The sequence below is a fragment of the Spirulina sp. LEGE 11439 genome, assembly GCF_059821285.1.
Window position 1 is genome coordinate 57,672 of the sequence record NZ_JCAMRX010000019.1, and the last position, 46,695, is coordinate 104,366.

Here is a 46,695-nt window from a genome sequence, read left to right on the forward strand (position 1 = left end):
GGAGGCTGTTTGCCGATAATAAGTTCGACTTCGGGAAGAACATCAATAATGATTTGTCCATTATTTCCCAATGCTTTTAATAATTTTTCCCGCCATCGTTGCAATTGAACTTCATTTTCTCCTAATAATTGCTCAATGAGTCCTCGAAAAGCGGCTACAATTGCAGAATAGGGAATATTGCGTTGAAATTGGTCGAATTTTCCAGAAATAAAATAGCCTCGATGTGCTGTAATCGGTTTATAAAGTTCTTGGACGAGAGAAGACTTGCCGATCCCAGAATAACCTACTACTAAAGTCAGTTCAATTTTCCCAGTTTCAGTCACTCGCTCGAAGGCTGCGAGTAATGCGGCAATTTCTTCGTTTCGTCCGTAAAGTTTTTGGGGAATTTGTAAGCGATCGCTAATATCTTCTCGAGCCAGAGAAAAAGGAACAATGATTCCGGTTTTCTCAAACTGTTGCCAACAAATTTCTAAATCTGTTTTTAATCCCCATGCACTTTGATAGCGATCTTCTGCATTTTTGGCCATTAGCTTCATGACAATATCTGCAACGATCGCGGGAATTGATGGCTCGATCTCTAGAGGCGATCGCGGTTGTTTGGCAAGATGGCAATGGACTAATTCCAAAGTATCTTCAGCGATAAAAGGGAGTTTTCCTGTTAGCAGTTCGTAAAATGTTACCCCTAAAGAATAAAAATCCGTGCGATAATCTAGCCCTCGATTCATTCTTCCGGTTTGTTCTGGGGAAATGTAAGCTAATGTTCCTTCCAAAACATTGGGATTTTTCAGGGTGGGATTTTCTCGACTTAGTTGTGTAGAGATACCAAAATCAATGATTTTTAATTCTTTGGTTTCGGGATTAAAAACAATATTGGTCGGATTAATATCTTTGTGAATAATATTATCAGCATGAACGCATCCTAAGCTCTCAGTAATGGCGATCGCGAGTTCCAAAAAAGATTGTAAGTCAAAAGAATTACCCTCCTGCAGCCATTGCTGGATGGACACACCTCCAAAGTCTTCGAGAACAATCGCATAACTTCTTTGCCATTCTTCAAGGGTATAGGCTTTAATAATACCGGGGGCATCTAACTGAGAAGTGAGGTAATACTCTTGTTTATAGCGACGAATTTGCTCTGAGGTGGGATAATCTCGATTGAGAAATTTCAGGATAACGGGTTGGCGATCGCAAAGCGTGGCAATAGCCGTATCCTGAACTCGGCGAGCGCGATAGACTTGAGAATTAGTGCTATTGTGGATTTGTTGAAAATCCTCGTATCCAGCAAGAGAAACCATTAAACATGAGAGAAGAAAGATTATTATTTTGGTTCTAACATAAAATTTTAAACGATATGCTGATGACAGCGCTCTAAATAATTACGAGCAGCGCGATCGCCTTCACACTCTTCCAGACATTCTTGAAATAAACAGACTGCTTCAGTAAATTTTTTTTTGTAAAACAAAATTACGCCTTTTTCGAATTTTCCCTTAGAATTATTTTTCGCTACTCGCAAATCTGGCAGATCCGCAGAAAACACTTCAAATAAACTCACTGTTTTGACTTTTCCTTTCGCTTTTACTTTGTCAATAAAGCGAAAGTCATACTGAAAAGGATCATCTAACTCGATTAAGGTTTGATGGGTAATTAATAATGGAATGCCATAGGTTTTGGTCAATCCTTCTACGCGAGAAGAAAGGTTCACCGAGTCGCCGATCGCAGTGCCATCCATGCGTCCCGATCCGCCAACAGTTCCTAATATTAATTTTCCTGTATGTAAGCCAATGCCAATACGAATAGGTTGTAAATTTCTGGTTTGTCGTGATGAATTATAGATTTTTAATTCTTCTAACATGGCGATCGCAGCTTTAAGGGCATCATCGGGTGTATTGCTAAAAAGTGCCATAATCGCATCGCCAATATATTTATCAATAAAACCTCCATGTTTTTGAATCAGAGGTTCCATACGCTCCAAATAGCCATTAATAAAGGTAAAATTTTCCGATGGGGTCATCTGTTCGGAAATAGTTGTAAAATCGCGAATATCGGAGAATAAAACTGTCATTTCTCGTTCTACTTGATCCCCGATTTTTACATCAACAATACTCTTTTTCTCTAAAAGTTCAAGCAATTGAGAAGGAACAAAACGCTGACAAGCATCATAAAATCGAGCATTTTCTAAAGAAATAGCGGCTTGAGTTGCAAGGGTTCGCAATAGTGTCATGCGTTCTTGAGTAAAAGTGTCTTTTGTGAGATTGTTTTCCAGATAAATAATACCTTGGAGTTTCCCGCGATGAATTAAAGGCGTACAAGCGATCGATTGACATTGATACTTTTGAATATAACTATCGTTCGTAAATTCACCCTCCTGAGTAGCATTGTTTAAAACTACAGTTTCATGAATACGAGCAACATAATAGACAATTTTTGCAGATAGTTTTTTGAATTTAGCAACAGGAATGGGTTCTTTTTGGTTGACATTCCGCGAACTTAAAATCGAAACTTCTTGAGCTTCAGCAGTTGCTGTCACTAATAAATCCTCATTACGCGGTAAAATTAAAATCCCTCTTTGCGCTCCCGCATTCTCGACAACAATGTGCATTAATTTAGCAAGCAAGGCATCAAGTTCAATTTCTTCAGAAAGAGCTTGAGATGCTTTGATAGCAGAGGTAAGATCGAGTTGAAAATCCGTTGCAGTGATAGCATTAATCGTAGGAGAATTATTAGAAGTTAAGTTAAGGTCAATTTTTTGAGAAAGATTGCTCAGAAATTGGGGATATTTAACTTCAAGTTGATGGATTTTTGTTTTCGCACCCCAACGAGTATAACAATAATAGGCTTCTTGGAGATAAACAAATGCAATTCTTTCTTTGCCCCAGTCAAGGTAAAATCTAGCAGCGAGTTCGTTGGCTAAGGCTTCTTCCTGAAGATATTTGTTTTTCTTTGCTGCCGCGATCGCGCGATCGTAGAATTCCATCGCTTCGAGATATTGTTGTAAAACCTGACATTTTTTTGCCTCAACTAAGTAATATTTATGCAAATAATTGGCAACGCAGTGATGTCCCCATAGTTTCAGCCTTTCCTGATTATTATTAACTCGTTCGAGCAACAATTGCCTCTTTTCAACTCGAGCATTGGTATAGAATTCGAGTTGGAGCAAAGAATCGTAGAGAAAGAAACAAGGTTGTACGAGATGGGCTGTAACATTTGCTACATATTTCTTGGCAATATCAGCATACTCACCAGCCTTCTCATAATTCTCAAAAAGATAAGCAAGAATTAATTTATTAGTTTGTGCAATAAAAAGTCCAAAAAATTCACCAATATCATAGTGTTTTGGTATTTCTTGATATTCATTGTAGCTATCTCCTGATAAAATCCAAGGTTGTTCACTATCTTCTAGTAAATTCAATACGGTCTGATAGTAAATTCGACTCCAACAACCTGATACTTGCTGATGAATTTGGTCAATTACCTGATTGTAATAACCAATCTCTTTTAACAGTTCAGTTAATTCTAATCCAGCAAGAAAAGAGGCAGCACAACAGAAGAGAAAACCATAACCCGCATATTCTAAGTCTCCGGACTCAATTGCTTCTTGAGAAGCTATTTTCAATGGTAACAAAAGATTTCTTAGACTTTCTTTCCAGTGGCTAACTGCATAGTAGGTGACTATTTTTCCTCGAGTTTGAATTCCTGAAAATGGAAATTTTTCTGTTATCGCTATTGCTAATTGTCCAAATGTATATCCTGTTTCGATATTATCAAAAGCACCACATAAAAGTAGTCCATAATCCGCATAAGTATGAGCAGATTCTTGAGAATTTCCATATTTTATACACAGAAATGTACGAATACAAATCTCAATAGCACTGAGTTGAGGGGCAACAAAAAAAGTTGCGGAATGAAGATTTGTCAGGATTTTAACAATTGCTAATTTTTGGATATCTTGATTAAGAGGCAGATCTATTAAGCGTTTAATATTCTTCCCTTCTACAGCTTGCTTTGCTTGATTGATTATTCTCTCGGCTTCTGATGGCTGTGGATGCAAGCTGATTTTTTCTCCTAATTCTTCAAGAACTTTGAGAGCCGTAGTCACCGCGTGCAAAGCTTGATTTTGAGCAATTGATGATTGTATGATAACTTCATAAATATTGATTTTATCTAAAGTTGAATGGGCATGCTGTAATATTTTTTGACAATAAGATTCCATGCTAGAAAAATCTCCATTCATACAAGCAACTTCTGCTGCTTTATTGTATAAAAATAAGGCGAGTTTATATTGATTGTCCCAGCAGTTTTCTGAGAGCAAATTAATGCTAATATTGAAGTGGTAGCTAGCAACATCATAGGCAGTTGATGCTTGAGCTTTTTTACCTGCTTTTATATTCAAATTGATTAATTCTGCTTTCTTTTGTTGAGATATCAGAGAAGAATTAATACTATAATTTATCTGGCTCACGATATCAAAAATCTTTTCTTCTTGTTCTTCATCTGTCGTATTTGCTAATATAATTTCGCCAATTCCAACATGAATGCTTGCTTTGAAGTGTTCGGGAATTAGGGAGTAGGCTGCTTGTTGAATGCGATCGTGTCCAAATTTATAAGATTGAATGAGAAGATTTTCATCTGGTTCTGATAGTGGCATAATCAAACCAAGATTAATGGCAATTTTCAACAACTCACAGGTTTCTTGTGGGGATTTTTTTCCCACCCATGTTATCAGATTCAAATCAAACTCTACTCCCCAACAAGCGGCAAAAGATAAAATTTCTTGACTAGAGGTTGGTAATTTTTGAAGTTTTTCGACCATCAATTCCACTACATTATCTGTAAATCCTCTCGCTTTGATTGCGACTATATTCCATTGCCAAGTTTTTAATTTACGATTAAACTGTAGTAATTCTTCACGGTATAATGCTTGTAAAAATTCATTAATAAAGAAAGGATTTCCTTCAGTTTTTTGAAGAATTAGACGCGCGAGATCTCTAACAATATCTGGATTTTTATCAAGCGTATCTCCGAGCAAACAGATAATTTTTTCTTCTGGTAAAGGATTTAGCGATATTTTTATACTCGTGTTTTCATTATTTCGATCTTGCTGTAGTTTGTCTAGAAAAATTGCTAAAGGATGCTTAACAGAGACTTCATTATCTCGATATGCTCCCAGTAGTAATAGATATTTCGCTCGATCCTCAATTAATAGTCGTTCTATTAATTTTAATGTTCCTAAATCTGCCCATTGTAAATCATCGAGAAATAGCGTGCACGGATGCTCTAAATCACAGAAAGCACCAATAAAATTTCCGATAACGAGATTGAAACGATTTTGAGCTTCATTTGCCCCTAATATTGGTATAGAAGGTTGTTTGCCGATAATTAATTCTACTTCGGGAATAACGTCAATGATAATTTGTCCATTATTTCCCAATACGTTTAATAATTTTGTTCGCCAAGTTTGCAATTGTGTCTCGCTTTCTCCTAATAATTGCCGAATTAATCCTCGAAATGCAGATACGATCGCTGAATAGGGAATATTGCGTTGAAATTGGTCGAATTTTCCTGAAATAAAATAACCTCGACGGGCAGTAATTGGCTTGTAAAGTTCTTGCACTAATGCTGATTTACCAATACCGGAATGACCGGCAACTAAGAGTAGTTCAATTTTCCCTGTTTCGACAACGCGATCGAATGCTGCGAGTAATATTTCGATTTCTTTTTCTCGTCCGTAGAGTTTTTGAGGAATTTGCAAGCGATCGCTAATATCTTGCTGACCCAGAGAAAAAGAAGTAATTTCTCTTGTTTCTTTTAATTGTCTCAAACAATTTTCTAAATCAGCTTTTAATCCAGAAGCACTTTGATAGCGGTCTTCGGCATTTTTTGCCATTAACTTTATAATAATATCTACAATAGCTTGAGGAGTATGTAACAAGTGACTGCTATCTATTGTCTCTGGCATTTTAGCAATATGACAATGAATTAATTCCAGTACATCTTCGGTAGCAAAAGGGAGGGTTGCAGTTAACAGTTCGTAGAAGGTAATGCCCAAGGAATAAAAATCTGTACGATAGTCTAAATTACGATTCATCCGCCCAGTTTGTTCTGGGGAAATATACGCGAGAGTCCCTTCTAATACATGAGGGTTTTTCAGTGTGGGATTTTCTCGATTCAGTTGAGTGGCAATGCCAAAATCAATTATTTTTAGTTCTTTGGTTTGGGGATTAAAAACAATATTGGCAGGATTAATATCTTTGTGAATAATATTCTCTGCATGAATTTGCCCTAAACTCTCGGTGATGGCGATCGCGATCTCTAAAAATTCTTGCAGAGAGAATTTCTCACGCTGTTTTAACCATTGTTTGAGAGAAATTCCCCCAAAGTCTTCAAGAATCATGACATAGCTTCTTTGCCATTCTTCCAAGCCATAGGCTTTAATAATACCCAGAGCATTTAACTGGCAGGTCAGTTGATATTCCTGTTTGTAGCGGCGAATTTGCTCGGAAGTAGGATAATCGCGATTGAGAAATTTAAGAATAACGGGTTGTCTGTCCTCAACTCGTCGAGCACGATAGACCTGCGAGTTATTGCTATCGTAGATTTGCTCAAAGTCCTCGTATCTGGCAAGAGAAATCATGAAATGTTAGGTTGAAAGAGTATATAGCTTAGACAGATATTCTATTGTAGTTCTTCATCATAAATGTACTCAGCACCTAAATGCTTACCGAGAGTCTCAACAATTTCCGTCAGTTTTTTATCATTAATTGTACTTCCAAAATTCAGATACGTTCATTCTAACTCACGAATTGGCGATATATTGCTGACACCGCTCTAAATAGTAGCGAGCAGCACGATCGCTAGCACAGCGATCGAGACATTCTTTAAATAACCGGGCGGCTTGAGGAAAAACTTGCTGGTGAAAAAGCATCACACCTCGTTCAAATTTATCTTTGGTTTCTTGTTTGACACCGCGAAGTTCTGGAGGATCGGCAGAAAAGATTTCAAATAAACTCACCGCTTTTGCTTTGCCTTTGGTTTTAACGCGATCGATAAATCGGATATCGTATGCTAAGGGGTCGTGCAAGTTTTCCCAAACGCGATCGCTAATTAATAAAGGAACTCCATAGGTTTTGGTCAAGCCTTCTATGCGCGAAGAAAGGTTGACTGAATCGCCGATCGCCGTGCCATCCATGCGTCCCATTCCACCAACAGTTCCTAACATCAATTTGCCGGTATGCAAGCCGATACCGATGCGAATGGGAATGAGATTGTTGGCTTGGCGATCGGCATTGTAAATCTGCAATTCTTCTAATATAGCGATCGCGGCTTGTCCGGCTAAGATTTGTACGCTCTCGACTTGTTTTTTAGTAAAAGCGCCGACGGTGAGGTTATTCTCTAAATATGCAATACCTTGGAGTTGACCTTGGTTAATGAAAGGAACGCAAGCCAGAGAATGGCATTGATGTTGTTGAATGTAGGGATCGTTGGCAAACATATTTTCGCGGGTTGCGTCGTCCAAAAATACAGTTTCTCGAGTGCGGGCAACGTAGCGAATGATACTGATGGGAATTGCCGGAAAATCTTCGAGAGGCGTTGAGGGCAAAATGCTTGGTTTTTCCCAGTCTATCTCTTTGCTGGCAGCGACAGTTAAACGTTCTTCGCTTGCTAATAGTAAAACACCCTTTTGTGCTCCAGCATTTTCGACGAGAATTTCCATTAAAGCCGAGAGCAAGCGATCGAGGACGATTTCGCTGGAAATGGCTTGGGTAGCTTTGAATACCGAGATAATATCGAGATTTTCGCTTTCCTTTTGGGTTGCTACTGGTTCTCGTTGTCGCGGTCATTTGATGTAGCGTTGAATGAGTTGTTTGAGAGGCTGTACTGGAAAGCAAGCGAGGATAATTTTCTTCGAGATGCTTGACTTTTGCTGTTGCTCCCCAACGTTGGTAGCAATAATGGGCTTCTATCATATAAAGTCGAGCAAATTTTTCTTGTCCCCAGTCGAGATAAAATTTGGCAGCAAGAAGGCAGAAGCGGAGGTATTGCCATAAGTTATTGAAAAAAATAATAATACTCTCATTGTTGGCCGTGATTCCATCAAAATCTTTCACATATTTTGCTAATTTATCTAGCCAAGGGTTAATAAACTTCAAGGCAATACTTGTGCCAATAATTGCCCCAATACTTTTAATCATGCCGATACCCAGAGCAATCCAAAATGCGATCGGAATTTTCTGGATAAGATTTAAGCTATAGTCGCAAACATTTTCACCCTGATAGATCAGATAGCCATTAGACATCTCCGATAATTCGGAAAAACGAGGCTGAAACCCTGATTATGCCGTGCAAAAATCAGGTTTCCCGGAGAGGTCTATTGCAACCAATAATTGCCAACGAGAGAAGAAAACCGATAATAAAGAGAAAACCGCGAATATTGCGACGCGCGATCGCGGCACTCTTTCTCCATTTTTTCAAGATCGGGAGTTTAAAAAGTTGTCGATAGACTTTGCTAAAACTCCAATCAAGGAGAAAGCAAAAGATAATAACAAAGCTCACTTCTGCTACAATTGTAACAATATTAACCGTCATGGTTGTCATAATTGCTGCTTTCTCCTTGGATGCAATGTCACTTGAATTGAATCAATCTTTAAATTATTTACCAATCGGGTAATTTTTGTCAAATTCCAATTTATTAGTTGAGAGAGTAAGGTAATAAACAGCTAACAATGCTTTTTTTTAACTGGCTGCAATCTCCTCAATTGATATATCGTCAGGATCGATATCGGGGTCATTGGATGCAAAGATAAAGGCATAAATTCTGTTTATTTCTGAGTGGGTGGGAAGTGCGATCGCAAGCGAGAAATAAAATGAATCAAGGGAGATTTAGGGGGAGATTTTAGCGTATCGGGAACGCGAAACATTCGCTCTTCAATCTGCGCCCAAGTATCGGGAGTTACTTTAGCGGCAGCTTCTTTACATTCCAGTAAAATCCGCGTGGCGTAGTGATAATTATTAATTTCTTGTACTTCTTTTCGAGTCCAATTAATTAACTCAAACTTGAGGTTAAATGCAGCTAAAACTGTATTGATTAGTTTTTGGGCAAAAGCGCGATGCACTTCTTTTCTTTCCTCTTCCCTCGGAATTTTCTCCTTTAAGGCTTTTAATTGACCGAGAAATGTGGAAATATCTAAATGGGTAAAAACAGGCTGCAACTTTTGCATCTCCTCGACAGCTTTAATCAAACATCTGAGAGCTAAAGCGTTGGCATTAGAGTAGGCATAGGCGTTAGCGTTAGCGTAGGCGTTGGTGTAGATATAGGCGTAGGCGTTGGCATAGGCATTAGCATAGGTGTTGGCGTTGGCATAGGCATTAGCATAGGCGTTGGCGTTGGCATAGGCATTGGTATTGGTGTAAGTGTTGGCATTGGTGTAAGCGTTGGTGTTGGCGTTGGCATTAGCGTTGGCATTAGCATTGGCGTTAGCGATCGCCCTTTTGGTAACGAGAGGAAGCGTACCGCCAGAATCTTTCGTTTCTTGTTCTGCCCATTGTAGAATAGGAATTAATCGCACCATATTTATCGGTTTGTCTAATAATTTCTCAATTTCCTCCTGAATTTTCATCAGGAGTCGATCTGCTCCTTGACTACCTCTCATTAACCCAGCAACCAGTAAAAACACTTCCTTCCAAGTGGAATCCAAGAGATAGTTTTCAACTAACTCATCAATCCGATTGTCGTCAGTAATATATTGTGCTGTGAGATATTCTTGTAATGTTAGATGAGAGAAAGAATAAATTTCCTCTGCTCGTTCGACAAAAATACCTTGCTGTACAGCGATCGCTTCTAAAACTGCCTCTCCATCTAAATATTCGGGAGCCTGCAAATTTCCCTTTAAAAAGGCTTTAATATTATCTGTGAGAAAACGCTGCTCAAAAAATAATCGGTCTTGTACAAAATTTTGATAAGCAATATCTGCCAATAACATTTCTTCTAATTCAATGCTTAACCCCTCATAAATTTTATCGCGATTAATGCGTTTCTCTGATGCCCATTCCTCCAACAAAATTCGTAGAGCTTTGCGATACAAGATACTGCGATTTTCGGGAAAATTCTGCGACTTATCGTAAATCAAACAGAGAAAAGTTAATAACAACGGCGTTTGTGCAAGTTCCTTTGCGCCCTCATGCTTCTCACTTTGTAATAATTCCCAACAATGTTCAGCCGTCTTGTCTTGCCGATCTTGTTCCGAATTGAACCAATTATTGATAAATTTTTCAATTTGTTCGTCATCAAAATCCGCCATTTCTAAATCCTTGAAACGCCGGAAATTAGAACGATAAGCTGCTGTGCGACAACTGGCAATAAAGCGATTGTTATCGTAGCAATCGACAAAATCTTGAATCTTCTCGATCACTTCATTAAAAATATTTCCCGGCACTTCATCCAAGCCATCAAAGAGAACCAATAATTTACCTTTTTGCAAGGCTTTTTCTGTAAACTTCTCAGCATTGGGAAAGCCACAAATTTCAAACTCATGGGCGATCGATTGTTCGATCTCTATATCGGATTGATTAAAACGCTTTAATTCTAAAAATACAGGGATACAATGATGTTTTTCTAGTCCTCCTTCTTGTCCTTTCAGCATTTCTAAACCTATTTTGCGGAGAAACGTCGATTTTCCTGCCCCGGGCGCACCCAAAACCATTAAATACTGTTCTTGGTTAGCAACCTCAACCCCTCCTCGCTTTTCACATTCTTCCGATCCAAATCGCCGATCTTTACTTTCTCGAAATGATTGTTCGAGAGTATCAATCGACATAAATCGACGGATTCTATATTCATCTAGTAAACGCACATTCGTATAAACTGAGTCTAAAGGTACGGGTTCTCGCATTCCCAACACCTTGAGAATTCCGTGACGTTCCGCATAATTTTTACCATATTGGTTCGATGCACGAGAAATAAGCTGTCTCGTTTGTTCATTCAAACTTGTACCGAAAAAATCAACGAGATTCCCGATTATATCTCTGTTATCTTCCTGTAATATTTCGATAACAATCGGTATGAGATTTTCTTTCGCGATCGCTGCGATCGCACTCCCTGTCAAAAAACCAATCACCATAGCAGCACCAACTCATTTATTTTTACGCCTTCACATATCCTAGCTCAGATTCCGGAATTCGAGCAGTGCGATCGCGCTAACACTGGCATTTGAGCTAAAATAACCAGAGTAACAATTATTCTCAGGCGATCGAGGTGAATAATGCCAACAGTTCTCCTAGATATCAAAACAGTGAATCTGAGTGACGACCAGTTTTTTCAATTGTGTCGCGCTAATGAAACATGGAAACTCGAAAAAACAGCAAAAGGAGAATTAATCATTATGTCCCCGGTTGGCGGAAAAAGTGGAAAACGAGAAGCGAGTTTCATTATCGATCTCGGCATTTGGAACCGTCAAACAGGACGAGGCGAAGTATTTAGTTCATCAACTGTTTTTCGCTTACCCAATGGTGGCAATCGTTCTCCCGATGCAGCATGGATTGAGTTACAGCGCTGGGAAAACCTCACCTCAGAAGAACAAGATAAATTCCCCCCAATTTGTCCCGATTTTGTCATAGAATTGCGCTCTAAAACCGATCCGCTTGAACCTATTCAAGAGAAAATGCAGGAATATCTCGAAAGCGGTTTGCGGCTGGGTTGGTTGGTGAACCCGCAACACCAACAAGTCGAAATTTATCGCCAAAATACTGATATAGAAATTGTCAATTTACCAGCAAACTTATCAGGAGAAGCAGTCTTACCGGGATTTGAGTTAAACTTGCCGCAATTTTAAGGCGATCGCCTTTTATCTCTCATCTTGTTGAAAACCTGAAAAGTGAGAGAGCGATCGCAAGATTAAATTCACAACATTAAATCTAAAGAATGCCAATAAATTTTTTCCTTGTAAATCTTTACATCAATCTTGACAGCGAATGACCCAGCAATTACATTGATGGTAGAAAAACTCTCCGTAGTTTTTCTGAGGAGTGATTGCCATGAATCGAGTCAAAGGTAGAGAGCAATCGTGGATTTTACCGATCTTAGCTGCGATCGCAACTTTAAGTGCGGCTAATTCGGTTTTGGCACAAGCGATCGTACCAGAGGATGGGAGTGCGACCTCTGTTAATATTGAAGGAAGTCGCTTTGACATCAACGGAGGTGAGTTGTCGAGAGATGGGAGCAACCTATTTCACAGTTTTGAGCAGTTTGGCATCGATGCGGGACAAATTGCCAATTTTCTTGCTTCTCCCGACATTCGCAATATTTTAGGGCGAGTAATAGGGGGCGAGCCTTCTCTTATTAATGGACTAATTCAAGTGATGGGCGGGAATTCCAACCTATTTTTAATGAATCCGGCGGGAATTGTTTTTGGGACAGGGGCAAGTCTCAATGTTTTGGGAGATTTTACGGCCACGACGGCGACGCGAATTGGGTTTAGTGATGGGTGGTTTAATAGTGTCGGAGAGAATGACTACCAAAGTTTAATCGGCGATCCGACTCGCTTTGCTTTCGATTTGACACAAACCGGAGCAATTCTCAATGCAGGAGACTTGCGGGTGAAAAGTGAGGCAAATCTCAATTTATTGGGAGGTAGCGTTCTCAATTTAGGAACCATTGAAGCACCGGGAGGAAATATTACCCTTGCGGCAATTCCGGGGACAAATTTGATACGCATTTCTCAAGAAGGAACGATCCTCAGTTTGGAAATTCCTCTGGATGCTTTGGTGACTGGGATTGCAGCGCAGGATTTACCGCAATTGTTGGCAGCTCCAAAGACAAAAGAAATCGCGCAAATAAATTCAAACGAACTACAAAATACGGGTTTGCCGTTAAATGTAGGAAATGTTTCGATTGCAGGGAATGTGACGGGAGAAACAGTACACTTAGCGGCGGCAAATCGGGTACGAATTGCACCATCTCTCGTGCCTTGGGTGAGTACGGGCAATGGAACTTATAGTGCGCCGACAGTGACATTATTTCCTCAAGATACTTCTGTACCTTTGGCTTATACGTTTATCGATGCGACGGTGGAAGATTATCAAGATTTACTCTATGGCGGGCGATCGGGTACGGTTTCGGTGATGGTTACGCCGGATGAGAGTGGGGTTTCAATGGTGGCAGATCGCCTTGCTGTGGTGGTGGAGATGGGACAAAAGGTAGATGAAGTGCATATCGTTGCGGAGGGAAATCAAGGGAATTTTTGGTTGGGAAGCGATTTTGTTTCAGTGGAAAATTTGGAGGAGTATCGCGATCGGTTGCGATCGTGGGGCGAATCTTTGCATGGAAATGCAGATATCTTACTTTACAGTTGTTTGACGGCTTTGGGCGAGATGGGACGTTTGTTTATCGAAGGAATTGCGACAGAAACAGGAGCAAATGTTGCAGCTTCGACGAATTTAACGGGGAGTACCACTTTGGGAGGCGATTGGGTTTTAGAGGCAAGTACGGGGAATATTGAGGCATCTCTGGGGTTTGCATCGGAAGTGAGGGAAAATTATGGGGGAAAATTAGCGGTATTTACCGTGACTGATAGCGGTGATTCGGGAATGGGAACGTTAAGACAAGTAATTGGCAATACCAATATATCGACAGGAGCAGACGAGATTCGCTTTAGTGGAGTGACATTGGTGGATTTGACATCGGGGGAGCTAGGAATTAGTGACAACTTGACGATAACGGGAGGAACAACAAATGTAACGGTACAGCGCAATACAGGAGCAGGAAATTCTCGTATTTTCAACGTAGCGGGGGGAATAACGACGACATTTGATAATTTGGTCGTTCGTAATGGACAGGTGGTGGGAAATGGTGGAGGAGTTTATGCCGCAAACAGCACGGTCAATCTTACTAACAGTACTGTATCAGGTAACTCGAGCAATGCCAATGGAGGTGGGGTTTTTGCAGGTAACGGCACGATCAATCTGACCAACAGTACTGTATCGGGCAACTCGAGCAATGGTAACGGAGGCGGGATTAATGCTGCAAGTGGCATCGCCAATCTCACAAACAGTACCGTATCCGGCAACTCGAGCAACTTGGGTGGTGGTGGGATTTATGCTGCTGGCGGTGAATCTAATCTCATCAATAGTACTGTCTCGAAAAATTCGAGTAGCTTTGGTGGCGGTGGAATTTTTATCACTAGCGGAACGGTCAATCTGACCAACAGTACCATATCCAATAATTCTAGTAATGCCAACGGGGGTGGGATCAATGCTACAAGTGGTACGGCCAACTTGATAAACAGTATTGTATCGGGCAACTCGAGTAACGCAGATGGTGGCGGAATTTATGCGACTAGTGGAACGGTTAATCTGACCAACAGTACTGTATCAAATAATTCGAGTAATTTCGGTGGTGGCGGAATTGATGTCTTGAATGGTCAAACTAACCTCGCAAACAGTACTATATCGAATAATTCGAGTAATGACCCTGGTGGCGGAATTGATGTCGCCAACGGCACAGCTAATCTTACTAACAGTACTATATCGGGCAACTCGAGTAACGCAGATGGTGGCGGAATTTTTGCGGCCAACGGTACAGCTAATTTCACTAACAGTACTGTATCGGGTAACTCGAGTAACGCCAACGGAGGTGGAATTTTTGCGGCTAATGGTACGTTCCGCAATAACACGATCGCTTACAACAGTTCAGGAGGAAACGGCGGCGGCATCTATAGTAGTGGAGGAACATTCAACGTTATCAACACACTCATCGCTCAAAACGTCGCCAATGGGACAAGGAATGACCTTTTCGGTAACTTTGCAGGCAGTACCTTTAACTTTAATCTCATCAGCGAGACTTCGGGTGTCATTAACTTGACCCTAGGGTCAAGCAATATTATTGCCGATCCTATATTGTCTCCTCTTGGTAACTATGGTGGTAATATCAAGACCCACGTTCCTCTGCCCGGTAGTCCTGCGATCGACACTGGAAATATCACCACTGCAACAATAACAGACCAACGAGGCTACAGTCGAGGGATTTCTAGCGGTCAGGCCGATATTGGTGCCGTGGAAGTAACTGCCGACTTCGGCGTAACCCAAACTAACTCTTCTATTATCCTGAATGATTTAACCTTAACTCTCACGAACAACGGTCCCGATCCCGTGGGAAGTGTTTCTCTTGAAGCCTTTATCAATACGATGGGAGTCTCTGTTCTTGATGTTATCCCGTCCCTCGGAACTTATGACTCCAATACAAAACTTTGGGATGTGGGAACTCTCAACAGTAGCTTGCTCTCTACGGGTAATTTTCCTACCTTTGCCGATCTTCTCTTTCGTATCTTCCTTGCTCCTAGTGTGACTGAGCTTCCTGTCGTCCAGATTGCCAATTTTACCTTTATCGGCGAAGATCCTAGTCCCATTAATAATCAAGTCAATTCTTTTATTAACCAATCTCCCGTCTTGTTCTTCGATTCCCACAATCTTACCCATTTACAATCTCGCGATTTTTTTGGGATTCGAACTTCTCTCTCCGCCACTCCTCTCCAAGAATTCACCATTGATGACTTTTTCAGTAATGATTTTGAAAACTATTTTGGCATTATTCCGGTCAAACGATTAAGTCTCGAAGAAATTCAGCAACAATTACGAGAAATTCGAGATGCAACGGGGGTCAATGTTGCAAGTATTTATGGTCTTTTTTCAACTTCTGCTCTAACTTTCATTCCAGAAACTAGTACGGGGGTTGAAGTCGAACCGGAAGATACGGGACTCATGCGATCGCACCATCCCAACGACAGCGATCGCCTCGAACTCCTCCTCATTCTCCCCGAAGGCAACCCTATCCGCAAATCCTCCAACGCCACCCGCGCCGAAGTCCTGAAAATCGCCCGAGAATTCCGTCGCACCGTGACCAATGCCCGTCGTCCTACCGCTTATCTCGATCCGGCGCAACAACTCTATCAATGGCTGTTAGAACCCCTTGAACCCGCATTGCAAAAAACTAATATTCATAACCTCGTTTATATCCTCGATCGCGGACTCCGCACCCTTCCCCTCGCCGCCCTCCACGACGGGGAAAACTTCATCATCGATCGCTACAGTTTGAGTTTAACCCCCAGCCTCGCCCTGACGGATCTGCGTCCCCCCAATCTAACAAAGCAAAAAATTCTAGCGATGGGAGTCTCTCAGTTTAGCGATCGCGACCCTCTCCCCGCCGTGACTACCGAAATCACCACCATCACCGACAATATTTGGCAAGGTCAGACCTATCTCAACGAAGAATTTACCCGCGCCAATCTCATGAAAGCACGAGAACAAACGCCCTACGGTATCATCCATCTCGCCACTCACGGCGACTTTCACCCCGGAGACCCTGCCGAGTCCTACATCCAACTCTGGGACGAAAAGCTCACTCTCGACGAATTGAAGGAACTGGGTTGGGACTCTCCCATCGTCGAACTGTTGGTGTTAAGTGCTTGTCGCACTGCCCTCAACTCTCCCGAAGCTGAATTGGGCTTTGCAGGTTTAACCGTCGCCTCTGGGGTTAAATCTGCGATCGGGAGCTTATGGTACGTGAGTGATATTGGCACCTTGGGATTAATGGCGAATTTCTACGATCGCTTGCAAGAATCTTCCTTAAAAGCTGAAGCTCTGCGACAAGCGCAACTCTCTCTCTTAAATGGTGAAACGCGATTTGAAGGAGGGGAATTGGTCATCGGTGGCGATCGCATTCCCTTGCCGCCAGAACTAACCATATTGGGCGATCGCACTTTCACTCATCCCTATTATTGGAGTGGTTTTACTCTCATTGGCAACCCTTGGTAAATCAGTTATCAGTTATCAGTTATCAGTGGGCAATATTTCCCGTTAAAATAGAAATTGTCGTCCACAGAGAAACCGATGATTGTCGCTACCTCTCGCTTATCCTATGCTGAATTCTTAGCGCAATGTCCGGAAGATGGTCGTTACGAGTTAGTTAATGGGGAGATTGTCAAATTGGAACCAATTCGAGCGCATCAAAACATTGCACGATTCCTAATGTTCGACTTCAATGATGAAATTCGACGGATATCGGCTGATTTTATTGTTGACACTAGCATCCTGATTCAAACTACCCCCCATCAAGCCAGACGACCCGATGTTACGGTCGTTGAATCTCGTGTCTGGAATGCTGATGTAATGACCTATGGCGCATTAACAGAAGCTCCCTTATTAGCTGTAGAAATCGTATCAATGAATTGGGATGATGACTATGTAGATAAACTCGCCGAATACGAACAATTCGGTATTCAAGAATATTGGATTGTCGATTATCTTGCCGTGGCCAGTCGCAGCTATCTCGGTAATCCTAAAGTTCCGACGGTATTTATTCATCGGCTGCATGAGGGAAAATACCAAAGCCAAAAGTTTACCGGAGAAGAACAAATTGCCTCGGGAGTTTTCCCAGAATTAACATTAACGGTTGCCCAAATTATGAACGCCACAAAGATGAGCTAAAGTTAATGGACTGCCACTTCCAACATTTCCTCGGGAGTGAGATGAGAATGGACGACTTCCCCATCCATGAGCCACACAACACGCTGAGTTTTCTTGGCAACTTCCGTTTCGTGAGTTACCATCACCACCGTCATTCCCGAGTCATTGAGTTCGCCGAATAAGTCTAAAATTTCCGCCGTTGTTCGAGAATCTAATGCCCCTGTGGGTTCATCTGCGAGTAAAATTGCCGGACGGTTGACGATCGCTCGAGCGATCGCAACCCGTTGTTGCTGTCCCCCCGATAGTTGATTGGGTCTATTCTGCAAGCGATTGGCTAAACCTACCCGCACGAGGGCTTCCTCGGCGCGATCGCGGCGTTCCGATCGCGACACCCCTGCATAAATCATGGGCAAAATGGTATTATCCAAGGCTGAAGATTGGGGTAATAAGTGAAATTGCTGGAAGACAAAGCCGATTTTTTGATTGCGAATTTCAGCGAGGCGATCGTCGTCGAGAAAAGAGACATCCACGCGATCGAGTAAATAGGTTCCGTAGGAAGGACTGTCCAAACAGCCGATTGTGTTCATTAGGGTTGATTTTCCCGAACCGGAAGGACCCATAATAGAGCAGTATTCTCCCGCTTCTACAGTCAAATTGATTCCATCTAAAGCACGAACTTCAACATCACCACTCCCGTAAATCTTGGCAATATTCTCCATTTGAATGATTTGTATCGGTAAATCTTGTGTTTCTACCGGCTCGCGATCGGAGATCGAGGGGGGGCGATCGAATTTAGACGAATGACCTGTCATAAAATCAAAGAAGTTGACTTTAACTGTTTTAACAATTATCGCTCCTCCATGACCCTATTATGGCTTATTGTCTCAATCCCGAATGCACGCAACCCAAAAATACGAAGCGAGATCGCCTCTGTACGAGTTGCGGTTCTCCTTTACTTCTCAAAGAACGCTATCGTGCTTTAAGGGCATTGGGTCAAGGGGGATTCGGGCGCACCTTTTTAGGCATTGACGAGCATTTTCCCAAACATCCCACTTGCGTTATTAAACAATTATACTTGCAACAAGCCAGTGCTGAAGTAACGGCAAAGGCGATGGAGCTATTTCAACAAGAAGCTGTTAGGCTAAGCGAATTGGGCAATCATCCCCAAATTCCTGCCCTCTACGCCTATTTTGAAGAACGGGGTTATTTATTTCTCGTCCAAGAATATATTGATGGCTATGTCCTAGATTCTGCGTTGTGGCAAAACGAAACTAACAAAGAGGAGAAAATTTGGCAACTTTTACGAGATTTATTACCGGTTTTAAAGTTTATCCACGATCGCCAAGTCATTCATCGTGATATTAAGCCTGAAAATATCATGCAACGCCGAGAAAATGGTCAATTGGTGTTAATTGATTTTGGCGTAGCGCGACTCTTTACAGGGACGGCAATGATGGGAGGGGCAACGATTATCGGTACGCCGGGGTTTATGTCCCCAGAACAGATGCGAGGAAAAGTGCTGCCCGCGAGCGATCTCTACAGCTTGGGAGCAACTTGTTTGAATTTATTGATAGGGGTACATCCTGACGATCTGTTTGACGTGATTGAGGGGCGTTGGAAATGGCGCGATCGCTTACCTGCGGGAACTTATATTAGTCCGAAGTTAGTCAAAGCATTAAATCATTTAATCGAGCCTTCTTTACGCCAACGCGCCCAATCTGCGGAGGAAATGATGCGAGAAATCGGGAAAATCCCCGCCCTGAATCAACCTCTTTCTCCTTCTCCGACGACACAAATTCGGCGGCGATCGACTCCCCAGCAGTTAATTACCGATCCTCAGCAGCGCACTCGCAATATATCGCTACCGCCAACCTCTAAGCCTCACAAAACGCGAGGGTTGATGCCGCGACAAGCCAGTACCGGAGGAGAAATGGAGTTAGAAAGTTTACGCTTAAAGTTATCGGGAGAGGAGGAAGAATCTCGCGTTCGTATCGATTATACCTGCTTAAAAGACCTCCTTTCTCGCAAGCGCTGGAAGGATGCAGATAAGGAAACGAGAGATATTTTGTGTGAATTAATGGGAAAACGAGCAGGAACATATTTGTTTAATCAAGAGATTGAAAAATTGCCTTGTAAAGATTTGCAAGCGATCGATTTTTTATGGTTTAACGCCAGTCAAGGACGCTTTGGTTTTCGGGTACAGAAACAAATTTATGAAAGGGTCGGGAAAGAATACAATTTATTTTGCCAGCAAGTGGGTTGGCCGGTACATGATGAGAAAAGTCATGCTTACTTGCAGTTTAATTTACGATCGCCTTTGGGACATTTACCGTCTCGTTCTTGGGCCGGTGGGGGATGTTGGTGGAAACACGCAGGCATTTTAGCAGAACGTTTGGATCGGTGTGGAATTGGGTAAGAGAAAAGAGTTGATAAAAAAATGTGTTACTTCTCATGGCGAACTTTTCTTTAATAATGCTTTTAACATCGCTGCCATATTGGGCGATCGATAAGTAAAACGAATGGTAAACTCTTGTTTTTCGGGTTCGACTGCAATGACTTTTGCATAAACATCATCCCCAGTTTGGTTGGATTTTTCGCCGTCTGAACTTCCGAAATTTAACTTTAAATTTGTCATGGGTGTAGGAAAACCGCCTTCTTCTTCCTTGACAATTTTAATGATTGCTGATTTTGAGGATAATTGTTTGATTTCCCCGTGATAATAGCGATCGCCAACCTGTTTGCCTGCGACGATTAAATAACGCAGCGATCGCGATTCTAAAAGTTGACAATATATCTCTTTTCGTTGAGGAATCGTGAGATTAAAAGGCGCTTTCACGCCAAAAATTTGATAAATAGAAATATCTCGGATGACTCCTTTGGGACGAATCTTTTGTTCGGCGGCAACTTCCACAAATTCGCGTCCCACTTCCTCCATCGTATGGTCGGAAATGAGGATTTGGCTTCCTGTTGTATAACTTTCGACTCGAAAAGTTAAATTAACATGACTTCCGACGGCTTTGTATTCCGTGTGCAAATCCGAACCCAAGTTTCCCACGACACATTCCCCGGTATTAATGCCAATTCCCATTTCTAAAGTCGGCCAGTTATTTTGTTCCATTTGTTCGTTGACCGAGTCCATGGCTAACTGCATCGCGATCGCACAAGCAACGGCATTTTTCGCATCATTTTCCCCCACGGTTGGCACGCCAAAAAAAGCTAAAACCCCATCGCCCATTAACTCATTGGTCATGCCGCCATAGTCGCTAATAATGCCCAGCATCGTTTGTAAAAAGCAGTTGAGGATATCTACCACCTCTTCCGGGGGCAAACGCTCGGAAATCGCCGTAAACCCTCGTAAATCGGAAGTGAGAATCGTAATTTTTTGTCGTTGTCCTCCCAGTTGCAAACCTTCTGGACTCTCCAATAAGTTCGCGACTACGGCATCATTGAGATAGCGCCCGAAGGTTTGCCGCAGTTTTCCCGCACTGCGAGCTAAATAGGCGGTAATGGCGAGGGTTGCGCTGCCAAATCCCAATAAAGGCGGGATAACGGGCAACCACCACCCTGACAAAATGGCGAGATAGGTACTGGCCAACAATACGGAAACGGTGCCGAAAGAAGCGATCGCACCGCGCAAAATCTGCCATTTTTGACCGCTTCCTTGCGCGTCAATGCCATAACGCCAAGTCCAACTCAAGATTGCACCTAAGAAGCACCAGCCCAATAACCATAATAATTCTGCCCATTCCGGCCCAGTTTTGAAGAGAGGGTCTCCGGCTAACGCGCCTCGGAGATACTGGCTGACGAGATGGGCGTGAATTTCTACCCCTGCACTGGGTCTGGGATTGCCAAAAAGGCCGCTACTGTAGGGAGTGAGAAAGAGATCGTTGGCGCTTTCCCCGATCGCACCAATGAGAATAATGCGATCGCGCCCCCAATCTTCAGGCACTTTTTCCTCTAAAATATCTCGCAAGGCCACAGTTTCAAAATACTCGCGATCGCCGCGATGGTCGATGAGAACTTGAAATCCTCTTCCTGTTCTCGCTCTCACATAACCGCCAGTAAAAGGTTGCACGGGATTGAGAATCGTCTTGCCCCATTGCCATTGTCCCGTTTCCAGTTGCTCTAAAGTTACCCCCTCGGGTTCGAGGTACAACAATGCCAAAGAAGCCGCGAAGCTGGGAATCACATTATCTTCTGCATCGAAAACATAGGCAAACCCTCGCCGCACTCGCCCATCGGCATCTTGAATCGTGTCATTCGCGCCGACTTGCCCTTTTTGTTTCAGAATGGGAGGGGCGGGAATCGTCTCGCGATCGCTGTCCCCCAAGACTTTTTGAATGCCGATAATATTAGGATTTTTGGCAAAGACGCGGTTTAACGCCTCGTGACCCGGTTCGAGGGGAACATCGCGGTAGATGTCCAAACCGATCGCTTTGGGCTGCATGGCAGAAAGTTTGCTGAGGATATCCCCATAGACGCGATCGGGAAAAACAGCCATTCCCTGTTGTTGGATGTCCTTTTCGTCAATGCCAACAATGGCAATGCGCTCGTCGGGAGGAAGGGGAGGACGCAAGCGCAAGTATAGATCGAATGCACCTAACTCCCAAGGTTGCAAGGCTCCCGACATTCGTAGGGCGATCGTCGCGATCGCCGCGAAGGGAGTTGCCGCTAAAACTCCCCGCCATTTCCAAATTCCCGCTTTAACCCTCTGCAGCATTTTGGCTAGTCAATCATTTCTGTGTCGGTGTAGGATTCCAGTTTGACAGATTCGAGGAATTCTCGCCATGCTTGGGGGTTGGATTCCCGCAATCCCCAAAATCCCTCAAATGCTTGCTGCCAAACGCCTTGCTCTGCATAGTAGTTGGCGCGATCGAGGGGCGTGCTGTTTGTGGGGGGTGCAACTTCAAGTCGTTGCATTAGCCCTTTGATCTCTTCATCCGCCGCCGGATTATTGATATCGCAATGAATCAAAAGCGCCCATTGATGAATGATATCGGGAGCAAGTATCACATCATCAGAAACCTCTATTTTTAAGATGCCGGCGGGACTATTCTCGAGGGAAAGTGTGGTTTCATAAACAAGCTCTTCTTGATCGTCGAGAATCTCTAAGGTTGCTTCTTTATTTTGGATGGCGGGCAGATACAAATAGAGGTTGGGATTTCCCGAAGCAGTTCTCAAAGTATTGCTGGGAGGAAGAAGAGCATACACTTTTTGACGAATGGGTTCATCTCCACAGAGTCCGGGACGGGCTCCGGCTCCTCGGGTGTTGGGAGGGGCTCCGGCTGGAGGGGCGGCATCTTGGAAGCCGGCACGGGCGGGGAACTGGGGCAATGTGGCTAGGAGGGTGGCGAAGGTCAAGCCAATGATGAATGAACTTTTTCCGAAGCGCGATCGCATTTTTTTACTTTCCTTGCTTTAATTTCTTTTGGTTTCAGTCTGTCTCAAGCTCAAAAATTGAGATGCACAAGCTGACAGAAAAAGAACTGAACGAGTTCCTTTCAATTTTAGGAAACAATGCGTTAGCCTATCATTTCCGACAACTTGAAGAATGATGTTATTGTGCGATGCTTTTCCACATTTCACTCAATTCTTTGGCAAAATAATCGCGAGAATTGAACGATCTAGAATTTAACTATACTGTTCTCCCGTGTCGAGATTAAACAAGAGATGCAAGGATTGAATCGCGCGGCGGCGAGCTTCGATATCCTGTTGGGCGCGGAGTTGTACCATCGGATCGTGAAGGATTTTATTAACAATGCCTCGGGTAAGGGCTTCGATGGTTTCTTGGTGTTTGTCGGCAAATTCCGTACCCAAGCGAGAGAGGGCTTTTTCGAGTTCTTGTTCGCGAATATCTTCGATCTTGCGACGCAGGCAATTAATAGTGGGAACCGTTTCGAGCGATCGCCGCCAGACTTCATAAGCGATGACTTCTTCTTCCAGTAATTTTTCTGCTTCTTGGGCCATTTTGCGCCGTTGAGCGGTGTTTTGTGCGACGACGGCTTTGAGGTCATCTACATTATAAGTTTGCACGTGGGTCAATTCTTTGACATCGGCATGAACGTTGAGAGGAACAGAAATATCAATGAGCATTAAGGGCTGCTCGGGGGCGAGATGTTCCTCTAATTTGGCGCGGTCTAGAATAGGTTCTGTTGCTCCGGTGCTGGTGAAGACAATATCGGAGTTGGCGATCGCAGCCATCATTTCATCCAAGGGACGCAGGGTTAAATTCGCCTCGGGGAATTTTTGAGCGAGACTCTGCGATCGCTTCTGGGAGCGGTTGACAATAGAGATATTTTCGGCTTTCTTCGAGAGCAAATGTTTCACTAGCAATTGTGCCATTTTGCCCGCTCCAACAATGGTCACGCGCTTATCGGTCAGGTCTTCTGCCTTGATTTTTGCCAATTCTACCGCCGCCGAGGAAATCGATACGGCTCCGGTTCCGATGTTGGTTTCGCTGCGAACGCGTTTTCCCGCCGCGATCGCTTGTTTAAAGAGGCGATCGAGCAATCTTCCCAAACCTTTGTATTTTTGCGCGAGTTTGTGGGTGGTTTTCACCTGTGCCAAAATTTGCCCTTCTCCCAAGACCAAACTATCTAGCCCGCCTGCAACCCACATTAGATGGCGCATGGCATCTTCATGGAGAAGGACAAATAAATGGCGGCGCAACCGAGGTAGGACAATTTTGCTAATTTCCGCGAGAAACTGGGTGACTTCTACGACTCCCGGTTCGCTTTCCGTGGTAATAAAATAGATTTCAAGGCGGTTGCACGTGCTGAGAATGGCAACTTCTTCGATGTGGGGATAGGTTTTAATATGAGCGATCGCTGCTTCGAGTTGAGCTTCGGGAATGCTGACTTTTTCGCGAACTTCAACGGGGGCGGTTTTGTGGCTCAAGCCGACAACTGCAATATTCATAAATACTTCTTAAAATTTCTTTGTCTCTATCTGCCTTATTTTCAGGGTTTCGTTAGCTTTATTTTGCATTTGCTACACAATACTTAATGCTCGGGTCGCGAGGAATGGATAATGAGTAACGAGTGAGGACGATCTCTCGCCCTGACCCATTACTCTTCACTCATTACTGATTAGTGCAGTTCGAGATATTTGGGACGATCGAACATATGGATCGTATCCACAAAGCGAGCCGTTTTCGACTGGCTAGAAATAACCAAACTTTGCGTGCGAGCACCATTATGGAAGAAGCGGACTCCGTTCATCAGGGTTCCGGGAGTGATGCCGCAAGCTGCAAAAAGAACGGTTTCGCCCTTGGCCAATTCTTCGGCATTGTAAACGCGATCGGGATCGGTGATTCCCATTGATTCAAGACGAGCGATATTGCTTTCCTTGCTTTCTCCGATTAATCCAGTTTTGACGACTTCAGGATCGTAGATTAATTGCCCTTGGAAGTGACCGCCCAAACAGCGCATTGCTGCCGCAGAAATCACCCCTTCAGGAGCAGCACCAATGCCCATGAGGGCGTGAATATTACTACCCGCAAAAGCACAGGAAATAGCCGCAGAGACATCTCCATCGCTAATTAGGCGGACTCGCGCACCGGCTCCTCGGATTTCTTGGATCAAGTCTTTGTGACGAGAGCGATCCATGACCACAACAACTAATTCTTCGATAGAACGTTCCAAACAGTCTGCAAGAATTTGTAGGTTTTGTGTGGCGGTTTTGTTGATATCTACGTGATTTTTCGCGGCGGGGGGTGCAGCAATTTTCTTCATGTAGAAGTCTGGCGCGGCAAAGAGTCCACCTTTTTCGGAAATGGCTAAAACGGCCATCGAACCATTTTGCCCGTAAGCAACCAAGTTCGTGCCTTCGCAAGGATCGACAGCGATATCGATTTCTACTAATTCATCGGGGTTGCAATACTCTTTGGCATCTTCGCGGGTACAGATGCCGACTTCTTCCCCAATATAAAGCATGGGCGCGTCATCTCGTTCCCCTTCTCCAATGACGATACGCCCGCGCATATGGATTTGGTTCATGCGTTCGCGCATGGCTTCTACAGCCACTTCATCGGCGGTATCTTTTTCGCCTTTACCCATCCATTTCGCCGAAGCAAGGGCAGCTTGTTCGACAACTTCAATAATTTCTAATCCGAGCGTACTTTCCACGGAACTATCCTCTTTTTTTAAATTCTGAGTGGTTCTCGGGCGCAATGCCTTCATCCCAAGGAAAAGTCTATCAGAAGCGGGGATTCCTTAGAAGGATAAGCGCAAAACCTTAATTTGTCTTCTTTTGGCGATCGCGTTGTTGCGTTGCTCATTCTCACAACTATGGCTCTTAATTATGGGTGGCTCGATATCCCATCACATCAAACATATTTTTTATGTCAACAGGCAAAAGCTGTTGTATAAAGATTGATTGTTAAAAAAACATTATAAAAACCTTGATACTTGACAGATCTATACAATACTCCTTTGTGTTTGCCTTTCGTCGCATGACACAAACCCACAATCACAAGATTGCCGTGTTATGTTCTACTCCATTTGGTTGAAATTATTAATAGGGTCAAAATGAAAAAAACACAAAACTTTTTTGTAAAAATACTGCTGCTCTCTTCTCTTATTCCTCTCTTTTCTCTCCAGTCAAGGAATGCTAATGCTGCCACGATCAATCTTCAAAATGGCACAGCTACCTTTTCTCAGCTTATCGGTGGTGGACCATACAGTCCCGATGAAGCAGTTGATGGAAACTTTACCAGTCCAAACGGTTGGGCAATTGCTACAACATCCTTTGGCCAAGATCCAGTTAGTGAGATAGCTGTTTGGGAAACTGCAACTGACGTAGCAGCAGGAGATCTGGAAATTTCAATGCATTTTTTAGTTAACCTTCACTTGCTGGGACGTTTCCGCTTTTCTGTGACCACGGACGATCGCAATACTTTTGCGGATGGGCTTGACACCAATGGAGATGTTACTGCCAATTGGAGCGTGCTTGAGAACCCAATCATAAGCGGACCGGGTGGAATGACTTTTACCACCTTGGCAGATAACAGCATTCTTGCTGGTGGAATAACTGCTAATACAGGTGTATATGATCTTAACTATTCGACTAATATAAATAACATAACTGGTCTCAGGTTAGAAGTCCTCGAACATCCAACATTGCCGGGAGGAAATGGACCTGGTCTTGTCCCATTAAATGGGAACTTCGTACTTACTGAGATGATTCTTGAGGGAACGCCAGTCTCTGAGACAGTCCCAGAACCTCTAGGTATCCTCAGTATACTCGCGGCAGCTAGTTTTGGGCTTGTACTTAAAAATAAGCAAAGCTTATGACTAACTCACAATTGGTTTATTAATCGAGAAAAGGTTGATAACAATGTTGAGAAGAAAGTAGAGATAGCTAATTAAACAATAACTCAGGCTTTCATTTCAATTCTAAATATAGTAAGGGTGTTCAACCGAGCACCCCTATAGAGTATTAAGCTTTTGACATAAAAAGGAGAAAGATAAAAATCGCCAATGAATAAAATCGGGTCTAAAATTGCCATTTTCACCACATCTTCGAGGAGTGGCGGATAATTGAGAAAGTTAATATAGCCGGCTTTAACTTTATCGAGAAGTTCGCGATCGCGATCGCTAATAATTATTCGTTAAAATGACCAACGAAGGAGCAAAAGCAAACCCTCTAAACTCAGGATAATCCCATCATTGCTGCTAAACTTGCAGATCCAGCGTAATTGAGTTTTCCCCCTGCTAAATGAAAGGCACAGCCACAGCGTGCAGGAATAGGAGTATCAACGGGAGGATGGTCTATTTCTGCAGTTGATAAGAGAATGGGATTTGAGATAGAAGTGTTATTCGTGCTGATAAAAGTAGGAAAAGGATTTTGAGAGGGGATGATAGTCGCGATCGCGTCGGTTTCTAGAGATTGGGTTTCGAGAGTGGGAAGTGAAGGTGTAGGAGCCGTGGTTGTTTGCCAGCCCGAGCTTTGAGAATAGGTATAATATTGACTGCCAATTTGTTTGCGGATTGCTCCATTTCCTCCAAAATAATCTTTTAAGGTCACGGAACCGTCATTTCCTAAAGTTAGTTTTAGATCGGTACCGAGAATTTCTTCCGTGAGATCCGTAAGATTGTAACTGTTTAAATCGAGTAAATCGGAACTATCAAAGGCCTCAAAAATATCATCCCCGGCGATCGTTCCTTTCGTGTAACCGCTAAAGATATTATTAGCACTATTGGCAAAAATAGAATCGCTGCTTTGAGAAGTTATTAAGTTCTCGATAATAGTGTTAAATGCGATCGATGTTCCTTCACCCGTTGTAGAAAAAGAACCTCGTCCTCCTTCATCATCATAGTTAATCGAATCATAAGAAGATTGCGTGGTCACAAATCCTCCTTCTCGCAAGTCAAAGCGATAAGTTTCATTCAAAGATAGATTGGACGCATCAAAAATATCAATGCCGCCACTATCCCAAACGGTTTGCTTAATAGTATTGGTCGTACTGCCAAAGGATTGATTACCAATCGAATAATTATCGACTTCCGTAAAACTATAGGTTGTATTGCTGTTATTCAAATCTCGCGCCCCGTAGAGATATTGTAGATTGCGAATATCATAGGACATCGCTGTAATTGGTTCTCCTCCAGTAAAGTTATAACTCATTACTGTATTAGCAGTATTATCTTGTTCTCCTGTTAAGAAAGGTGTGGTATCTGTACTGCCGTAATTACCGGGATGTTTGAGACCGAGGGCGTGTAATATCTCGTGAATAATTGTAGAATATCCATGATTTCCTTTGTCTTCTCCGAACCAGTTATGGGAATCGTTGCGATAACTGGGATTAAAGAAAACATCTCCTGCAACTTCACTCCCTCCCGGATGATAAGCAAAGGCGTAATTAGGAGTACTGGAGAACATGAAACGCATCACCCCATAGTTGCTAGAAGTATCGGCAACTTCTTGAAAATCTAAGTTAATAAATTGGGATAAATTAGAGAGAACTTCTCGAACATTGCTTTTAATACTATCATCTAATTCTTCAATATTCGCTTCCGTCCCATAATAAGCACCAGATGAATTTTGATAGAAACTGTAAGTAACCGTATTGGGATTTGTACTGCCGTGACCCTCTTCCCAATAGGTGCGACCTTCATTCAAAAGACTATCAATATCATTATTTCCAGTTATGTTAAAGACTCCAGTTTCATCAACTTGAATTTCAACGAGATCGATACCAAAACCGAGATTAGCATTATTACTTTCAATATCTTCAGCAATTGTATTGTTAAAATCTACAATCGCGCCAATATAATAAGTGCCACTTCCTTTCATCCAAACATCACTTCTGAATTTATCCGGTAAGTTTGTATTCCATGTCGTTCCGCCTATTCCTCCAGCCCCTAAAGTTGGGAAGTTAGCTCCCGAAAACCGATAATCGTTAATGTCAATTGTGCTATCTTCAGAAATATAAAATCCAATACCAACATCATTCAAATTTTGCGTTCCTGCGTTTTTAACTTGCCAAGTATAGTCAAAGCTATCCCCTGCTTTGAAAGAATTTGTACTCAAAGATAACGATTCCATACGGATATCAATGCTGGGTTGAGCAATGTTAATGTTAACAATATCTAAATCCGTTCCTTGTCCTTGGCTGGCGTTATTATTTTCATCACTTTCTGCGATCGCGTTCAGATCGTCAACAATAATGCCAATATAGTAATTCCCGTTTCCTTGCCAGAAGGAATCATCATATTGTGGTAAATTAAGAACTTGACTTAAAGTATTCGTTAATTCTCCGGCACTCAAAGTATTAATATCTATAAAATCAAGAAGTCGATCGTTTGCGTTAATTATCTCATCGGTAGAAAGATAAAATCCCACGCGAAATGCTCCTGCGTCTCCATTGCCTGTATTTTGTAATTGGAAGTTTGCCGTAACACTTGCTCCTGTATCGGCACTATTACTGGTAATATCAAATGAGTTCGCTCTCAGGTCGATCGCGGCGGGAAGATTAATATCAATAATATCTAAATCCGTCCCTTGTCCCTGACTGGCGTTATTATTTTCATCACTTTCTGCGATCGCACCCAAATCGTCGGTAATTATGCCAATATAATAATTCCCGCTTCCTTGCCACAAAGGATCGTTACTATCTGGTAAAGTAAGAACTTGACTTAAAGTATTCGTTAATTCTCCCGCATTTAAGGAATTAATATTCACAAAATCAAGGAGTATATCATTATTGGTAATTGTGGCATCGGTAGAGAGATAGAATCCAACGCGAAATGCACCTGCATTAGCATTTCCTGTATTTTGTAATTGAAAATTTGCTGTAATGCTCATGCCTGTATCGGCGCTATTACTGGTAATATCGAAAGAGTTTGCTTTGAGATCGATTGTCGTTGCAGGAGCGATCGCAAAACTGCGTTCAAGTTGGTCACTTGCCAGTCCGCCAATATCGTAAGCTGTCGCTTGCAAGGTATAATCACCAATGCCAATGCCCCAATTATTCAGCGCATAGGTTTCTGTAAAACTCGCCCATTTATTGTTCCAAGTTGCCGGGGTTAAATTGGTAATATCGCCAATATCTCTGAGTTTATTACCGTTTTGCCATAAGCTCAAAGTTACTTTATCCAAGTCGCTTGCCCCATCTTCATCCATTACCCAACCTTGTTGTATGGTCAGGAAATCTGAAGCATTATAACTATTATTATCAAGGCGAAATTGCAAAGAAGTCGGTTGCTGATTAACGGGAGCAGAGTCGATAATTTGTAGCGATCGCTCGAAAGTATTACTATTCGCTTGCTGTTGGTCGTAAGCAATGCCGCGCACAGTATAATTTCCTGCACTCAATCCTAAATTGGTAATTTCATAATTGTAATTAAAACTTGCCCATTGATGATTCCAAGTTGCCGGCGTTAAACTATTGAGAGATTGAGAATCGATTTCACTGCCGTTTTGCCATAAGCTAAAGACAATATGGGACAGATCGCTAGTCCCATCACCATCACTAACCCATCCCGATTGAATTTGAATCGTATCGGTGACTTCATAAGTATTTTGAGAGAGGTTAAATTGTAAACTTTGCGGGGTATTATTGGTTTGTGGCGATTCAAGTAAAAAACTGCGCTGAAAGAGATTACTTGCTGCGCCTAAATTATCTCGTGCTTGTCCGACAATTTGGTAAGTCCCTCCGGTGAGAGATAAACTGGCAAAATTCAATTGAAAATCAAAATTTGACCATTTATTGCTCCAAGTTGCACTATTAAAATCCGTTACAGTTCCCACATTACCGAGAGAATTGCCATTCTCAATTAACTCAAAGTCAACGGAAGTTAAATCGCTGCTACCATTTTCATCGTAGACCCAACCTGAAGTTACTTGTAACGTATCGGTAAGACTGTAATCTCGGCGATTTAAGCCAAAGCGTAAATTTTCTGGGGCAATATTGTTGGGAGGCGAGGGAGGATTGTTCGAACTTGAAGGAGAATTGTTTGTTGGAATTAGAGGACGAAGAAGTGCGTTATCTTGGGTAAATATTGGAGATTCTAACGCGATCGCTAAAGCTGAATCCGTACCTACGCTTTCTAAGTTCGTTTTTGCCAACTGCCCGAACATTTGTTATAACTCCGATTGAGTTGTTACTTTTTCCAGTTTGTCATATTTTTCTTTTTTCTGTCAATTACGCGATCGATCTTTATGGAAACGTCAAGAGACACCTGTTCTGCTTTGATGTTTAAAGCGATCGCTTAATCGAATTCATCAATGAAGAAAAAATGGCTTTTCAGTTCATTTTTCACGAGACTATCTTATATTAAAAAACCCTTTTCTCTATGTTACAGAAAAAAGGGAGACTATCAATATAAAATGTTTTGATTTGAGGAAACTCAATCCAAGTTTTGCCTAATCAATTTCAATGTTTTTGGGAGGAGAATCAGAACTTGAGTCTGTGGGAGTTAAAGGTTGACGAAAATGCTCGTACAGGCGATCGCGCCACGAAAAAAACGGTTCGTAAGCGCTATTATCTCCCAACCCCGGGATTCCTTTGCCTTGGAATTCTTCAGGAATGTCTAAATAGCTCCCCTCGGGAAACTTGAGCAGGACGCTTAAGGCGGCTACTGTTAAATCGGCTAAGGTCGGTTCGTTTCCTGTCAAATAAGGACTATCTTGCAAGAGCAAGCAAAGTGCCTCTAAATCTTGTTTGAGTCCGCTTTCTGCCTCCTTCACGGCATCTCCTCCCAGCCCAACACCAGCCCCTAAGATATCCAACATATCCCCCGGTAGCGCTCCGACAATGGTTTTTAAAAACTCTGGCGTGTTTTTCGGTAAGATGGAAGTGCGGAAATTTTGATTTTTATTGAGGGCACCGATAAAGGCTTTACGTCCTTTTAAACCTATCGATTCATCCGCCCATTCTTCCATCAGCAAACACAGTCCCTTTGCTCTGGGATCGCTGGGCAAAATAGGGCGATCGGGGTATTTGCGTTCCAAATAAAAGGCAATTTCCGTGGAATCGCAAACATAAGTTTCTCCATCTTTTAAAACGGGAACTTGTCGCTGTCCGGACTTTTGGAAAAGTTCCAACTGTCCTACCCCGGGAGTTACTTCAATCTTGCGATATTCTAAGCCTTTATAGTCAAGAATGAGCCTGACTTTCTCGGAGTATTGCGATAGCTCGAATTGATATAACTCCAACATTGCATCTCACCAGTAAACAGTAGAAGGGAATCGGGAATCGGGAATCGGGAATTGGGAACAACATCCTCAATTTCCAATTCTCAAGTTCCCAATCCTACCTTACCGCATTGCGAATTTAAGGATGAAGAGGGCGGCTAAAATCCACAGTCCGATTTTGGTCTCGTGGAATTTTCCTTGGAAGGTTTTGATGAGGGGATAAGTGATTAAACCTGCCGCCAATCCTTCGGCAATGGAGAAACTTAACGGCATAATCAGGATGGTTAAAAAAGAAGGAATAGCCTCTGCGGGGTCATCCCAGTGAATGTGGGCGGCACTTCCCACCATGAGAACCCCAACGATAATTAAAGCCGGGGCTGTGGCAAAGGCGGGAATAGCTTTTAGGACAGGGATAAAGAGAATAGAGAGGGTCAATAAAAAAGCAGTAACGACAGCAGTAAACCCACTGCGTCCTCCTTCGGAAACTCCAGAAGCGGATTCGATATAGGTGGTCACGGTAGATGTTCCCATGATAGATCCTGCTGTTGTTCCCACTGCATCTGCCATAAATGCCCGATTGACCCGAGGAAATTCGCCTTTTTCGTTAATGTATCCGGCTTTAATTCCTAAACCCGTGAGGGTGCCGACGGTATCGAAGAGATCGACGAAGAAGAAGACAAAAACAATGGAGATGAGTTGCCAAATATTAATTTTTAGAATTTCTCCCAAGCCGACAAAGGCTTGGCCGAACAAGTGTACGGGAACGACAGGGACGGCGACGATGCCTTGAGGAGGGGGAGAAATCTGCAAGATCCAGCCTAATATTGCTGTCGCTAAGATTCCCCATAAGAGTGCGCCTTTGATGCGTCTGGCAATGAATGCGGCGGTGATGAATAAGCCTGCGATCGCCATTAAGGTATTCGGGTTGCTCAAGTCGCCTAAGCTGGTGGTAGTGGCGGGGTTGGCGACGATCAAGCCTGCACCGCCGGTTTCTGTACTGCCTGATAAGCCGATATAAGCGATAAATAAGCCGATTCCAGTTGCCGTTGAGTGTTTAATACATTCGGGGATGAGGGTGACGATTTTGGCGCGGAGGTTGGTGATGGTGAGGAGAATGAAAAGAATGCCTTCAATGAAGACGGCGGCAAGGGCAACGCGCCAATCAATGCCCAAGGCTAAGACGACGGAAAAGGCAAAATAGGCGTTGAGTCCCATGCCGGGGGCGAGGGCAAAGGGATATTTGGCGTAAAGTCCCATGACAAGGGTGGCGATCGCGGCGGAGAGTCCTGTCGCGATGACCAATTCGCTAAATAGATCCCCGGATTCTTGCAGGAAAATGGCATTGGACAGAATCCCCGGATTCACCACGAGGATATAAGCGATCGTTACAAAAGTTGTAATTCCAGCGAGGATTTCTGTACGAAAGTTAGTTTTAAGTTCGGCAAAGTTGAAGTATTGAGCGATCGCATTGATTGGGGTTGTTTGTTCTTCAGGGGCGATCGCTTTATCCTCGGTTGCAGGGGGCGCGTTTTCAGGTTCTCGAGTCATGTTTTGAGGGAAACAGTAAACGGTGGATAGTCAACAGTAAACGAGAATCGGCTAAGGTGTTGTCATACCATATACGGCAAATCAGAGGAAATTGAGAATGAGCGAAAATCGTTCTATTGTCGGGTTGCACCTGAAGCGCCCTTGTTTGTTGGTGTCTGACCTCGAGCGATCGCTAAAAATTTATCGAGATATCTTGGGGTTTCGCTTGGATTATCAGAGTCCCGCCGATCCCGATTCTTATCTCTATACTGTATTTGCTTTACCTGTTACGGCTTCTCTCACTTTTGCTGCCTTTAGTACCCCGAACGAACCTCGGGCTTTAGCGTTAGCTGAGGTTAAAGGGATTGATTTTCCTCCCGTACAACCCCCTTATCGCGCGGGTTTGGTGGTGCAAGTCGATTCTCTCGAGAGGATTCTCTCTCAATGGCAAGCGCTTAATCTTCCTATTTGTCCCCCTAATCATTTTACAGCTAGCGATCGCCAGTTTACCGAGCAGGGGGTTTTCGATTGCGATCGTCATTTATTGATTTTGTATGAATCTCAGCCTATTGTCGTTTAGCAATTCTTTATTTTTAGATCCCACAACAGATAATTTTTCTTACTAAAGCAAGGTGGCTTTTATTTATACTATAGGTATCTTTTCTTTTTCCTCTCTTTTTTATCATACTCATAATCCTTTTGATGATGATCGTATTTGATCTGATATCCTTTGGTATCAGCTTGAGCTTCTAAATCTTTGCAGGTTGCAGATGTTAATTTTGGTAACTCCTTGCGAATCATCTGTCCGGCCTCCAACCCATGTTGAATATGCTGATTCTCGTGTTGCTGTACGGTAGCAACATAGTTTTGCCAACGCTGAATCAAGGATGGAGAGGTATCGGGTGGAGGATTCCACCGAGGCATCTGAATCAGTCCCGAAACCTTAACTTCCAAGGTTTCGGGGTTGATGTAACAACCATTAGCCGTTGTCAAGTATTGATACGCCCACCCTACTTGCCACCAAGCATTTGCAGCAGCATTGTAAGAGCCTTCCGGGTCTGTTCGATCCAGACTCAGATAAAGATCGTCGATTGTTTCTCCCACAACGGTATAGTATTTCTGCTCGATGTTTTTTGATAGTGGTGGAACTTTTTGCCGGATAATTTGCTCGAGTTTCTGCTGAGACACCTCTTGATTCCTGCCCCATTCCTGAACTTTTTGTTGTGCTGTGGCATAGTTTGCATGGCTTGACGGTACGTTTTGAGCAAACGCGATCGCGACTTCCCACGTCTCCTTGACGGTTAGCCATTGCTGAAACGTTTGAGCCGACTGGGAAAGTTCTGCTGCTTTCGATGCCGAATTCACGCCATATCTCCACACAGGATTTTCAGACAAGACCGAAAGAGAAATAGTGGCTTTTGTCCCATTGTTCGTTGCCGTTATTGCTGTTTTTTGCTGGCAAACCGCTTGCGCCATTGCTTTGTTTAACGGGCTTTCTGGGATAAATATAAAGTTTTGTTCTCCTTCTTGCAAGCCCACAATAATACCGTCAGCACTGGGACAATTTACCCTCGCAAGCATTCTTCTCTCCTTCTCAACTCCGGCAAAAAATCCACTAGGAATGTTGAGATTAGCAAAAATGATTTGAGGTTCAGAACTAATTGACAGTGCAGGAGATGGCTGCTCGCTTGCAGAAACAGGAACCTGAGGGAGTTCTTCTTGTTGACAAGCCAAAGTCCCCCATACACTTGCTAACACAAAGAGCGCTAACTTCCCAACTTTTCGCATTACTCCCTTCAACACAATCATTATTTCCAATACTATCAGCGATCGCATTCCCTCGAAAAGAGTTCAAAAATTTTTACGCTGCCCCAAACCCGAAAGAGATAACATTGAGGTTACTATATAGTTCCAGTGTAGGTGGATCGGTAGAATTGTTGTTTATTCGTTCTCACATCATGCAGTTTTCTCGGATTTTTGCATTTGTTTCTCTTCTCTTTTTTCTTGCTCCGAATGCGATCGCACTCACCATCGATTCTTCGAAAAAAAACTTAAACGCGTCAATAAACTTAGCTCAAAATATTACACCTGAAGAGGAATCGATCTGGAAAAATGCAGCTTTGGGAAGTTTGGCGATCGCTTTAGCCGAAGTTGGCGATCGCGATCGCATGGTCGAGATTCTCCACGCTATTGAAAACCCAGATATTCGCGTTCAAATCATCTCTGAATTAGGATTAAGATTAGCCAGAAAAGGAGATATAGAATTTGTCTGGGATCTGATTAAAAATGAAAGAGATACGAGGGTTTTAGCCGAAGTTTTTAATAATTTAATTGCTGAAGAACAAAGCGATCGGGCTTGGGAATTAGTGCAGTTAGTAAATAATGAAGATAATTATATTTTATTGCTTTTTGTCGAGGCTGCAATTGCCAATCAAAAGTACGATCGCGCTTGGGAGATTCTGCAGGATATCGATCGAGATTTGCTACAATCAATGAGTTTGCGCGGACTGGCTTTCGGATTTGCCGAACAAGGAAAAAGCGATCGCATTCTCGAAATTGCTGACAGAGTAGACAGCGATCGCACGAAACAAGATTTTACGTTGCTGGCCGCATTATCGTTAGCAGAAAATGGTAAACCCAAACAAGCATTAGATATTATTCCTCTGTTGGAGAGGACAATTAATCGCGTTCATGCATTAGGTGCAATTGGTTTAAAATTTATCGAAAATGGAGAACGCGATCGCGGTGAGGAACAATTCGAGATACTCAAAACATTATTACCTCAATTAGAGGCGAACGCTCAAACAAATTCAGTCTTGAGTAATCTCTCTACTTATCTCGCTCGCGGGGGAGAATTCGCTCTCGCTCTAGAATTAAGCGATCGCATTACGAATTCTTCTGTTAAGGCAGAAACGTTATTTTATACTGCACGTCATTTAGGAGAAGCTGGCAAATTTGCTCGCGCTTTAGAATTAACGTCCAAAATTGATGTTCCCGGACTCAGAGAGACTGTTATTCAACAAATTGCCGTTGATTTAGCAAAAAAAGGCAGAATAGATCGCGCTTTATCACTTCTGCGCCCTTTTACAAACTCCGATGAAACTTTAAAAAATATTGCCACAATACTCGCAGAAAAAGAACAATTCGATCGTGCTTTAGAAGTCGTTGAAGAGATTCAAGGAACGGAACTTAAAACCGTTGCTCTCGGTGCGATCGCGTTTCATTTACACCAAAACCAACGAGGAGAAACTGCCCGAGAAACTCTCATACAAGCATTACAATTGTGGGATAGTTTAACCGAAGCAACTGTGAAAGATTCGCTCTTGGGTTTAATTGTTTTGCCTTTTGTCGAAAGTGAAGTCTACGATTTGGCTTTGGATTTGTTACAAAAGAGAACTAATGGAGTAGAAAAAAAGAATACCGTGCGCGATGCTGCCTATACTGTCGCAGAAACTGGAAAACGCGAAGAATCTTTACAGTTTATTACTTTAATCGAAGATAAACTTGAAAAAATTGGTGCATTAATTTTTCTTGCCGTTCAACTCGATCGCCTTGACAAAAAAGAAGAAGCGATTGCAGTTCTCACTGATGCGTTGAAATTATCCGAAACCCTACAAAATCCAGAACAAAAAGCATTGTTATTAAGTTCTATTGCCACTCAGTTTGCCGAACTCGAGAGATATCAACAAACCTCGGAAATTGTCGAACGAGTTATCAAGTTACTCGGAATTTAACTCCAACAATGCTGGTAAAGTCTGGCGATCGCAAAAGAATGACTATTTTGTTAAGAAAAGAAACAATGTCTTGATTGTGGAAAGATTCTGTGAAACACAATTATTTCTGTTTTCTCAAAATAAAGGATGAGAGAAGACAGAAGCGATCGCTTCTTTTGCAGAAATTATCTCAAATTGTGAATGAAATCTTAAAGAAGGTCTAAAGTTGGTGGGGAAGACTAAACTCTTATGGCAAGATAATACGTTGCAGATCGCGTTCGTAAAATTTGTAAAGGAGATTACAATATGACATTGCAATTAGGCGATAGCGTCCCCAATTTTACCCAAGCAACCAACGAAGGGGAAATTACTTTTTATGATTGGGCTGGAGATAGTTGGGTAGTACTTTTTTCCCATCCTGCTGACTATACTCCCGTTTGCACCACCGAACTCGGGGAAGTATCCAAGCTCAAGCCAGAATTTGCAAAACGCAATGCGAAGGTTATTGCTTTAAGCGTTGATGGTGCTGAGTCTCATAAAGGATGGATCGGGGATATCAATGAAACCCAAAACACCACGGTTAACTATCCCATCATTGCTGACGAAGATCAGAAGGTTTCCGATCTCTATGGCATGATTCATCCCAATGCCAATGCTAAGCTCACGGTACGGACGGTATTCGTGATCGATCCCAGCAAAAAATTGCGTTTAACGATTACTTATCCCCCCAGCACCGGACGGAATTTTGCTGAAATTCTCCGGACGATTGATTCTCTCCAATTAACCGATAAGTATTCGGTTGCAACCCCGGTAAACTGGCAAGCAGGGGAAGATGTCGTGGTTGCCCCGAGCATTCCCACCGAGGAAGCGAAGAAGAAGTTCCCTAAAGGAGTGACTGAAATCAAATCTTATTTGCGGATGACTCCTCAACCGGATAAATAAGCGATCGCCTTTCTGTAGGATTGTCGAACAATCCTACAGAGATTTTTATTGATAGGCAAGATTGCATAAAGCATTGAGAATCGCTGAAGTAGCTGGAGAACCGCCTTTTCGTCCCTGAATGCGAATTTGGGGAATATTGGTTTGCTCGAGGCTCTGTTTGGATTCAACCACATTGACAAAACCCACGGGGGATCCAATAACGAGGGCAGGTTGTTGAGGTGACTGGGGAAGAGATTCGCATAAAGCCAGTAAAGCCGTCGGTGCATTGCCGATCGCATAAATGGCTTGGGGATATTCGGCAAAACAGCGCATCAGTCCCGTTTCCGTGCGAGTTTTTCCCTGTAAAGGCACATTACACCAATCGATCGCGGTAATAATTTTATTACCAAAAGTCTTTTTCACCATACTGGCAATTCCTTGGCGAATCATGCTTACATCCACAACAATCGGACGGCGATCGCGCAAAGCGGCGATTCCTTTCTCAAGGGCATCGGGACTAAAATAAACCAAGCGAGCAAACTCAAAATCCGCCGTTGCATGGATGATGCGCCGCACGATCGCATATTCTTGGGGAGTCAAAGAATGTTCGCCGATCTCGCGATCGATGATGGCAAAACTTTCTTCAAGGATGGGATGATTTAAACTGCTCAAAACTGCACGAAGGGAAAATCGGGTTCTTTATAAAAGCGCGTCATATCATCAAATTTATAGACTTCAGCGCGATCGAGGGTCAAGATTTCATCGGTATCCGTCCAGCGATCGTTAAACTTAGTGAGAGTATTACAAAAGCGATCGCGATCGAAGGTTTCTACCCCCGATCCAAAGTATCCCAAAGTAATGTGAGCAGTGTAGTGATACTGTTGCTGTACGCCTATGGCAATCAAACCGCGATCTTGATAAAGAGCGCGGCGCAATTGTAATAGTCTATTGTGAGATTCTTCATCTTTGGGAACCAAACAGGCTTCGATCGCCCGAGGTCGGACGACAATGCCCAACAATTGCAAAGAAACGGAACGGCGATCGGGGATCGATTGTTGATAGCGATCGAAGCTGTAAGCCACGCGATCGCGCAATCTCAATTCAAACTCCTTATCTTCGGCGATCGCGTCCTGATAATCGCTATCCCAAATCAAATCCGCGATGGTAAGGTGAAAGCTATCAGCCGGGACGGGGATGAATAAACCTTCCTCGATCTGTGCTAATAATTGCGATCGCGCAGTTTCGAGATGGTCGTAAAATACTTTGTTATCCTTATCCAGATTGTAGGTGGGAGAACTGACGGTATATCCCGGAAAAGCGATCGCCACTCCCTGTTTAAATTTGGCAGATTCCTGAACGTTTTGCAGTTGATTGCTACAAGTTACAGGGCGAGTTAGTTTCGCCACTCGGTTAACATAAGTTTGATAGGTTTCGTCCAATCTCTGATTCCCCCTTGCAGAATGAAGGCTACAGGATGAAGGATGAAAACTCCTTATTGCTCCCGTTTACTCATTGTAGAAGGGAAAGGCAAAGATGGGGAAGTCGCCGAGAAAATCCTCAATCGGGGTTCATTGAAAATGTCTATTTACGTGTTTTGGGGTGAAGATGACTTCGCGATGAGTCAAGCGATCGCGCAGTTGCGTCAAGAAGTTCTCGATCCCAACTGGATTCAGTTTAATTTTGAGCGCATCGTCGGCGATCGTCCGGAAACGACAATCGAAGGACTCAATCAAGCGATGACTCCGCCATTTGGTATGGGAGGACGTTTAATTTGGATCGAAGAAGCGATCGTGACGCAATCTTGTGCGGAAAGTTTATTGTCAGAACTCAAGCGAACACTCCCTAAAGTCCCTCAGACTTCGACGTTATTATTAACCACGCGCAAAAAGTTAGATAAGCGCAGCAAGTCGGTGAAGTTGTTACAAAAACACGCCGAGATCCGGGAATTTTCTTTTATTCCACCGTGGAAAACCGAAGAAATCATCAAAAAAGTTCGTCAATTTGCTGGAGAAAAAGAAGTGAAGTTAACTCCTCGGGGGATAGAACTTTTAGCGGAATCTGTGGGGAGTAATACCCGCCAATTATGGAACGAATTGGATAAATTACGCTTGTATGGAGAGAAAGCAAAGAAACCTTTAGATGAGAAAGTTATTGCCAGATTGGTCGCCGTTAATACTCAAAATAGCCTGCAATTAGCGGCGGCGATTCGAGAAGGAAATGAAGCGAAAGCCTTGGGTTTAGTTGCTGATTTAATCAATCGTAACGAACCTGCTTTGCGAATTGTTGCGACTTTGGTGGGACAATTTCGCACTTGGTTGACGGTGAAAATTATGGTAGAAAGTGGGGGAAAAGATGAAAAAGCGATCGCAACGGCGGCGGAAATTGGTAATCCCAAGCGCATCTATTTTATTCGCAAAGAAATTCAATCTTTGAGTTCTCAACAATTACTAAAAACTTTACCCATTTTACTCGAATTAGAAGTGAGTTTGAAACGAGGAGCAGAGCCGATCGCTGCGTTGCAAAGTAAAGCGATCGAATTGTGTCGCGCTTGTAAATCTTCTTCGGGACGAAGAGGACGGTAATGGGAAGCGATCGCGTTTGCCTCCACTTTACCCGGGACAGAAATCTCGCGATCGGATTTGCTGTGGCAACGCGCAGAAGGTGCGATCGATGAGTTTGTCGCACATCCGGATTTTGCTGTGCTTAGAATTCAACGGATGATGATTTTTTCCAAAGACTTTTAAAGTGGCCAATAAAAGGTTTAGCAGCTTTATCCTCTGATTTTAAAACAACATAAGTGTTTTCACTATCTTGCAAGTTTAATAAAAACCAACCAACAAAAATATATTCTTTAGTTATAAAAATTGGAACTGTAGGTAGCATATCATAGGTTTTAATCTCAACCCTACTTTTTATATCTTTATTATCTCCCACAGATTTTTTTATCGCTTCAATGTTAAGGGCGATAGATTGGCGAAATACTTCAGGCTCGTAATATTTTTTTATAGTTTTAGCACGTGCCTCTATGAATGAAGATTTTGGATCGAGAAGTAATATTTGTACCGTACCATTCGGCTTCTTGGCAATATTCTCCATTACATTTTCCAGAAATTTGGTGTTAAGAAGATAAACACTCCAAGTTGTCAAAATACATAATTGATCTGATTTTTTTAACTGTTCTTCCAATTCCTTTATGAAACCTTTTCCATCTCGATTTTGATATACACCTGTTTTTGAGAGAGTTATTATCTCTCGAACTTTTATAGCTAATTGAGTTGTAAAATATCTGGTAAGCATTGTGGTGATCCAATCTGGCATAACGATCTCCTTTTTTTCATTAACTTGTTCAAGTATATATTGAAGCGCTTTATAGCGAAACCTATATGTTCTACACCGAAGGAGAAGAAGGAGTTCGATTGAAAGTCAATGGGCAAGTCCTCATCGATAATTGGAATAACGGCCATTGGGAGCAACATTTTGGTACTATTGACCTCATCGCAGGACAGAAATATGATATCGAATTAGATTACTACGAAAATGGGGGAAATGCCTCGATAGAATTGCTGTGGGGAAGCGCATCTCAAACCAAAGGAATCGTTCCCCAAGCCTTCCTTTATTCGGGAGGAACTCCTTTACCAACCGGAGTGCAAGGAGAAGGAACGAGACTGTTAGGAAAATATTATGACGATCTGGATTTTGGCAATTTAGCCTTAACTCGAACTGATGCAGTCGTTGACTTTGATTGGCAAACAAATTCTCCCGATGTCAATATGGCTTCCGATACATTCAGTATTCAATGGACGGGACAAATCGAAGCACTTTATAGCGAAACCTATACTTTTTATACAGAAGGAGAAGAAGGAGTTCGACTGAAGGTAAATGGACAAGTTCTCATTGACAATTGGAATAATGGAGTATGGGAACAACATTTTGGAACAATAGATTTGCTAGCCGGACAGAAATACGATATCGAGTTAGATTTTTACGAGAATGGAGGTTGGGCATCGATAGAATTACTTTGGGAGAGCGCATCTCAAACTAAAGAAATCGTACCGCAAGCCTTTCTTTATGCAGAGGAAACTTCTTTGCCTACTGGAGTGCAAGGAGAAGGAACGGGACTCTTAGGAAAATATTACGATGACTTAGATTTTGGCAATTTTGTTTTCGAGCGAACTGATGCAGTCGTTGACTTTGATTGGCAAACCAATTCTCCCGATGTCAATATTGCTTCCGATACATTCAGCATTCAATGGACAGGAGAAGTTGAAGCTGTTTATAGCGAAACATATACGTTTTATACAGAAGGAGAAGAAGGAGTTCGACTGAAGATAAATGGGCAAGTTCTCATTGACAATTGGAATAATGGAGTATGGGAGCAGCATTTTGGAACAATAGATTTGCTAGCCGGACAGAAATACGATATCGAGTTAGATTTTTACGAGAATGGAGGTTGGGCATCGATAGAATTACTTTGGGAGAGCGCATCTCAAACTAAAGAAATCGTACCGCAAGCCTTTCTTTATGCAGAGGAAACTTCTTTGCCTACTGGAGTGCAAGGAGAAGGAACGGGACTCTTAGGAAAATATTACGATGACTTAGATTTTGGCAATTTTGTTTTCGAGCGAACTGATGCAGTCGTTGACTTTGATTGGCAAACTAATTCTCCCGATCCAAACATTGCTTCAGATACGTTTAGCATTCAATGGACGGGACAAGTTGAAGCCGTTTATAGCGAAACCTATACGTTTTACACCGAAGGAGAAGAAGGAGTTCGCCTCAAGGTTAATGGGCAAGTTCTTATTGACAATTGGAATAATGGAGTATGGGAACAGCATTCTGGCACAATTGAATTAGTTGCAGGAGAGAAATACGATATCGAGTTAGATTTTTACGAGAATGGGGGTTGGGCATCAATAGAACTGCTTTGGGAAAGTGCCTCGCAAACCAAAGAAATTGTTCCTCAAGCCTTCCTTTATGCAGGAGAGCCACTTGTACCTATAGGAGCAGAAAGACAAGGGACAGGACTATTAGGAGAATATTACGACGGATTAGATTTTACTAATTTTGTGATGAGTCGCACGGATGTAATGGTAGATTTTGCTTGGGGAGGGAACTCTCCCGACCCGAGCATTGCTCCAGATACCTTCAGCGTGCGATGGACGGGGCAAGTTGAAGCGCTTTATGATGACTATTACACCTTTTATACTCAGAGTGACGAGGGAGTGCGCTTGTGGGTAAATGAGGTATTGATAATCGATAATTGGGCAAATCATGGGTTGATGGAAAACGCCGGCCAAGCGATTTTTCTCGAAGCCGGTCAGAAGTACGATATCAAAATGGAGTATTTTGAGGTCGGTGGAGATGCGACAGCAAAATTGTTATGGTCGAGTCTTTCTCAGACCAAAGAAATTATTCCTTCTTCTCAGTTATATCCCAATGAGGTTTTAGCCAGTTGGTCTGGAGAAGTAACACCTCAATTTGATGAAGATTATACCTTTGAGACATTTTCCGATTTTCCCGTTCGTTTAATTGTTAATGGGGAAGTGGTTCTGGATAATTTTGCCGATCCCAATGTTACGAGTATCGCGTTACCTTTGCAGGCTGGAGAGACCTATGAGATAGAGTTAGAATCCTTTGGAGATTGGTTTGAGGTAGCAGAAAATCCCCACCAGAGTTATGTGGAACTGGGTTGGAGTAGTCTTTCTGAACCCAACATTCTTTTAGTTGAAAAAGAGTTGGGTTATTACACTTGTTTGACTTTTGAACATACTCATGGTACTGGCGCGGACTCGTGGTGTGATGAAGATCAATGGAATCCGACGGGGGTTCAATTTTATACTCGTCTCAGAAATATGCCAACTCAAGGTAAGGGACATTTGATTGTTAATAATAATAATGCTCCAATTTCTATTGGTAAGTCTGACGGGTTACAAAATTTAGCCCAAGATCTTATTTTTGATTACGCACAAGTTTATGTCAATTTGGTTGATAATGATAATTTCTCAACCTTTAATAAGTTTCTGGAAACTCCACCCAATGTACAAGGTAATAATCTTTGGTCGGCAACCTTGAACCGGAATGACTTATTAAATCAAAATAGCTATCTCAATATTCAGCCCAAGGATTATGAGGAGATGTTTGGGTCTGGTGGTTATCAGAATATTACTCAAGATCGCCTTTACGGTTCGCGGGTACAAGTTTGGTATGAGTTTTATGAGGTAGGAGGGCGTAAGGTTGGTAGTGCGAACGACCATCATTACCTGTATCGTTGGGTTAATGCTCACGATCCTGCTCCAAACTCACCCGATCATAATAGTGGAGTTTTCTTTGAGCGCACATTAGCTGATGGGCAGGGAGGTTTTGTTCGAGAGAAAATGGTTAATGTCTATGCACCCACAAATCTCACAACATCCTTTGAAAAAGCAGAACCTGATTACAATCATTATTATTTAGGACAAGATAGCAACGATTTTTCTTATGGTTCTCCTGTGCGAGTACGTTCTGGGAATGAACTATTTTCTACAGTTTGGAAGTTCGATCCTCAAGCAGAAGGCGATTTTATCGATACTGTTAAAATAAGAACTCATGTTGGTGGAGATACCAATTTAACCATTGGTTCGCTTAATGTTTTCTCACAACAGGCAATTGCACCAACGACAATTGATTTGAATTTAAATGACTTTAAATTTCAGATGGGGTTAGCTTTGAGTAAAGTCCGTCAGATACAAAATGGAAGTTGGGAGTATGATTATGATTATATTAATCATTCAGATCTTCAGATTGGAAGCGGATTTTTCAATGCTTATGGTAATTCTCTTTTTGGAACAAATTTGCCGTCCGATCTCTACTATAATCCTCATTTGAACAGAGGGTTGCGAGATGATTTTATTGATACTCTAGAAGATCAAGTTTACCAAGAAGTTATTCAAGACTTTGCTTCGGTTAACAATGAGGTACAAGCCATGCAATTTAGTCACAATGGTGGAGGAGATTTCAAGATTGAGTGGGGTGAAGTATTTGGTGGGGGACAACCAATTTATGGTGCAAGTTTTGCAACAGGTTCTGGAGGAGTTGGGCTTCCACCCGTTGATGTTAATAGAAGTGTTGAGTCTATCTTGAGTAGCACTAGCACTAATCATAAAGCAAAATCTTGGTCTTTAGCCAATGCACTGAATCAGTATAAATCGGCTAACATTAAAGTGAATTTAGCTCAACATTTAGATTGGGATCAAGCAAGCCGCAATGCCAACACGACATTTGCACAGTTTATTACCAACACTATTTCTCAGGAAATCGGTCATACTTTTGGTTTACAGGATGCTTATATAACTCAAAATGCTACGAATAATGGAACTATATTACCAGCTCTTTCTGCGGATCAAATCTTAGCTCTAAACCGAGTATTAGCAGGAAATCCGCAAATTAGTCTTAATCTTAGAGGAGATGCTTTGGTTGATCGACCTAGTCAATTTGCTTATCCTTATGATATTATGGGGATTGGCTCCTCTTCTCTAAATAATCGCTTTTTTGCTGAAGCAAATATATCGTTACTTCAAGCTGCATTGGGAGTACATAATGAGAATGAACTGATTACTAAAACTAATTTAACTACTTATCGTTTACCTTTACCCAATAATATTTATTTGTCTGATACTGACAATGTCAAAAGTTTGATGTCTCCTCTTGAAGGCTATCGTCGAACATATAATTTACCAAATAGTAGCACAGGAGTTTAACTAATTATCAGGTCAAAAAAAATTCAACATAGTTATGAATTAGTTTTGGCCTTCATGACAAATATCACCAAATTTAAAAGGGCAGAGAGGTAGACCTATATGTGTTAAGTTAGTTAAGGAAAATAAAGAAACTAAATTACTTTTGCTATCAATAGGATTAGAATAGAGTGCCAGAAACTCTAGATTAATTAAAAAAGATAAAGGAGTCAAATTTCTGATTTTGTTATTGCTAAGGTTAAGGCTACTTAAGTTAGTCAAAGAAGATAATATAGAAACGTCTTCTATTCGATTATTTGTAAGTTTTAAAACTTGTAATTTATTAAGATTAGAAAGAGGTTTTATATCCTTAATTTGATTGTAATCAAGAAAAAGTTTTTCTAAATTAATTAAAGTTGAAATTGGTGTAATATTTGTGATTGACAGATTAGTTAAAAAAAGATATTTCAATGAGAAAAGAGAAGAAATAGGCTCAATACTTTTCACTGGATTAGAGTCAATGCCAAGAGTTTCGAGATTTACAAGTTGAGAAAGAGGAGTAATATCTTCTATTTGATTAAAACTCACAAAAAGTCCTGTTAAATTAGTCATTGATGAAAGTGATGTAATATCTTTTAATTGGTTTGAATCAAGCGAAAGAATTCTCAAGTGCTCTAAAAGACCTCTCCAGTATTAAAACATTTGGCCAGTCTAGCTTACAGGTCTTAATCTCA

The 46,695-nt window shown here is 42.3% G+C and carries 28 protein-coding genes and 1 pseudogene (1 of these 29 cut by a window edge); 10 read left to right on the forward strand and 19 right to left on the reverse strand.

What is annotated here, in order from left to right; translation table 11 throughout:
* From AC6RV6_RS14500 to AC6RV6_RS14520, 5 genes are all read right to left on the reverse strand, one after another.
* A protein-coding gene (locus AC6RV6_RS14500) for an AAA family ATPase (protein ID WP_500241575.1) crosses the window boundary here: on the reverse strand, window positions 1-1,295 show its beginning. 4,507 nt of this gene lie to the left of the window's left edge; 1,295 of the gene's 5,802 nt are visible here — the first part of the coding sequence; the start codon lies at window positions 1,293-1,295; its stop codon lies off the left edge, out of view.
* 47 nt (window positions 1,296-1,342) lie between these two features.
* Entirely contained in the window at window positions 1,343-6,631 is a 5,289-nt protein-coding gene (locus AC6RV6_RS14505; protein ID WP_500241576.1) for an AAA family ATPase, read from the reverse strand.
* Window positions 6,632-6,793: 162 nt separating this feature from the next.
* Window positions 6,794-7,726: a GAF domain-containing protein gene (locus AC6RV6_RS14510; RefSeq protein ID WP_500241577.1), complete on the reverse strand. Its 933-nt coding sequence runs from the start codon at window positions 7,724-7,726 to the stop codon at window positions 6,794-6,796.
* 620 nt (window positions 7,727-8,346) lie between these two features.
* Entirely contained in the window at window positions 8,347-8,592 is a 246-nt protein-coding gene (locus AC6RV6_RS14515; protein ID WP_500241578.1) for a hypothetical protein, read from the reverse strand.
* A gap of 224 nt (window positions 8,593-8,816) precedes the next feature.
* Window positions 8,817-11,114 (reverse strand): NACHT domain-containing protein, encoded by a 2,298-nt coding sequence (locus AC6RV6_RS14520; protein ID WP_500241579.1) that lies wholly within the window; start codon window positions 11,112-11,114, stop codon window positions 8,817-8,819.
* Between the two features lie 141 nt (window positions 11,115-11,255).
* Between AC6RV6_RS14520 and AC6RV6_RS14525 the strand changes: the two genes are divergently transcribed.
* The 3 genes from AC6RV6_RS14525 to AC6RV6_RS14535 all read left to right on the forward strand — a co-directional run bounded on the left by AC6RV6_RS14525 (window position 11,256) and on the right by AC6RV6_RS14535 (window position 17,472).
* Window positions 11,256-11,825: a Uma2 family endonuclease gene (locus tag AC6RV6_RS14525; protein WP_500241580.1), complete on the forward strand. Its 570-nt coding sequence runs from the start codon at window positions 11,256-11,258 to the stop codon at window positions 11,823-11,825.
* Window positions 11,826-12,027: 202 nt separating this feature from the next.
* The gene (locus AC6RV6_RS14530; RefSeq protein WP_500241581.1) at window positions 12,028-16,800 is read left to right on the forward strand and encodes a CHAT domain-containing protein; all 4,773 of its coding nucleotides are present in this window, start codon (window positions 12,028-12,030) and stop codon (window positions 16,798-16,800) included.
* Window positions 16,801-16,875: 75 nt separating this feature from the next.
* The gene (locus AC6RV6_RS14535; RefSeq protein ID WP_500241582.1) at window positions 16,876-17,472 is read left to right on the forward strand and encodes a Uma2 family endonuclease; all 597 of its coding nucleotides are present in this window, start codon (window positions 16,876-16,878) and stop codon (window positions 17,470-17,472) included.
* A gap of 2 nt (window positions 17,473-17,474) precedes the next feature.
* On the opposite strand, the gene AC6RV6_RS14540 is transcribed toward AC6RV6_RS14535, so the two are convergent.
* Window positions 17,475-18,170 (reverse strand): ABC transporter ATP-binding protein, encoded by a 696-nt coding sequence (locus tag AC6RV6_RS14540; RefSeq protein ID WP_500241603.1) that lies wholly within the window; start codon window positions 18,168-18,170, stop codon window positions 17,475-17,477.
* Between the two features lie 152 nt (window positions 18,171-18,322).
* Between AC6RV6_RS14540 and AC6RV6_RS14545 the strand changes: the two genes are divergently transcribed.
* Window positions 18,323-19,867 carry a protein kinase domain-containing protein gene (locus tag AC6RV6_RS14545; protein ID WP_500241583.1) on the forward strand — a complete coding sequence of 515 codons (1,545 nt, stop codon included), beginning with the start codon at window positions 18,323-18,325 and terminating at the stop codon, window positions 19,865-19,867.
* Between the two features lie 33 nt (window positions 19,868-19,900).
* Here AC6RV6_RS14545 and AC6RV6_RS14550 read toward each other — a convergent pair whose 3' ends face one another.
* From AC6RV6_RS14550 to glpX, 4 genes are all read right to left on the reverse strand, one after another.
* A complete protein-coding gene (locus AC6RV6_RS14550) occupies window positions 19,901-22,171 on the reverse strand; it encodes a CHASE2 domain-containing protein (protein ID WP_500241584.1) in 2,271 nt (756 codons plus the stop codon).
* Window positions 22,172-22,176: 5 nt separating this feature from the next.
* Window positions 22,177-22,851: a DUF928 domain-containing protein gene (locus AC6RV6_RS14555; protein WP_500241585.1), complete on the reverse strand. Its 675-nt coding sequence runs from the start codon at window positions 22,849-22,851 to the stop codon at window positions 22,177-22,179.
* Window positions 22,852-23,082: 231 nt separating this feature from the next.
* Window positions 23,083-24,369 carry a glutamyl-tRNA reductase gene (locus AC6RV6_RS14560; protein WP_500241586.1) on the reverse strand — a complete coding sequence of 429 codons (1,287 nt, stop codon included), beginning with the start codon at window positions 24,367-24,369 and terminating at the stop codon, window positions 23,083-23,085.
* 170 nt (window positions 24,370-24,539) lie between these two features.
* A complete protein-coding gene (gene glpX, locus AC6RV6_RS14565) occupies window positions 24,540-25,577 on the reverse strand; it encodes a class II fructose-bisphosphatase (protein WP_500241587.1) in 1,038 nt (345 codons plus the stop codon).
* Window positions 25,578-25,979: 402 nt separating this feature from the next.
* Between glpX and AC6RV6_RS14570 the strand changes: the two genes are divergently transcribed.
* Window positions 25,980-26,744, forward strand: coding sequence for a hypothetical protein (locus AC6RV6_RS14570; protein ID WP_500241588.1), 765 nt, complete (start codon window positions 25,980-25,982; stop codon window positions 26,742-26,744).
* Between the two features lie 149 nt (window positions 26,745-26,893).
* On the opposite strand, the pseudogene AC6RV6_RS14575 reads toward AC6RV6_RS14570, so the two are convergent.
* The 4 genes and pseudogenes from AC6RV6_RS14575 to AC6RV6_RS14590 form a co-directional block, all read right to left on the reverse strand.
* Window positions 26,894-27,052, reverse strand: a pseudogene (locus tag AC6RV6_RS14575) (restriction endonuclease subunit R); the annotation flags it as partial.
* 50 nt (window positions 27,053-27,102) lie between these two features.
* A complete protein-coding gene (locus AC6RV6_RS14580; RefSeq protein ID WP_500241589.1) occupies window positions 27,103-31,032 on the reverse strand; it encodes a CARDB domain-containing protein in 3,930 nt (1,309 codons plus the stop codon).
* Between the two features lie 285 nt (window positions 31,033-31,317).
* Window positions 31,318-32,112 carry a glutathione S-transferase gene (locus AC6RV6_RS14585; protein ID WP_500241590.1) on the reverse strand — a complete coding sequence of 265 codons (795 nt, stop codon included), beginning with the start codon at window positions 32,110-32,112 and terminating at the stop codon, window positions 31,318-31,320.
* A gap of 99 nt (window positions 32,113-32,211) precedes the next feature.
* A complete protein-coding gene (locus tag AC6RV6_RS14590; RefSeq protein WP_500241591.1) occupies window positions 32,212-33,636 on the reverse strand; it encodes an NCS2 family permease in 1,425 nt (474 codons plus the stop codon).
* A gap of 97 nt (window positions 33,637-33,733) precedes the next feature.
* Between AC6RV6_RS14590 and AC6RV6_RS14595 the strand changes: the two genes are divergently transcribed.
* Window positions 33,734-34,195, forward strand: a complete 462-nt coding sequence (locus AC6RV6_RS14595; RefSeq protein ID WP_500241592.1) for a VOC family protein — start codon at window positions 33,734-33,736, stop codon at window positions 34,193-34,195.
* Window positions 34,196-34,263: 68 nt separating this feature from the next.
* Here the strand turns inward: AC6RV6_RS14595 and AC6RV6_RS14600 are convergent, their stop codons facing one another.
* The gene (locus AC6RV6_RS14600; RefSeq protein ID WP_500241593.1) at window positions 34,264-35,418 is read right to left on the reverse strand and encodes a DUF922 domain-containing protein; all 1,155 of its coding nucleotides are present in this window, start codon (window positions 35,416-35,418) and stop codon (window positions 34,264-34,266) included.
* 155 nt (window positions 35,419-35,573) lie between these two features.
* Here AC6RV6_RS14600 and AC6RV6_RS14605 point away from each other — a divergent pair, with 155 nt between their 5' ends.
* Window positions 35,574-37,349: a tetratricopeptide repeat protein gene (locus AC6RV6_RS14605; protein WP_500241594.1), complete on the forward strand. Its 1,776-nt coding sequence runs from the start codon at window positions 35,574-35,576 to the stop codon at window positions 37,347-37,349.
* Window positions 37,350-37,634: 285 nt separating this feature from the next.
* Window positions 37,635-38,270 carry a peroxiredoxin gene (locus AC6RV6_RS14610; protein WP_500241595.1) on the forward strand — a complete coding sequence of 212 codons (636 nt, stop codon included), beginning with the start codon at window positions 37,635-37,637 and terminating at the stop codon, window positions 38,268-38,270.
* A gap of 45 nt (window positions 38,271-38,315) precedes the next feature.
* On the opposite strand, the gene AC6RV6_RS14615 is transcribed toward AC6RV6_RS14610, so the two are convergent.
* Window positions 38,316-38,921: a cobalt-precorrin-8X methylmutase gene (locus AC6RV6_RS14615; RefSeq protein WP_500241596.1), complete on the reverse strand. Its 606-nt coding sequence runs from the start codon at window positions 38,919-38,921 to the stop codon at window positions 38,316-38,318.
* A complete protein-coding gene (locus AC6RV6_RS14620; RefSeq protein WP_500241597.1) occupies window positions 38,918-39,688 on the reverse strand; it encodes a DUF1868 domain-containing protein in 771 nt (256 codons plus the stop codon). The genes AC6RV6_RS14615 and AC6RV6_RS14620 overlap by 4 nt, the downstream gene beginning before the upstream one ends.
* 138 nt (window positions 39,689-39,826) lie before the next feature.
* Between AC6RV6_RS14620 and holA the strand changes: the two genes are divergently transcribed.
* Entirely contained in the window at window positions 39,827-40,831 is a 1,005-nt protein-coding gene (holA, locus tag AC6RV6_RS14625) for a DNA polymerase III subunit delta (protein ID WP_500241604.1), read from the forward strand.
* A gap of 121 nt (window positions 40,832-40,952) precedes the next feature.
* On the opposite strand, the gene AC6RV6_RS14630 is transcribed toward holA, so the two are convergent.
* Window positions 40,953-41,567 (reverse strand): hypothetical protein, encoded by a 615-nt coding sequence (locus AC6RV6_RS14630; RefSeq protein WP_500241598.1) that lies wholly within the window; start codon window positions 41,565-41,567, stop codon window positions 40,953-40,955.
* 65 nt (window positions 41,568-41,632) lie between these two features.
* On the opposite strand from AC6RV6_RS14630, the gene AC6RV6_RS14635 reads away from it, so the two are divergent.
* Window positions 41,633-45,985 (forward strand): PA14 domain-containing protein, encoded by a 4,353-nt coding sequence (locus tag AC6RV6_RS14635; RefSeq protein ID WP_500241599.1) that lies wholly within the window; start codon window positions 41,633-41,635, stop codon window positions 45,983-45,985.
* Window positions 45,986-46,024: 39 nt separating this feature from the next.
* Here the strand turns inward: AC6RV6_RS14635 and AC6RV6_RS14640 are convergent, their stop codons facing one another.
* Window positions 46,025-46,630 (reverse strand): leucine-rich repeat domain-containing protein, encoded by a 606-nt coding sequence (locus AC6RV6_RS14640; RefSeq protein WP_500241600.1) that lies wholly within the window; start codon window positions 46,628-46,630, stop codon window positions 46,025-46,027.
* Between the last annotated feature and the right edge of the window lie 65 nt (window positions 46,631-46,695).

What these genes read in the sequence shown, in the direction of transcription:
- AC6RV6_RS14540 (WP_500241603.1), bottom strand. Translation starts at nt 18,170, where the DNA reads ATGGAGAATATTGCCAAGATTTACGGGAGTGGTGATGTTGAAGTTCGT.
- AC6RV6_RS14535 (WP_500241582.1), top strand. Translation starts at nt 16,876, where the DNA reads ATGATTGTCGCTACCTCTCGCTTATCCTATGCTGAATTCTTAGCGCAA.
- AC6RV6_RS14580 (WP_500241589.1), bottom strand. Translation starts at nt 31,032, where the DNA reads ATGTTCGGGCAGTTGGCAAAAACGAACTTAGAAAGCGTAGGTACGGAT.
- AC6RV6_RS14570 (WP_500241588.1), top strand. Translation starts at nt 25,980, where the DNA reads ATGAAAAAAACACAAAACTTTTTTGTAAAAATACTGCTGCTCTCTTCT.
- AC6RV6_RS14560 (WP_500241586.1), bottom strand. Translation starts at nt 24,369, where the DNA reads ATGAATATTGCAGTTGTCGGCTTGAGCCACAAAACCGCCCCCGTTGAA.
- AC6RV6_RS14635 (WP_500241599.1), top strand. Translation starts at nt 41,633, where the DNA reads ATGTTCTACACCGAAGGAGAAGAAGGAGTTCGATTGAAAGTCAATGGG.
- AC6RV6_RS14505 (WP_500241576.1), bottom strand. Translation starts at nt 6,631, where the DNA reads ATGATTTCTCTTGCCAGATACGAGGACTTTGAGCAAATCTACGATAGC.
- AC6RV6_RS14550 (WP_500241584.1), bottom strand. Translation starts at nt 22,171, where the DNA reads ATGCTGCAGAGGGTTAAAGCGGGAATTTGGAAATGGCGGGGAGTTTTA.
- AC6RV6_RS14530 (WP_500241581.1), top strand. Translation starts at nt 12,028, where the DNA reads ATGAATCGAGTCAAAGGTAGAGAGCAATCGTGGATTTTACCGATCTTA.
- AC6RV6_RS14630 (WP_500241598.1), bottom strand. Translation starts at nt 41,567, where the DNA reads ATGCCAGATTGGATCACCACAATGCTTACCAGATATTTTACAACTCAA.
- AC6RV6_RS14595 (WP_500241592.1), top strand. Translation starts at nt 33,734, where the DNA reads ATGAGCGAAAATCGTTCTATTGTCGGGTTGCACCTGAAGCGCCCTTGT.
- AC6RV6_RS14545 (WP_500241583.1), top strand. Translation starts at nt 18,323, where the DNA reads ATGGCTTATTGTCTCAATCCCGAATGCACGCAACCCAAAAATACGAAG.
- AC6RV6_RS14605 (WP_500241594.1), top strand. Translation starts at nt 35,574, where the DNA reads ATGCAGTTTTCTCGGATTTTTGCATTTGTTTCTCTTCTCTTTTTTCTT.
- AC6RV6_RS14555 (WP_500241585.1), bottom strand. Translation starts at nt 22,851, where the DNA reads ATGCGATCGCGCTTCGGAAAAAGTTCATTCATCATTGGCTTGACCTTC.
- AC6RV6_RS14515 (WP_500241578.1), bottom strand. Translation starts at nt 8,592, where the DNA reads ATGACAACCATGACGGTTAATATTGTTACAATTGTAGCAGAAGTGAGC.
- AC6RV6_RS14525 (WP_500241580.1), top strand. Translation starts at nt 11,256, where the DNA reads ATGCCAACAGTTCTCCTAGATATCAAAACAGTGAATCTGAGTGACGAC.
- AC6RV6_RS14610 (WP_500241595.1), top strand. Translation starts at nt 37,635, where the DNA reads ATGACATTGCAATTAGGCGATAGCGTCCCCAATTTTACCCAAGCAACC.
- AC6RV6_RS14520 (WP_500241579.1), bottom strand. Translation starts at nt 11,114, where the DNA reads ATGGTGATTGGTTTTTTGACAGGGAGTGCGATCGCAGCGATCGCGAAA.
- AC6RV6_RS14590 (WP_500241591.1), bottom strand. Translation starts at nt 33,636, where the DNA reads ATGACTCGAGAACCTGAAAACGCGCCCCCTGCAACCGAGGATAAAGCG.
- holA (WP_500241604.1), top strand. Translation starts at nt 39,827, where the DNA reads ATGTCTATTTACGTGTTTTGGGGTGAAGATGACTTCGCGATGAGTCAA.
- AC6RV6_RS14585 (WP_500241590.1), bottom strand. Translation starts at nt 32,112, where the DNA reads ATGTTGGAGTTATATCAATTCGAGCTATCGCAATACTCCGAGAAAGTC.